This window comes from Roseateles sp. GW821-FHT09G03, assembly GCF_059416045.1.
Window position 1 is genome coordinate 451,263 of sequence record NZ_JBWKOK010000006.1, and the last position, 43,796, is coordinate 495,058.

A 43,796-nucleotide genomic window follows, 5' to 3' on the forward strand; every position below is an offset into this window, starting at 1 on the left:
CGCCGCCACGGTCGCGATGGCCGCGATCGCGCTGGTGCCAGGTGTTGCGCAAGCCAACGTGCCGGCCGGCGGCGAACTGACGCTCTACACGACGCGCGAGGTCGCGCTCGTCCAGCCGCTGCTGTCGGCATTCACCGCGAAGACGGGGACCAAGGTCAACACGGTGTTCGTGAAGGACGGGTTGCTGGAGCGCGTGAAGGCCGAGGGCGCGCGCTCGCCGGCCGACCTGCTGATGACCGTCGACGTCGGCAACCTCGTCGACCTCGTGGAAGGCGGCGTGACGCAGCCGTTGACGTCGGCCGAGGTGAACGCGGCCGTGCCGGCCAACCTCCGCGCGGCCGATGGCCAGTGGACCGCGCTGTCGCTGCGGGCCCGCGTGCTCTACGCCGATCCGTCCTTGAAGACCGGCGCGATCCGTTATGAGGACCTGGCCGACCCGAAGTGGAAGGGCAAGGTCTGCACGCGCTCGGGCCAGCATCCGTACAACACGGCCCTGGTCGCCGCGATGATCGCGCACGACGGCGAAGCGAAGACCGAGCAGTGGCTGCGCGGCCTGAAGGCCAATCTCGGCCGCAAGCCGACGGGCGGCGACCGCGACGTGGCGCGCGACATCCTCGGCGGCATCTGCGATGTGGGGCTGGCCAACTCGTACTACGTCGGCCAGATGAAGTCGTCCAAGCCGGGCAGCGACGCGCGCAAGTGGGGCGACGGCATCCAGGTGCTGAAGCCCACCTTCGCGAAGGGCGCGGGCACGCACGTCAACATCAGCGGCGCCGCGCTGGCGAAGCACGCGCCGAACAAGGCGGCCGCGCAGGCGCTGATGGAGTTCCTGGTGTCGGAGCCGGCGCAGCAGCTCTACGCCCAGACCAACTACGAGCACCCGGTGCGCGCCGGCGTCACGCTGGATCCCTTGATCCAGTCGGCGATCGGCCCGGTGAAGGCCGATGCGCTGCCGCTGACGGAGATCGCGCGTCACCGCAAGCAGGCCAGCCTGCTGATCGACAAGGTCGCCTTCGATCAGTGACGGCGTGAGGATCGTCTTCGGCCGGCCGCGCGCGGTCGGCCCGCTGTGGAGCGCGACGGCCCTGGTCATCGCGCTCGTCGTGCTGGCGCCGCTGGGGGCGCTGGCATGGACGGCGCTGGGCGCCGGAGCCGGGCACTGGTCCCACCTGTTCGAGCACGTGCTCCCGCGCGCGGCGGCGCAGACGGCGACACTGCTGACCGGTGTCGGCCTGCTGACGGCCGTCGTCGGCACCGGTTGCGCGTGGCTCGTGACGCGTGTCGACTTCCCCGGTCGCGCGGTGCTGAACTGGGCGCTGCTGCTGCCGCTGACCGTGCCGACCTACATCGCGGCCTACAGCTACGTCGACCTGCTGCATCCGATCGGACCGTTCCAGGGCGCCGTGCGCGCGCTGCTCGGGGTCGGCTCGCCGCGCCAGTTCCGCCTGCCCGATGCCCGCTCGATGGGCGGCGCGGTGCTGGTGCTCTCGGCGGTCCTCTATCCCTACGTCTACCTGAGCCTGCGCGCGATGTTCTCGACGCAGCCCGCCCGCCTGATGGAGGCGGCACGGCTGCTCGGCGAAGGGCCGTGGGGCGCGTTCCGGCGCGTGGCGCTGCCGATGGCGCGGCCGGCGCTCGCGGTCGGCGTGGGCCTGGTGCTGCTGGAAGTCCTGAACGACGTCGGCGCGTCCGAGTTCCTCGGCGTGACCACCTTGACCACGACGATCTACACGACCTGGGTGACGCGCTCCGACCTCGGCGCGGCCGCGCAGATCGCCTGCGCGATGCTGGCGATGGTCGCGCTGCTGGTGTGGCTGGAGCGGCAGGGGCGTCGCCGCCAACGGGCCGGCAGCGTGCGCGCGATGCGCGCCGCGCCGCGCCGCCGGTTGCGCGGCGCCCCGGCGTGGCTGGCGACCGCGGCGGCGTCGTTGCCCGTGTTGATCGGCTTCGTCCTGCCTGCGGGGCATCTGGCGGTGCTGGCCTGGAAGCGGGCGGCGGAAGGTCACGGCCTGTCGCCGGAGGTCGTCTCCGGCGCGATGCATTCCGCGGGTTTGGCGCTGGGCGTGACGGCGATCGCCGTCGTGGCCGGCCTGGTGGTCGCCTGGGCGGCCCGCTCGACGGGTGGGGCAGGGCGCCGTCGCGCATGGTGGCTGGGCAGCGCCGCGCTGGGTTACGCGATTCCCGGCACGGTTCTGGCGATCGGGCTGCTGCCGCCCGCGCTGGCCGTCGACGGCTGGATCGCCGGCGCGCTGGGGCTGAGGGGCCTGCCGCTGATGAGCCTCGGCGTGGTGCTCGTCGTCGCTTGCGCAATGCGTTTCCTCGCGCTGCCGATCGGTGGGGTCGAGGCGGGCCTGGCCCGCGTGCCCGCGCCGTTGGAGCAGGTCGCGCGCAGTCTCGGCGAAACGCCGCTCGGGACGCTGCGCCGTGTCCACCTGCCGCTGCTGCGCCCGGCGCTCACGGCGAGCGCGCTGCTCGTCTTCATCGACGTGATGAAGGAACTCCCCGCGTCGCTGCTCCTGCGGCCCGCCAACGTCGAGACGCTGCCGACGCTCCTCTACGCCGAGGCCGCGCGCGGCAGCTATGAGCACGGCGCGCTGGCGGCGCTGCTGATCGTGGCGGTCGGCCTGCCGGCGGTGCTGTTGCTGAGCCGGGAACGCGCAGGCCCGGCGTCTCCGGCGCCGCCGGCATCCGACCCCACCGCCGCGGCGGAGCCTCCCGCCGCGCTCACCGCCATGAAGGCATCGACATGACCACGCTTGCGCTCGAGAACCTCCATGTCCGCTATCCCGGCGCCGAAGCGGAGGTCCTGAGCGGCCTCTCGCTGACGGTGCCGCTGGGCGGCATCGCCTGCCTGCTGGGGCCGTCGGGTTGCGGCAAGAGCACGGCGCTGCGCGCGATCGCCGGGTTTGAGCCGCTCAGCCAGGGTCGGGTGTTGCTGGACGGCCGCGTGCTGTCCGGCCCGGGCGTGCACGTCGAGCCGGAGCACCGCGGCGTCGGGCTGCTGTTCCAGGAGATCGCCCTGTTCCCGCATCTGACCGCGGCGGCCAACGTCGGCTTCGGACTGCGCCGCCGGCCCGGCGCCGAGCGCGATCGCCGCGTGCGCGAACTGCTGGCGCTGGTCGGACTCGAGGCGCTCGGCTCGCGCATGCCGCATGAGCTCTCCGGCGGCCAACAGCAGCGCATCGCGCTCGCGCGGGCGCTGGCGCCGTCGCCGCGCCTGCTGTTGCTCGACGAGCCGTTCTCCAACCTCGACACGTCAACGCGTGACCGGCTTGTCGTCGAGGTGCGCGACATCCTGGCCGCCGCCGGCCAGACCGCGCTGATGGTCACCCACGATCCCGAGGAAGCCGAGGCGATGGCGGACTGGATCGCCGTGATGGCGGGCGGGCGGCTCGTGGAGTCCCGACCTTCACGAGTGGCGATTTAGCGCATTTAGGTCATTGAAACTTCCGAGGGGAAGCGGAGCATCGCGGGTTTCTCCACGACGGAGCCTGTCATGCGACGCGGACCCCTGGGCACCTACGAACCTTCCGTCGCCGGTGGCGAGGTGTGCGAGGCCTTCGTGCCGTCGCCCCTGCCGCCGCGGCCCTCGCTGGTGCTGGATACGGGCCTCCAGGAACGCCTCTATGGCGCGCACCTCGCGCTCGGGCGGCTGGACGGCCTGTCGCTGCTGACGCCGGAGGCGTCCGTCCTGCTGCACCACTTCGCGCGCAAGGAGGCGGTGATGTCGTCGCGCATCGAGGGCACGCGGTCCTCGCTGGCCGACCTGCTGCTGTACGAAGCCGACGGCGTGCCCGTCACGCCGGTGGACGACGTGCGACAGGTGTCCAGCGGTGTCCAGGCGCTGGAACACGGTCTGGCCCAGATGCGGCAGGGCGTGCCGATGGGCACGCGGCTGATGAACGACATGCACCGGCGGCTGATGACCCACGGCCACGGTGCCTCCATGGCGCCGGGCGAACTGAGACGCGCGCAGAACTGGATCGGCGCGGGGTCGCCAGCCGCCGCGCCTTTCGTGCCGCCGCCACCGCACCGGCTCGATCGCTGCCTGTCCGATCTGGAGCGGTTCATCCACGATCAGCCGGCGCGCCATCCCGCGCTGATCAAGGCGGCGATGGCGCACCTGCAGTTCGAGACCATCCATCCCTATCTCGATGGAAACGGCCGTCTCGGTCGTCTCCTGATCCCGCTGATGCTGGTCAGCGAAGGCGTGCTGCGCGAGCCGCTGCTCTACGCCTCGCTTTATCTCAATGCCCACCGGAGCACCTATGCCAGGCTGATTCAGGGCGTGCGCGAGCATGGGGACTGGGAGTCGTGGCTGTCCTTCTTCGCCGCCGCGGTGGAGGTCACGGCCCTGCACGCCGTGAACACGGCCCTGGCGATCAGGGGACTGATCGACGCGGACGGTGCGCGGATCGTGATGCTGGCCGAGGACGACGCGCTCCGGGTGCACCACCTGCTGTCCGGCGACCCGGTGGCGAGGGTCGATGACATGGCGGCCTGCCTGCACGCCGATCGGCCCGCCCTGGAGCGCGGCATCGCCGTGCTCGAGGAGATGGCCATCGTGCGGACGGTGTGCGGAACGGCAGGGCAGCGCATCCTGGTGTACACCGCCTACCTTGACCTGCTCAACAACGAAGAGACATGAGCTTCTTCCTCCGCCCCGCCATGCCGTCCGACATCGCCGCCTGCATCGCGCTGCGCGGCCGCACGCGCGAGAACGCGGTGTCCGCGGCCCGCCTGGCTGAATTGGGCATCACCGAAGCGTCCTGGTCGGGCCAGGTCCGAGACGGCGAGCTGCCGGGCTTCGTCGCCGAAGCCGGCGGCGTACTGGCCGGCTACTGCTTCGGCGACGCCCGCAGCGGCGAGATCGTCGTGCTCGCGCTGCTGCCCGAGCACGAGGGCCGCGGACTCGGCCGGGCGCTGCTGGACCGGACCGTCGCGCATCTGCGCGGGTTGGGACATCGGCGCCTGTTCCTCGGCTGCTCGGCCAACCCGGCGCATCGCTCGCACGGCTTCTATCGCCGGCTCGGCTGGCGTCCGACCGGCGAGCGCGACGGCCACGGCGACGAGGTGCTCGAGCTGTTGCCGGATTGAGCCCGATGCGACGAGCTGTGACGGAGGCCCCTCGAACTGGGCGTCTTCCCCTCGGTTTCTCTTGATGCGACCTTGATGCCGATCGGGCTACGCTCGGCCTGAGCGTTTCCGCATTCAAGAACGATCGAGACGAACCATGCTCATCAACTGTGTCGCCTACCGCGACGGCCGCCGGCTGGCCGATATCCAGCCGGAAGAGATCAGCGACTACATCAAGCTGCCCGACTGCTTCGTCTGGGTCGCCTTGCGCGACGCGTCGTCCGAGGAGGTCCTCGCGATGAAGGAGGAGTTCGACCTGCACGAACTCGCCGTCGAGGACGCGTTGCACGGCCAGCAGCGGCCCAAGGTCGAGGAGTACGGCGACACGCTGTTCGCCGTGATGCAGACCGTGCAGTTCACGCCGACCGACGAGCTCTGCACCGGCGAGGTGTCCATCTTCGTCGGCAACAACTTCGTGCTGTCGATCCGCAACCGGGTGGCGCAGAGCCTGCTGGGCGTGCGCGCCCGCGCGGAGAAGGAGCCGCACATGCTCAAGCGCGGTCCCGGCTTCGTGATGTACGCGATCATGGACGCGGTCGTGGACCGCTACTTCCCGGTCATCGAGGCGCTGGAGACGGAACTCGAGGCAATCGAGTCGCAGATCTTCGAGCCCGGCGTCACGCGCGAGAACATCCGCCGCGTGTATGAACTCAAGCAGCGCGTCACGGTGGTCAAGCACGCGGTCTCACCGCTGCTGGACGCCGTGGGCAAGCTGGTGCGCGGCCGCGTGCCACCGGTCTGCGAAGACACGCGCGAGTACTTCCGCGATGTCTACGACCACCTGGAGCGCATGCAGTCGGCGCTGGACTCGCTGCGCGACACGGCGACGACCGTCATTCAGGTCCACCTGTCGATGGCGGCGATCGAGGACTCGGAGACCACCAAGCGCCTCGCGGCCTGGGCCGGCATCTTCGCGGCGGCCACGGCCTTCGCGGGCATCTGGGGCATGAACTTCGAGGTCATGCCGGAGCTGAAGTGGCGCTTCGGATATCCGGTCGCGCTCGGCGTCATCGCGGCCACCTGCGGCGTCCTCTTCTGGCGCTTCAGAAAGGCCGGCTGGCTGTAGCCAGCCTGGCGGCTCAGATCAACTCAGCGATCGCCTTGCCCATCTCGGTGGTGTTGGCGGTGCCGCCGAGGTCGCCCGTCCGCGGCCCCGACGCCAGCGTCTTCTCGATCGCCTTCAGGATCGCGTCATGCGCGTCCTGCTCGCCGAGGAACTGCAGCATCAGCGCGCCCGACCAGATCATCGCGACCGGGTTCGCGATGTTCTTGCCGTAGATGTCCGGCGCCGAGCCGTGCACCGGCTCGAACAGCGACGGGAAGTTGCGCTCGGGATTCAGGTTGGCCGACGGCGCCAGGCCGATCGTGCCGGTCGTCGCCGGACCCAGGTCCGACAGGATGTCGCCGAACAGGTTGGACGCCACCACCACGTCGAAGCGGCCCGGCTGCAGCACGAAGCGCGCGCTCAGGATGTCGATGTGCTGCTTGTCCACGGTGACCGTCGGATACCCGGCGCCGACCGCGTCCGCGCGGCCGTCCCACCACGGCATCGAGATCGCGATGCCGTTGCTCTTGGTCGCCACCGTCAGGTGCTTGCGCTCGCGGCTCTGCGCCAGCTCGAACGCGTACTTCAGCACCCGGTCCGCGCCGAAGCGCGAGTAGACCGACTCCTGGATCACGATCTCGCGATCGGTGCCCGCGTACATGATGCCGCCGAGGTTGGTGTACTCGCCCTCGGTGTTCTCGCGCACCACGAAGTAGTCGATCTCACCCGGCTTGCGATTGGCCAGCGGGCAGGGCACGCCTTCGAAGAGCCGCACCGGACGCAGGTTGATGTACTGGTCGAATTCGCGGCGGAACTTCAGCAGCGAGCCCCACAGCGAGATGTGGTCCGGCACCGTCGCCGGCCAGCCCACCGCGCCGAAGAAGATCGCGTCCTGGCCTTCCAGCTGCGCCTTCCAGTCGTCCGGCATCATCTGGCCGGTCTCGGCGTAGTAGTCGCAACTGGCCCATTCGATGTGGGTGAACTCGAACTGGATGCCGAAGCGCTTCGCGGCGGCGTCCAGCACGCGCAGCCCTTCGGGCATCACTTCCTTGCCGATGCCGTCGCCGGGGATGACGGCGATCTTGTACGTCTTGCTCATGGTCGTGCTTTCAACGGAGATCAGAAGGCGCGCGGAGATGGCCGTCAGAGACGTCAGCGGTCCGCGCGCGGCGGTGCGTTCAATGCGTTCAGTAAGGCGAGCCGGTCGGGGCCGGCAACGGCGGGGCCAGGTCGAAGTCTGCCGCAAGGCGGCGCGTTGCCTGTGCGAGCAGCGTGACGTCGATACCGACCGCCACGAAGGTCGCGCCCAGCGAGAGGTAGTGGCGGGCGAGTTTCGCGTCGCCGGTCAGCGTGCCGGCGGCCTTGCCGCTGGCGACGATGGTGCGGATCGCGTTGTCGATGGCCGCCTGCACTTCCGGATGCGTCGGATTGCCGCGATGGCCCATCGAGGCCGCCAGGTCCGCCGGCCCGATGAACACGCCGTCGACGCCGTCCACGGCGCAGATCGCCGCGAGGTTCTTGAGCGCCGTCGCGGTCTCGGCCTGCACCAGCACGCAGGCCTCGCCGTCGGCTTCATCGAGGTACTGGCGCCGCAGGCCCCAGCGCGACGCGCGCGCCACGGCGGCACCCACGCCGCGCACGCCCAGCGGCGGATAACGCGTCGCGGCGACCACCACCGCCGCCTGCTCGGCCGTGTCGATCATCGGCACCAGCAGCGTCTGCACGCCGATGTCGAGCAGCTTCTTGATGCCGTCCTTGTCCGCGTTGACCGCGCGCACCACCGGGTGCGCGGGATAGGGCGCCACCGCCTGCAGCTGCTGCAGCGTGCTGGTCAATTCATTGGGGGCGTGTTCGCCGTCGATCAGCAGCCACTGGAAACCGGCGGTCGCGCAGACCTCGGCGCTGTACGCCTGCGCCATCGACAGCCAGAGGCCGACCTGCGGCTTGCGCGCGGCCAGGCCCTGCTTGAAGGTGTTGGAGAAGTTCATGGATGCGCTCACGACAGACCTCCCTGGCAAACGTACTTGATGTGGAGGTAGTCGTCGAGTCCGTGCGTGGAACCCTCGCGGCCGTAGCCGGATTCCTTGACGCCGCCGAACGGCGCGGACTCGGCGGCGATCGCGCCCTCGTTGAGGCCGACGATGCCGCTCTCCAACGCGTCGGCGACGCGCCAGGCGCGGGCGATGTCGCGGGTGTAGAAGTAGGCGGCCAGGCCGAAGGGCGTGTCGTTCGCGGCGGTGACGACCTCGTCCTCGTCCTCGAAACGGAACACGGGCACCACGGGGCCGAAGGTCTCCTCGTGCCAGAGCAGCATCCCGGTCGTCGCGCCGGTCAGCACGGTCGGGGCGAAGTAGTTGGGACCCGTCGCGACTTCGTTGCGCACGCGCTCGCCACCGGTGATGACCAGGGCGCCGCGCTCGACGGCGTCATCGACGTGGCGCTCGATCTTGTCGAGCGCGCGGGCGTTGATCATCGGACCGATCTGCGAATCGGCCCGGCTGGCCGGCCCGACCTTCAGCGCGCCAACACGCGCGGCGAGCTTCTCGACGAACAGGTCGTGGATGCCGGCCTGCGCGAACACGCGGTTCGGGCACACGCAGGTCTGACCGCCGTTGCGGAACTTGGCCGCCATCAGTCCCTCGACGGCCGCGTCCACATCGGCGTCGTCGAAGACGATGAAGGGCGCGTTGCCGCCGAGTTCCAGCGACAGCTTCTTCAGCGTCGAGGCTGATTCACGCGCCAGGTGCTTGCCGACCGGCGTCGAACCGGTGAACGTGATCTTGCGGACGCGCGCGTCGGCGAGCCAGACGTCGACAACCTCCGGCGTGCGCTCGCGCGACGCGCACACGATGTTCAGCACGCCCGGCGGCAGGCCGGCCTCGACGGCCAGCGCCACCAGCGCCAGCGAGGTCAGCGGCGTGTCCTCGGCCGGCTTGGCGACGACCGTGCAGCCGGCGGCCAGCGCCGGCGCGATCTTGCGCGCGATCATCGCGGCCGGAAAATTCCACGGCGTGATCGCGGCGACGACGCCGACCGGCTCGCGCAGCGCGAGCATGCGACGACCCTGCACCGGCGCGGGGATCACCTCGCCGTTGGAACGCGTCGCTTCCTCGGCGAACCATTCGACGTAGCTCGCCGCATAGGCGACCTCGGCGCGGCCTTCCGCCAGCGGCTTGCCCTGCTCCTGCGAGATCAGCGCGCCGAGGCGGTCCTGGTCGCGCAGGATCAGATCGTTCCAACGCTTGAGGATCGCGGCGCGCTGCTTGGCCGGCACGGTACGCCAGCCGGCGAAGGCCGCGTGCGCGGCGTCGACTGCGGCGAGCGCGTCGTCGGCGCGACTGTCGGGCACCTCGGTGATGAGGCTGTCATCGGCGGGATCGACGACCGGAAAGCGGTCGCCGGCGGCCGCGTCGCACCAGCGGCCGGCGATGTGGTTCTGCGTCTGCATGGGGACCTCGAGGACGGGAAGCGGGGAGCAGGAAGGAGGGAAGGGCCTGGACGGCGATGTGTCGAGCGGACCGCAGCACGCGGCGCGTCGGCAGTCGCCGCTCAGCTCACGATGCCCAGATGCCACGGCACGAACTCGTGGTCGCCAAGTCCGAGCAGCTCGCTCTTCGTCGGCTCGCCTGAGGCCGAGCGGAGGATGTGCTCGAAGATCTGCTGGCCCATCTGCTCGATGGTCAGCGCGCCGTCGATGACCAGGCCGCAGTTGATGTCCATGTCCTCTTCGAGACGCGTGTACATCGGCGTGTTGCTGGCCAGCTTGATCGTCGGCGCCGGCTTGGAGCCGAACATCGAGCCGCGCCCGGTGGTGAAGCAGATCAGGTTGGCGCCGCTGGCGATCTGGCCGGTGACGGCCACCGGGTCGTAGCCCGGCGAGTCCATGAACACGAAGCCCGACTGCTCGATGGGCTCGGCGTATTCGTAGACTTCCTGCAGCGGCGTCGTGCCGCCCTTCATCGCGGAGCCCAGCGACTTCTCGAAGATGTTGGCCAGCCCGCCCGCCTGGTTGCCGGGGCCGACGACGCCGTTGAACTGGCCGTTCTGGCCGCGGGTGTACTCCTCCCACCAGGCCAGCCGGTCGAGCAGCTTCTGTCCGACTTCGGGCGTGACCGCGCGGCGGGTGAGCATGTACTCGACGCCGTGGATCTCCGGCGTTTCCGACAGGATGGCGGTGCCGCCGTGGCGCACGAGGATGTCCATCGCCGCGCCCAGCGCCGGATTGGCGCCGATGCCGGAGAAACCGTCCGAGCCGCCGCATTCCAGGCCGATCTTCAGATGCGCTGCGCTGACCGTCTGCCGCGTCACGCGATTGGCGATCGGCAACATCGCTTCGACGGCGCGGATGCCCGCCGCGATCGTCGCGCGCGTGCCACCGGTGTCCTGCATCACCAGCGTCTTCAGCGTCTCGCCGGGGACCAGGTGTTGCGACTCCATCAGGCCCGCGACCTGGTTGCGCTCGCAGCCGAGGCCGACGATCAGCGCGCCGCCCAGGTTGGGATGCTTCGCATATCCAGCGATCGTGCGGCGCAGCAGGTCGAAGTGGGGGCTCGGCGAGGACATGCCGCAGCCGGTGGTCTGCGCGAAGGCGACCACGCCGTCGACGTTGGGAAAGTCCTTCAGCCGCTCCGGCGTGAAGTGTTCGGCGATGCGGTTGATCGCCGTCGACGAGCAGTTCACCGACGCCAGGATGCCGATGAAGTTGCGCGTCGCCACGCGTCCGTCGGCGCGCACGATGCCCAGGAAGGTCGCGCGCTCCGACTCGGGCAGGTAGTGGACCGGCGTAACGTCCGCGCAGAAGGCCGGATCGCGGTCGAACTCGACCAGCGCGATGTTGTGCGCGTGCACGTAGTCGCCGGGTTCGATGTCGCGCGCGGCGACGCCGATGACGGCGTTGTACTTGCGGATCGGCTCGCCGGCCGCGATGCGGCGCGCCGCGATCTTGTGACCGGCCGGGACCTGTGCCTTCAGGCGCAGACCGAATTCCGGCAGTTCCTGGCCCAGGGTCAACACCTGGCGCGCGATCAGGACGTTGTCGTCGCGATGCAGGCGCAGCAACGGCGACGAGGTCGCCATCGCGGCCGCCGCCGCGGCGATCGCGTCGGAGGTGGTGGCGCCGGACGCGTTCACGGCTCCTGCGGCGGTCGCGCTCATGGTCAGCCCTTCGCCAGCAGCTCGCGCAGCTTCAGGCGCTCGATCAGCTGCGTGTCCTTGCGGTAGGTCGCGGCGATGTACTTCTCGTACTCGGGCTGGTCGAGGTACATGACCGGCGAGTCGATGCGGTCGCAGGTGGCGATGAAGTCGGGATCCGCGGCCGCCTTGCGGAAGGCGTCGCGCAGCTTGGCCACGACGGCCGGGTCCATGCCCTTGGGCGCGCCGATGCCGTTGGGCGCGTCGACGACCAGGTCGTAGCCGGCTTCCTTGAGCGTCGGCACGTTGGCGAAGTCCTTGGTGCGCGTCGCGCCCCAGGTGACCAGCAGGCGCAGCTTGCCGGACTTCACGTGCGGGGCCCACGAGGTGGAGTCCGCCACGGCGTCCACCTGTCCGCCGAGCAGGTCCTGCAGCGCCGGGGCGCCGCCCTTGTACGGGATGTGGTTGAGCTGGATGCCGGCGAGCAGGTTGAACTCCTCCATGCCGACGTGCGTGGCGCCGCCGATGCCGGCGCTGCCGTAGGTGATCAGGCCGGGCTTGGCTTTCGCGGCGGCGACGAATTCCGCCAGCGTCTTCCACGGCGAATCCGCGCGCACGACCAGGCCGAAGGTCTGGCCGTTGACGCGGGCGAGGTAGGTGAAGTCCTTGAGCGGATCCAGCTGCACGGTGCGCAGCTGCGCGAAGCGGGTCACCGAGATCGGCACCTGGCCGATCGTGTAGCCGTCGGGCTTGGACGTCGACAGCACCTTGGTGCCCAGCATGCCGGAGGCGCCGGCGCGGTTCTCGATGATGATGGTCTGGCCGAGGACCTTGCCCGCGGCCATGCACAGCGAGCGCATCGTCACGTCGGCGGTGCCGCCGGCGGGCCAGGGGCAGATGAAGGTGATGGCGCGCTCGGACGGATAGGCGGCGGCGTGCGCCAGGCGAGGCAGCGCGAGGGCGCTCGCGCCGAGGCCGGCGGCGCCGGCGAGCAGGACGCGGCGGCGGTCCATGCGGATGGTCATGTCTTGTCTCCTGGCTCGGGATCGATGCGCGCACCGATCGGGATCGTGGGCGGGGGCCTCGTTGGGCGCTGGGCGCTTGGGCATTCGCCGCGAGGTCTCTGTGCGATGCATTGTGGTCATCCGGTCCATGCAGCTCAATTGAAGAACCGGACTGTCTTCATGTCATGAACGGAATGAATCGTCGCCAAGCTCCTAAGATCGACCCATGAGCCAGATCGATCGCGTCCTCCGTTCCAACCTGAAGCTGCGGCATCTGCAGATGCTGGTGGCGCTCGACCAGTTCCGCCATCTGGGCCGGGCGTCGGAGTTCCTGTCGCAGACGCAGCCGGCGGTGTCGAAGTCGCTGGCGGAGGTCGAGCGCATGTTCGGGCTGGAGCTGTTCACGCGCTCCACGCGCGGCACCGAGCCCACGCCCTTCGGCGAGGCCGTGGTGCGTTTCGCGCGCTCGGTGCTGTCGGACTTCGCGCGCACCCGCGACGAGATCGACGCCGTGGCCAGCGGCGCGGCGGGTCGCGTGAGCGTCGGTGCGATGGTGGTGGCCACGCCGGGGCTGGTGGCCGGCGCGGTCGAGCGGCTCAAGCGCCATTCCTCGCTGACGACGGTCCACATCGAGGAAGGCGATCTGACGCGCCTGCTGCCGCGGCTGCGCGTGGGCGAGCTGGACGTGATCGTCGCGCGGCTGGAGCCGGGTTATGCGGCGCCCGACCTGGCGACCGAGCCGCTGGTCGAGGAGGCGATGCGCATCGTCGTGCGACCGGACCATCCGCTGGCGACGGCCCGCAAGTCGAAGCGGCCGCCGTGGGCCGAACTCGCCCGCATGCCGTGGGTGATGCCGCCGCCGTGGGCCTCGTCGCGGATCAAGCTGAACCAGATGTTCTATTCACAGCAGCTGGATCCGCCGAGCGACATCGTCGAGAGCGCGTCCTTCCTGGTCACGCTGACCTTCCTGCGCCAGCGCGGCGCGGCAGCCTTCGTGGCGGACAACGTCGCGCGTTACCTCGCCAAGGAAGGCCTGGCGAAGGTCCTGCCCATCGACGTGCCGATCGAGCTGCCGCCCGTGGGCCTGCTGACGATGCGCGCCCGCCGGCAGTCACCCGCCGCGGAGCAGTTCATGGCCTGCTGCCGCGAGGCGGCCGCCGCTCACCAGCCTCACCACCCCAAGGCGGCGTCGCGGAAGCTGTCCAGGGCCAGCTCGTAGTTCATCTCCCCGAGCAGGCCGACCAGCCGGTCGCGGTCCGCGTTCCAGGCGTCGACGACATGGCGCCAGGCCGGCGCGAGCGAGCGCGGCTCGGCTTCATCGTCCGGGATCTCGGCCTCGATGGAGGCCGGCGGCAGGTCCGACGGCAGCATCAGCCGCGAGGGCACGGGGGGGCGGTCCGCATCCTCGTCGTACTGCGTGTCCGCGTCGCCGGCGTCCGTGCCGGGATCGATGCGCCAGCGGCCATCGTCCTGCACGGTGATGCGCGGGCGCAGCCAGGGCTCATGGGCGCGCGGGTTCAGCAGGTGGCAGGTGCGATGCCGCGCATCGACGATCAGCAGGCTCAGCACCGAACCCCGGCCGTTGGCGAGTTCCTCGACGTAGTCGGGATGCTCCGTCGGGCCGTCGACGTCGACGACGAAGTAGCGGTCGTCGATCCATTCGCCCGAACCGTTGACCGAGCAGCCGAAGTTGAGCTCCTGCGGATAGGGCAGAAGCCGGCCGTCGAGCCAGAGCGCCGCGCCGTAGGGCATCTCGAAGACGCGTTCGGTGTCGGGGTACTCGGGCAGGCGCCCGTCCTCCCACCAGACGACGGCCCGGTGCAGGCGGCCCGGCGCGTCGGCGATGCGGAAGCCGGCGGTCCGCCATTCGGGCCAGGAACTCCACACGCGGGACTCGACGCGCTCGTCCAGTCCCATCGCCCGGAGGTCGCGGCTGCTGGCGTGCTGCAACAGATGCTGTGCGAAGTGCCGCCACATGGCCGGGCCCAGCGCGCGGGCGATGGGCTCCGCGTCGCGCAGCCAGTCCAGCAGCAGCGGCACGATGGGCGCCTGCCGGGACCACAGCGCATGCGTGGCGATCGATCGCGCCCAGCGGCGTTCGAGGGCCTGCACGCCCGGCGCTGCGGGCGCCGGCGGGGTTGTCGCGGGGTCGGGGAGCTCTGCGGACAGGTCCGGTCCGGCGGGCGTGGAAGGCATCCCCACCGGGGTCGGCGGGATGGGCGAAGGCGGAAGGTGGTACAGCGGCATCAGGTGGGGCGCACCGGGGTGAGGGAGGCGGTGGCGCTCGACCGGGGCAGATGGGAGTCCCGGGGGAGGGAGAGTCCGTCGCCGTCGTCGGGGACGTTCGAACGCAGCGACCGGGGCCGGGTCTTGCTCGGAGGCGTCCGGCACCGGGAAATGCTGCCGGTGGGGCTGTCCCCTCGACGGGGGATGACACCGGGAGCGGGGCGCACCATCCTGAGGACCTGGAGGTGGATGCCATGACCGAACCCGGGATGGAACCGCATGAGGCGCACCACGACACCGCGGACAGCGGCGGACGCGGAGGCTCCGCTGAGGCCGCCGAGGCCGCCGAGGCCGACGAGGCCGCGGGCGTCGACCCGCACGGCGGCCCGCGCGTGGCGGTCGTCGCCGTGCACGGGGTCGCGGACCAGGCGCCCGGGGCCACGGTGCATGCGCTGGCGGCCCTCCTGACGGCGCGTCCGCCCCAGGACGTGCAGTACCGCGACGGGACCTGCGACTGCCTGCTGCTGCAGGTGCCCGTCCTCGAGGGCTGCGTGCCGGCGGCGTGCGACCCCGACGAACGCCCCACCGCGATGAAGGCGCTGCGGCAGTCGCTGAGATCGGACTTCCAGCGGACCGGCTGGCTGGACGCCTCGGCGCGCGGTGCCACCGAGGACAGGGCGCGGGCCCAGGACTACCAGTCGACGATCCGGTCCGCGCACGAGGCCAAGGGGGCCCGGTCGCAGGAACCCGGGGATCCCTTGAAGGGCGAGCCGGACCAGGGCATCGCCTTCACCGACTACCTGCTCTTCAAGGCGCAACGCGGCAAGGCGGCCACCGAACACGTCGAAGGCCATCGGATCCGCATCACCCGCGAGGACGCGCGGACGCGGACCACCCAGCAGGTGGTCCTCCACGAGATGTACTGGGCCGACCTGTCGCGGCTGTCGAGCGCGCTGCCGACCATCCTGACCGAGCTGTTCACCATCCTGTTCCGGCAGTCCAAGCTCGCGCGCGACACGATCGACCAGGCGCGCCACGCCGCCGACGCGGCCGGGGCGCCCGCGGGGATCCGGCAGCGCTGGGCCCGGCTGTCCTGGCTGCAGACGGCGCTGGACTGGTCCTTCGCCCACCTGCTGTCCAACCTGTTCCTGCAGACGCTGCTGCTGGGCACCTTCATCGTCGCGATGTCGGCGCTGAACGACGACCCGCGGGGCGAGACGGCGGAAAGCGTCCGCACGATGCTCGCCGTGGGGCTGCCGGCCCTGGCCTTCTGGTGGCTGGTCTACCGCCACGTGCGATCGGCGTTGGGTCGGGTGTTGCTGGTCCTGCTGGCGGTCGCCGCCGGGTATGCGTTGAAGGTCTTCGCCGCGCCGTGGGTGCTGGGGATCGTCGTGCTGGCCGTGCTCGCGCTGCTGTGCGACACCGGCCTGAACTTCGCGGACCGGCGCTTCGTGTCGACGCTGCTGATCGGCCGGGCGTTCCTCGCGGTGAGCCTGGGCACCATCGCGGTCGTGATGGTCTGGTTCTCCCCGCGGCAGGACCTCTGGACCTGGTGGACCGCCGCGGCGCTGCGCGCCTTCGAGGTGATGCTGATGGGCACCTATGTCTGGTGGATCACCGCCGCCGCGCTGATCGTGCCGTGGACCTGGTACGGCTTCCGGCAGGCGGGGCTCGGCGATGCGGCCCGGGCCAGCGTGGCGACCGCGAGGCTGGGCCTGCTCGTGTCCGTGACCTCGTTCACCGCGGTGGGCATGGTGATCTGGGCCGCCGGGCATCAGGTCCTGGAGCGGGCGGGCGGCAAGTGGGGCTACCGGCCCTGGCTGTTCGACCTGCAGTTCGAGGTGCGCGCCGACGACTGGGGCTTCCAGCATCGTGCCGCCGACATGTACCGGGCGCTGCCGGCGGAGAGCTTCCTGACGCTGCGGTATGTGTACAGCACGGCGACCTTCTTCCTCGTGGCCCTGCTGCTGCTGGCGCTGGTGGCCTACGTGCTGGTGACGCTGCTGCCCAGCGTGCTGGCAGAGCTGCAGCGCGGCGTCGGGACGTCGGGCAACCTGGGCCGCTGGCTGACGGGCGGCTACGAGCGTCTCGAGGATTTCATCGCGCTGCTCGCGATCGTGAGCGCGCTGGCGACGACCTACATCGGCGGCGTCTATCTGGTGGACCTGCTCCGGCTGGTGGAACCGTTCACGGCCGCGGACCTCAAACAGGCGATCTCGGGCACGGGGTTCGCGTCCCAGTCGCTGCTGGCGCCGTTCGTGATCGGCTCGGTGTCGGCGCTCGGCGCGTTGACCTTGTTCGGGCGCACGCTGTCCAAGTACGCGCCGTGGCTGCGGGCACCGCTGGACGCGATGCTGGATGTTGACAACTACCTGCGCGAGTTCCCGCGCAGCGCGATTCCGCGCGCGCGCATCTTCGCGCGTTACGTCGCGCTGCTGGAGCATCTGAAGGCGGACGGCGTGTCCCGCATCGTGCTCGTGTCCCACAGCCAGGGCACGGTCATCACGGCGGACCTGCTGCGCTACCTGACCTACCGCGCCATGCGCGATCCCGGCAGCCGCGCCGGTCGGCTGGGGCAGTGGCTGCAGGACATCGAGGTCCACCTGTTCACCGCCGGCAGTCCCCTGCGACAGCTCTATGCGGCGCGTTTCCCCGACCTGTACCACTGGGTCCGCACCGGGCCGGCGCTGGATCAACTGGGGATCGACAAATGGACCAACGCCTTCGCCTCGGGGGATTACGTCGGACGCTGGATCTGGGCGCCGTCGTCGCCCCAGGCCGTTCATCAGTCCGCGTTCTATGCGCCGGGCGCGATGGCGCTGAACGTGCCGAAGAGAAAGGACGTCTGCGTCGGCGCCGGGGCGCACACGCACTACTTCGATGCAGACAGCGCACTGGTCGCGCAGTGCGTCGATGAGTTGATCCGCTGAGCCTCGAGGCGCATCCCGGCATGAGCCAGGATGCCGATGCGGCTCAGCGGCTCAGCGCCGCCGACGCCACCACAGCCACGTGCCGGTGACGCCCATGCTGAACAGCACGACGCCGAGCACGCCGGTGATCACGCGATTGGCGAGGCCGAACAGCTCGCCCGCATGCAGCGGGTAGATCCATGCCGTGGACCGCACCGCGAGGTCGAGCTCATCCCAGCGCTGCTGGCTGAGCACGCGGCCGTCGACCGGATGTGCCCAGATCGAGGACAGCCCGTTCGGATGCGGATCCCCCGCCAGCTTGAAGCGCAGGCGCACTGGCCGCGTGTCCGCGGCACCCAGCTGGACGAAGCCGAGCTGCGCGCCCGGCCAGCGTGCGCGAGCCTCGGCGACGACGACGTCCAGCGGCACGCGCTCGCCCGCGGTCTTCTCGATCTTCGGCGGCTTGGGCGCGACGTCGCCGACCAGCGTGTTGACCCAGCCGCCGATGGGCCGATAGGCCATCCACGCGCCGCTCGCGACGGCCACGGCGATGAGCAGGCCCAGCACCGCGCCGGCGAAGCGGTGCAGGTCGAACAGGCTGCGCGTCGTGCCCTTGTCCAGCTTCAGCTTGAACGCGTGTTTCCACTGGGCCGCGTTCATCGGCCACCACAGGATCAGGCCGGTGAGCAGCAACAGCAGATACGCCAGCGCGGTGAAGGCGAGCGTCGCCTTGCCGGTGTCGCCGAGCAGCAGCTCGCTGTGCAGCTCGAAGACGAAGTTGGCGGCGCCTTCCGTCTCGCCGCGCCGGCCCAGCTCGACGACGCTGACCGGATCGAGGTACACGGTGCCGGCCCAGCCCGGCGAGCGGACCGCGACGCGCAGCGACTCGCCGTCCTCACGCGGCGGACGGATCGTCATCGTCGCCTTGGGGCCGAATTCATCGGCCACGCGGCGTCGCAGCGTCTCGAACGGCGTGCTCGACGCAACGACGGCCTGCGCCGCATCGTGGGCGGGCGCCCGGAAGAGTTCCGGATGCATGGCCTCGTCGAGCGGGCGCAGCACCGTCATCAGCGCACCGAGCAGCGCCGCCGCGGCGAGCAGCATCCCGAGCGTCAGCCCCAGCCAGCGGTGCAGCCACATCCAGACGCGGCGCGCGGTCATCAGAGCCATGGCTCGACACTCCCGGGGCCGGCGATCAGAAGTCGACCTTGGCGGTCAGGCGCACCGTGCGCGGCGCGCCGACGCCCAGCAGGCTGTTGCCGGCCGTGCTCCAGTAGTCCTTGTCGGTCAGGTTGTCGACGTTGGCCTGCAGGTTCACCGCCTTGTCCATGACGCGGAACTGGTAGCGCGCGCCGATCGACAGCGTCTCATACGCGCCGACCCAGCCCTGGTTGAGGTTGTTCACCGCGCGCTTGCCGAAGTGGTACACACCGGCGTTCAGCGACAGGCCCGGCACGACCGGCACGCGGTATTCGCCGAACAGACTCAGCGTGTTCTTCGGCGTGTTCTCGGGCGACTGGCCCAGCTCGCCCGCGTTGCTGGTACCGACCTTGGTGATCTCCGCGTCGAGCAGCAGCGCCGAGGCCACGATCGCGAAGTCGCGGCCGATCTCGCCGCTGGCCGAGAACTCGAGGCCGCGATAACGCGCCTCGCCGCCGACCTGGAAGATGCGGTTGACCGTTGTCGTCAGCGCGCGGTCCGTCTGGAACACCGCCGTCTGCAGCAGCACCTCGCCCACGCGTGCCTTCACGCCCAGCTCGCGCTGCTTGCTGACGGCCGGCGCCAGCACCTGGCCGGCGTTGTCGGCGGTCAGCGGCGCGGTGCCGGTCTCTTCCAGACCGCGCAGCAGGCTGCCGTAGACGCTCAGGTTCTTCATCGGCTTCCACATCACCGAGAAGTTGGGCGTGACCTTGTCGGCGCGGTAGATGCTGACCGGCGCGGTGGGGCTGGTCGCCTCGCTGCGGTAGACCGTCTTGCGCACGCCGGCCAGGAACTGCCACTGCTCGCCGAGGGAGACGCGGTCGAAGGCATAGAGCCCGCGGTCGTTGATCTCCGACGGGAAGCCGGCCTGGCGCAGCGTCGGGTTCAACTGCGCGATGTCGACCGGCGCGTACAGGTTCTGCGGCGCGGTCGCCGTGCCGCTGGTCCAGCCGGCGGACTCGCGGCGGTTGTAGGTCGTGCCGAAGGTCAGCTCGTGGCCGACGCCGAAGGTGTCGAAGCGGCCGATGGCCTCGACGCGGTGGTTGGTGTTGGTGTACTTCTGGCCCTTCAGCGTGTTGACGCTGGCCGTGCCGGCGCCGGTCTGCGGGTTGTAGTTGATGAAGGTCGTGTTGTTGCGGTCGCGTTCGGTCTGGGCGCGGCCGGTCTCGACGCTCAGCACCCAGTCCTCGCTCAGCGCGAAGTCGCCGCGCAGCAGCACGTTGTCGGCCTGCGCGTCGTAGCGGGCCCATTCAGGCGCGAGGTTGGTCTTGTTGTCCGGCACGCGCGGCAGCGTGATCACGCCGTTGACCGCGGCGGGCAGCTGGATGCCGGCCTGCTCGCTGGTGTTCTTGCGGTAGTGCTCGACGTCCAGCTTGAAGTTGGCCCAGGACGTCGCGCGCCAGTCCGCGGCCAGGGTCAGCACGTCGCGGTCGCCCTTGTAGCGATCGATCCCGGTCTCTTCCTTGCTGGTCGCGGCGTTGACGCGGAGGCCCACGCTGTCGTCCTCGCCGAAGCGGCGGCCGATGTCCATGTGGACCTTCGCGCCGCCGTGGTCGTTGACGGTGGTCGTGATCGAGGTCACCGGCGTCGGGCCGGCGCGCTTGGTCACGAAGTTGACGATGCCCGAGGGCGGCACCATGCCGTAGTACATCGACGAGGCGCCCTTCAGCACCTCGACCTGCTCCTTGTTCTCGAGCGGGATGTCGATCAGGTTGACGACGGGCAGGTTGCCGTTGAGGCGGTAGTTGCTGCGGTTCTCGACAATGATCCCGCGGATGGAGAGGTTGTCGTAGGTGGAGCCGCTGACCTGCGAGCGGGTCACGCCGGCGGTGTTCTTCAGCGCGTCGAAGAGACCTTGAGCGGCCTGTGCGTCCAGCAGGTCGCGCGACATGACGTTGTTGGTCAGCGGCACGTCCAGCGGATCCTGGTCGCGGAAGGCGCCGACGCGCACGGTCGTCGGCGCGAAGGTCTTCTTGCGCACGCCGGTGACGACGACCTCGTCCAGCAGCCGCTTCTGCGTGCCGTCGCCGGCGGCAGTCGACGCCGGGGTCGAGGACTTCGCGTCGGCGGCCGGCGCCTCGGCGGGCGCGGTCTGCGCCTGGACCGCGAGCGGCACCAGCAGCGCCAGGACGGACAGGGAAATCGGAGACAGGCGCGGCGCAGCGGCGCGGGAAGCGGTGAGGGACATGGTGTGGACCGGGAGAGACGGGGAAACGGGGGGAGATCAGGAATTCAGCGTAACGCGATACGTTATCAAATGCGAATGGTTCGCAATATTGTGGATGGGGCCTAGGGGGCGCTGGTCGCGCGATCCGGCCCTTTCGCAGGGAAATCGTCGCGGGGCCGCCACCTTTTTGGAGGTAGGGGGGGTCGGAGGAACACGTCCGATTGCTGCCAGACGGCGGCAGCAGCGCGGCCTAGGATCCGCCGTCTACCCACCGAGGAGGCCCTCATGAGTACACCGTCCCCGACCGTCGAACCCACCGTCGAGCGCCTGTCCGCGAAGGCGGTTGCGCTGCGCGCGCTGCATGAGCGGCCTGGCCCCTTCGTGATCGCGAACGCGTGGGACATCGCCTCGGCGCGCATGCTGGAGACAGCGGGCTTTGCCGCGCTGGCGACGTCGAGCGCCGCGGCCGCCGAGGCCGTTGGCCGCCGCGACGGTCAGCTCACGCGCGACGAGACGCTCGCGCATGTCCGGCTGCTCGCGGGCGCGACGTCGCTGCCGCTGAGCGCCGACTTGGGCAATGGCTTCGGTCATCGTCCCGAGGACTGCGCGCTGACGATCCGCCTCGCGGCGGAGGCGGGTGCGGTCGGCGGCTCCATCGAGGACTCCTCGAGCGAGGGCGGCGCGCCCATCCTCGACTTCGATCTCGCCGTCGAACGCGTTGCCGCCGCGGTCGAGGCGGCGCGCGCGCTGCCGTTCCCCTTCCTGGTCACGGCGCGTTCGGAGAACTTCCTCCACGGCATCAACGACCTGGACGACACGATCCGCCGCCTGCAGGCCTTCGAGCGCGCGGGCGCCGACGTGCTGTTCGCGCCACTGCTGCCGGACCTCGACGCGGTGCGCCGCGTCTGCGCGTCGGTGACGAAGCCGGTCAACTTCATGGCGGGCATTCCGGGGCGCTCGTTCACGGTGCGTGAACTGGGCGAGGCCGGCGTGAAGCGCGTGAGCCTGGCGATGTCGCTCTTCCGGCACGCGATGAAGGCCGCGCGCCTGGCCGCCGAGGAGATCCGCGATCACGGCAGCTTCGGTTATCTCGATCAGCGCTGAAGCCCCTGGGACTGCACGCGGGGAGAGAGGGAACGACACTTGCTCGCTTCGGGCGCCGTGCCCGTCGCCATTGGAGTTCCCCGTGATGAAGATGTTGTCCGTGCTGTCCGCCGCCGCGCTCGCGGCATTCACGCTGTGCGCGCAGGCGCAGGCGCAGGCGCAGAGCGCTGCGCCCACACCGTCCACGAAGGCCGCGCCGTCCTCGCAGGAGACGCCCGCCTACGGTGCGCGCCTGGAGGGCTTCGACTACCCGCATCCGCAGCAGCGTTTCAAGCTGACCTCGCAGCGGCAGGCGCTGGAGATGGTCTACATGGACGTCGCGCCGACGGGCCAGCCCAACGGCCGGACCGCGGTGCTGCTGCACGGAAAGAACTTCTGCGGCGCGACCTGGGAGCAGACGATCACCGTGCTCACCGGCGCGGGCTACCGCGTCATCGCGCCGGACCAGATCGGCTTCTGCGCGTCGAGCAAGCCGGCGGGCTACCAGTTCAGCTTCAACCAGCTCGCGGCCAACACGCAGGCGCTGCTGCAATCGTTGGGCATCGCGAAGGCGACGGTGATCGGACACTCGATGGGCGGCATGCTCGCGATGCGCTTCGCGCTCGCGTATCCGACGCAGGTCGAGCAGCTGGTCGTCGTGAACCCGTTGGGTCTCGAGGACTGGCAGGCGGCAGGCGTGCCGTACGCGAGCATCGATCAGCTCTACGCGCAGGAGCTGAAGACGACCGCGGACACCATCAAGGCCTACCAGCTGCGCTTCTATTACAACGGCCAGTGGAAGCCGGAGTACGACCGCTGGGTGCGGATGTCCGCCGGCCAGTACGCGGGACCGGGCCGCGAGCAGGTGGCGTGGAACCAGGCGCAGACCTCCGAGATGATCTTCACGCAGCCCGTGGTGCAGGAACTGCCGCGGCTGCAGGTGCGCACGCTGCTGATGATCGGCGGCAAGGATCGCACCGCGCCCGGCGCGGTCCGCGCACCGAAGGAGATCGCCGAGAAGCTCGGCGACTACGCGACGCTCGGCCGCTCGACGGCGAAGATGATTCCGGGCGCGTCGCTGATCGAGTTCCCGGCGCTGGGGCACTCGCCGCAGGTCGAGTCGCCGAAGGAGTTCCACGAGGCGCTGCTCAAGGGATTGAGCGCGCGGTGAGCGGCCCGCCGGACATTCGTGTCCGCGGTTCACCAGGCTGTTGATCGCCACGTGCCTACCGGCGCGTCGCCCGTCTACCTAGCATCCCGGGACCCCATCCGCTCTGGAGTTCCCATGCGTCTGCTCCTGTCCACGCTGGCCCTCGCGGCCGCGCTCTCGTCCAACGCCGGCGCGGCCGACATCAAGTCGGTCTCGCGGCTTGCCGCCGGCCCCGGCAACGTGCTGTTCCTCGCCGACTGGAAGGACGCGAAGGTCCACGCGCTCACCTTGCCGGAGGCTCCGGCCAAGCCGGCCGGCACGGCGTTCAACATCCTCGACCTCGAGCCGCTGCTGTCCGCGCAGGTCGGCGGCGCCAAGGTCGTCGTCGAGGACATGGTCGCCCGGCCCGGCACGGCCGAGGTCTACATCGCCGTCAGCTACGGGCCCGCGAAGGCGCCGGCCCTGATCGTCGTGACCAGCGACCGCCACGCGCGGCGCATCGACCTGAAGAAGGCGAAGACCACCGCCGTCGCGCTGCGCGACGCGCCGGCGTCGTCCGGCGTGATCTGGCGCGACCTGCCCGAGCGCAGCTTCACCGTCACGGACATGAAGTGGCGCGAGGGCGAGCTGTTCGTCGCCGGGCTGTCCAACCAGGACTTCTCGTCGAGCCTGCGCCGCGTGAAATACCCCTTCGATGCGACGCAGGCGATGGCGTCGATCGAGATCTATCACACCGGCCACAACCTCGTGGAGACCCGGGCGCCGATCCGCGCGATGAGTTTCGCCACGCTGGCGGGGCGCCCGTACCTGATCGCCGCCTACACCTGCACGCCGATCGTCACGATCCCGCTGGACGACATCCGCGACGGCGCGCACCTGCGCGGCAAGACCATCGCGGAGCTCGGTTACGGCAATACGCCGGCGGACCTGATCTCGTACTCGAAGACCGAGGACGGCCAGACCCGCGACTACCTGATGCTGCTCAACTTCGAACGCGGCGCCAGCGCGATCCCGCTGTCGCAGGTCGAGGCCGCGAACGCGAAGCCCGGCATCGAGCAGGTCGTGCAGTTCGGCCAGTTGAGCGGGCTGGAGCCGACCACCGCGCCGCTGGCGGGGGCGATCCGCATCGACAACCTCGACGACCAGTCGTTCATCGTCGTGCGCCGCCGGCTGGAGCAGGACCGGCTGCAACTGGTGACGATCGGCAAGGAGCTGTCGTTCCGGCTGACCGACTTCGTCTCGGAATACGCGTTCCCGAAGTACAGCTTCAAGGGCGACGGATTCCAGCTGAAGTACATCAAGCCGCGCCAGGACATGCTGCTGGAGCAGGAAGGCTTCGCCGATCACATCAAGCCCAACCAGTGATGCCATGCGGCGGGAGCATTCGAGCCGGGCGTTGTCGCAGGCGATGGTCCATGTGATGGGCAACGCAATGGGCCACGCGATGGGCCATGCGTTGGCGCTGGCGCTCTCGTCGGCATTGGTCGTGCCGCTCCTCGGCATGGAAGCCCGGGCGGCCGATCGAGCCGCGGGTGACAAGCTGCCCGACATCGTCGGCGTGGGGCCTTCGGGCCCTGCCGTTCCCGAGAACCTGCTCCGGATCTCGATCCGCTTCGCGTCCGCTCCCGACGGGCCTGTGCTGCGTCGTCTGGCGCTCGTCGGCCCCGACGATCGACCCCTGGTCGAGCCTTTCCTCGATCAGGAACTGTGGTCGCCCGATGGCAAGGTGCTGACCGTGCTCTTTCATCCTGGCCGGGTGAAGACCGGATTGATCGCCCACGACGAGCTCGGCGGTGTCCTGGTCGAGGGCGAGTCGATCCGGCTCACCCTCGACGGTCGCGAATTGCGGCGCTGGCAAGTCCTGGCACGGGACGAGACGGGACCACGTGCCGACGCCTGGGCGCTGTCGCCAGTGGCGGTCGGCCGCCGGGATCCGCTGAAGGTCCGGCTCGATGCGCCGGTCGACGCGCTGGTGGCCGGCTACCTGGCCGTGCTCGATGCGCGAGGCCGGCGCGTCCCCGGACGCGGCGAGTTCCTCGACGGCGAGACCGTCTGGCGTTTTTCTCCGGCGCGTGCCTGGACGGGCGGACCGTTCCGGCTGGTGGTGCGAGGCACGCTCGAAGACCCGGCGGGGAATCGCCTCAATGGCCGGTTCGAGGTCGCCGCAGGGGCGTCGTCTTCGCCTGCGCGCGATGTGGTGTTTCCGCTGAAGCTCTGTTCGGACAAGGCGACCTGTCCAAGTCGCTGAAGGCGTCCGGACTTTCAGCCCACCGCCAGATTGCTCGGCACCGTCTTCAATGCCGGCGCATGCGCCTTCTTCCGGAACAGCTGCGCCGGCCGGTGACTGCCGCCGCTGGTGAACGCGCCGGGGATCTCCTCGATCACGTCGAGCTCGTCGATGCGGCGGCGGAAGCCGCGCTTGTCGAGTTCGGCGCCGAGCACCTGTTCATAGGTGCGCTGCAGCTCGCCGAGCGTGAACTCGGCGGGCATCAGGTGCACCGGCAGCGATGAGTACAGCGTCTTCGACCGCACGCGCTCGACCGCCGTGCGCAGGATCTGCGCGTGATCGAAGGGCAGGGAGCGCAGGCTGTCGACGGCGGCCCAGCGGAAGCGTTCCCCGGCTCCAGCTTCAGTTCCAGCGCCAGCGCTGACGCCGGCTTCGACGTCGCTCGGCACCACCGCGTAGTAGCTGACCGACAGCGACCACCCGCGCGAGTCGCGGTGCATGCCCGAGAAGGTCCTGAGCTGTTCCAGGTAAGGCGACACCAGCCCGGCCTTCTCGCGCAGGATGCGGGCTGCGGCATCGTCGGCGTCCTGGTCGGTGTCCGTGTGCACCCAGCCGCCGGGCAGCGTCCACGCGCCGAGCGCCGGCGCCTTGTCCCGCTGCGCGAGACCCGCATGCAGCACGCCGTCGCGCAACGTCAGCAGGACGATGTCGACGGTGACGATCGGGCGTTCGAAGTCCACGGCCTTGTTCTTCTTAGTGCGGAAAAGCACGAATTATGGGCGACGACGATTCGACGCGTCAAACGGTCCCGCCGAACGGATCATGGAATCAAAGGAACGAGACGACACACCTCGTTGCACCCCTGAGCGTCGCAGATTGATCGACTTAGTGCAAACAAGCACGAAGTGCGATATGCTGGCGCCACGACATGACAAAGACGGAATCGGAGTTCTCATGACCCAGCGCCTCCAGCAAGCCCTGCAACTGCTGATCGTCGACCCGCAGAACGATTTCTGCGACATCCCTGGCGCGACGCTGCCGGTGACCGGCGCCGACGCGGACATGAAGCGCCTGGCCGCGCTGGTGGACCAGGCCGGCGGCGCGATCGCGGACATCATCGTGACGCTGGACTCGCACCCGGTCTATGCGATCGAAAGGCCGGCGTTCTGGCAGCAGCCCGCCGCCGTCGGAGCAGATGGCGCGGTAAGTGCCGAGGGCGTGCCGCAGCCGGTCGCGCCATTCACGCAGATCAAGGCTGAGGACGTGCGCGCCGGCCGCTTCGCGCCGCGCGACGCCGCGCTGCGCGATCAGGTGCTGGCCTACCTCGACGCCCTCGAAGCCAGCCCGAAGAAGTACATCCTGATGGTTTGGCCGACGCATTGCGTCGTCGGCACCTGGGGCCACAACGTGCATGGCGAGCTCGCCGCCGCGCTGGGCCGCTGGGAGGCCGCACGGCTGCGCACCGTGGAGAAGGTCCTCAAGGGCCAGAACCCGATGACCGAGCAGTACAGCGCCGTGCGGGCCGAAGTGCCGATCGCCAGCGATCCGCGTACGCAGACCAATCGCGCGCTCGTCGACCGCATCGTCGACTTCCCGGGACTGACCCTCATCGCCGGTGAGGCCAGCAGCCACTGCGTCGCCGCGACGGCGGAGGACCTCTTCGCCGAGATGAGTGCCGAACGGCTCGCGCGCATCGTTCTGATCGAGGATGCGATGAGCCCGGTCGGCGGCTTCGAGACCGGCGCGGCGGCCTTCGTCGAGCGGGCCCGCGCGCTCGGCGTGCGGACGATGACCGCGGCACAGGCACTCGGCCTGCTGTCGGCCTGAACGGAGCGATGTCATGAACGACGCTCCCGTCATCCGCTCGCTGCTGGAGACCGACCTCTACAAGTTCACGATGTGGCAGACGCTGCTGCATGCGTTCCCTGCCAACGATGCCGAGTACCGCTTCGTCTGCCGCAACACGCCGGCCTTCCCGCTGGGCGATCTCAGCGATGCGGTCAACCGCGAGCTGGACCACCTCTGCACGCTGAGCTTCCGCGAGGAGGAACTCGCGTACCTCGGCGGCCTGCGCTTCATGAAGTCGGACTTCATCGACTTCCTGCGGATCTTCCGCTTCCAGCGTCGCTTCATCGCCGCGCGGCCGGGCGAGGGCGCCGAGGCGGGCCAGTTGGTGATCGTCGCCCAGGGACCGCAGGTCCACGTGATGGCATTCGAGATCTTCGTGCTCGCCATCGTGAACGAGCTGTACTTCCGTCGTCTCTGCGAGGGGCGTGAGGCCGAGGTGCTGGCCGAAGGCCGCGCGAGGCTTGCGGCGAAGACGGCCCGGCTGCGCGAGTACGCGGCGGCCGTGCCTGGCGCGCTCGGCGCAACGGGTGAGGATCCGTATCCGTTCGAGTTCTTCGACTTCGGCTTGCGCCGCCGCTTCTCCGGCGACTGGCACGACGAGGTCGTCGCCACGCTGAAGCGCGAGATCCCGTCGGTGTTCAAGGGCACGTCCAACGTCGAGCTGGCCCGCCGTCACGGCCTGATCCCCATCGGCACGATGGCGCACGAGTACCTGCAGACCTACCAGGCGGTGGGCGTGCAGCTGCGGCTGTCGCAGAAGGCCGCGCTGGAGGGCTGGGTGCAGGAGTTCCGCGGCGACCTCGGCATTGCGCTGACCGACGTGATCGGCATGGACGCGTTCCTCGCCGACTTCGACCTGTACTTCGCGAAGCTCTTCGACGGTCTGCGGCATGACAGCGGCGATCCGGTCGTGTGGGGCGAGAAGGCGCTGGCGCACTACGCGACGCTGCGCATCGATCCGCGCACCAAGCGCCTGGTGTTCAGCGACGGCCTGAACTGCGACGAGGCGTTCCGGCTGCACACGCACTTCGCGCGGCGCGTGCCGGTCGGCTTCGGGATCGGGACGCACCTGAGCAACGACCTCGGACCGAAGCCGCTGAACATCGTCATGAAGCTGGTCCGCTGCAACGGCCAGTCGGTCGCCAAGCTGTCGGACGCGCCCGGCAAGACGCTGTGCGACGACCAGACCTTCCTCGACTATCTGCGGCAGGTGTTCCGCGTCGGCAAGGAATGAATGAAAGGAGCGAAGTCATGCTCAAGATCACCCTGGCCCAGATCAACCCGACGATCGGCGACCTCGAGGGCAACCTCGCGTTGCACCTGGACGCGGCCCGGCAGGCGCGCCACGACGGCGTGGACCTGGTCGTCTTTCCCGAACTTTCGCTGACCGGCTACTACCCGGCCGACCTGCTCGACGACGAGGACTTCCGCCAGCGCCTCGACCACGCGATGACCGCGCTGCTGGCCGCGACGCGCGAGGTCGGCTCGCTGCACTGGGTCGTGGGCGCGCCCACGCGCAATCCCGGCGCGGGCAAGGCCTTCCGCAACTCGCTGCTCGTGATCCGCGACGGCGAGGTGCTGCTCGAATGCCACAAGCAGCTGCTGCCGACCTACAACGTCTTCGACGAGCGCCGCCATTTCGAGCCCGGCCCGGATGTCGCACGCGTGCTGCGCATCGGCGGAACGCAGGTCGGTTTCATGATCTGCGAGGACGGCTGGAACGACGACGGCAAGGACTACGCCGTCAATCCCTTCCAGCGTCTGGCCGATGCGGCACCGGACCTGATCGTCTCGATCAACGCCAGCCCGAGCAATGTCGGCAAGCGCGAGCAACGGCACGCCGTGTTCCGCGCCGCCTGCTGGCGGCATCGGCTGCCGCTGGTGTTCGTGAACCAGGTCGGCGGCCATGATCAACTGGTCTACGACGGCGCTTCCTTCGCGATCGAGCCGGAACCAGGCGTGGTCTTCGAGGCCGAGCGCTTCGAGTCGCACATCGTCACGTTGCGCTTCGAGACGGACCGCGGGCTCTTCGCCTCACGCGACGGCGGCGCGCTGCCGCCGGCCAGCGCGGGACTCGACACGATGGCCTTCTACCGCCGGCAGATCGTGCTCGGGCTGCGCGACTACACGCGGCGCTGCGGCTTCGAACGCGTCGTCGTCGGATCGTCGGGCGGCATCGACTCGGCGCTGACCCTGGCGCTCGCGGTGGAGGCGCTCGGCGCGGACAAGGTCTCGGCGATCACGATGCCCTCGCGGTTCTCGTCGTCCGGGAGCGTCGACGATTCGAAGGCACTGTGCGACGCGCTCGGCATCCCGCTGGACCTCTGCCCGATCGAGGACATCGTGCGGCAGGTCGGCGACACGATGGCAGCCAGCACGCTGGCGCTGCGACCGTCGGGTCTCGCGCTGGAGAACCTCCAGGCCCGCGTGCGCGGTACGCTGCTGATGACCGTGTCCAACGCGCAGGGGCACCTGCTGCTGACCACCGGCAACAAGAGCGAGATCGCCGTGGGCTACTGCACGCTCTACGGCGACACCAACGGCGGGCTCGGCCTGATCGGCGACCTCTACAAGACGGAGGTCTTCGCGCTGAGCCGGCACATCAACGAGACGGCGGGCCGGGAGATCATCCCGGCAGCCATCATCGACAAGCCGCCGAGCGCCGAGCTGGCGCCCGACCAGCGCGACACCGACAGCCTGCCTCCGTACGAAGTGCTGGACGAGGTGCTGAAGGTGCTGATCGAAGGCGAGCGGCTTGCCGAGGACGAACGCACTGCCGCCGACGCCGCGGTGGCCGCGCTGCGCGACAGCGACGAAGGTCAGGCGCTGATCGCGCGGATCAAGGGCATGATCGCCCGCAACGAATACAAGCGCCGCCAGGCGCCGCCGATCGTGCGGCTGCGCGCCCGGGCCTTCGGCAGCGGCCGGCAGTTGCCGATCGCGGCGAAGCACTACTGATCAATGCTCTGAGACCGGAAGGACCTTCATGACTCGCAAGACCGTCGCCGTGGTCGTCGGCCGCTGGCAGCTGGTGCACCTGGGACAGGAGGCGCTGTTCCAGGCCGCCTTCGGCCTCGCCGACGAGGTGATCGCGGTGCTGGGCTCCTCGTACAAGGCGCGCGATCCGCGCAACCCCTTCGTCCATGACGAGCGCCGGCAGATGCTGCTGGCCAACCTGTCGCCGGAGCAGCAGCAGCGCCTGCACGTGCTGCCGGTGCGCGACTACTTCGATGACCAGCGCTGGAACGCCGCGGTGATGATGGGCGTGCGCGCCATTGCCGGCGAGGACGCGGACATCGTGCTGGTCGGTCATCAGAAGGACCACACCAGCTACTACCTGAACAACTTCCCGCGCTGGCGGCAGCAACTGGTGGAGCGGCTGGCCGACGTCGACGCGACGGCGATGCGCCAGGTGTTCTTCGAAGCCGACGATCCGGACGCCGCGTTGACGGTGATGACGCCCTATGTCAGCGCGCCGGTACGGGCGTGGCTGCAGGCCTGGAGCCGCCTGCCGGAATACCGCAAGCGCAAGGCCGAGCACTCGGCAATAGCGAGCTATCGCAAGAAGTACACGGCGGTCGCCTACATGACGGGCGACGCGGTGGTGACGGTCGGCGACCAGGTACTGCTGGTGCGGCGCAAGGGGCCGTTCGGCGAGGACCTCTGGGCGGTGCCCGGCGGCCACCTCGACCGCGGCGAGAAGCTGGTGGCCTGCGCGATCCGCGAGTTGATCGAGGAGACGCGCTTCCCGCTGCTGCCGGCTTCGATCCTGGCGGCGCTGCATGGCGTCGAGACCTTCGAGGATCCGTTGCGCAGCGCGCGCGGCCGGCTGATCACGATGGCGCACCACTTCAAGTTCGGCGAGATGGGCACGCTGCCCGAAGTCGTCGGCAGCGACGACGTCAAGGAGGCGCGCTGGTTCCATCGCGATGAGCTGGCCGCGATGGAGTCGCAGCTGTTCGAGGATCACTTCGTGATCTTGGATCACTTCCTGAACATCATCGAAGGCTAGTCGCGCCAGCTACAGCGGCAAGCCGACGTAGTTCTCGGCGAGCGCCCGCTGCGCGGCTTCGGAGCCGAGGACGTAGTCCAGTTCGGCGGCCTGCAGCTTCGCCTGGAAGGCGGGCTCCTGGTCGAAGTTGTGCATCAGGCTGGTCAACCACCACGAGAAGCGCTCGGCCTTCCACACCCGCGCGAGACAACGCGCCGAGTAGTGGTCCAGACCGGCATCGCTGCGTTCGCGGTAGTGCTCGATCAGCGCCTGCGACAGGTAGCGCACGTCGGACGCCGCGAGGTTGAGTCCCTTTGCACCGGTCGGCGGGACGATGTGTGCCGCGTCCCCCGCCAGGAAGAGCCGGCCGAAGCGCATCGGCTCCGCCACGAAGCTGCGCAGCGGCGCGATGCTCTTCTCCAGCGACGGACCGGTGACCAGCGAATCCGCCGCCTCGGTGTCGAGCCGCCCGCGCAGTTCGTCCCAGAAGCGGGCGTCGCTCCAGTCCTCGACGCGCTCGGTCAACGGCACCTGCAGGTAATAGCGGCTGCGCGTTGCCGACCGCATGCTGCAGAGGCTGAAGCCGCGCGCATGGCGGCTGTAGACCAGTTCCCCAGAGACGGGCGGCGTGTCGCTCAGCAGACCGAGCCAGCCGAAGGGGTAGACCTTCTCGAAGAGCTGGATGGATCCCGTGGGAACGCTCGCGCGGCAGACGCCGTGGAAGCCGTCGCAGCCGACGATGAAGTCGGCGGTGATCTCGACCGGCTCGCCGTGGATCGAGCAGAACGCGCGCGGTGTCGACGAATCGAATCCTTCGATACGGACGTCCGCGGCTTCGTACAGCGTGGTCAGGCCCGCCTCGGCGCGAGCCTCCATGAGATCGCGGGTGACCTCGGTCTGCCCGTAGACCAGCACGGTCCGTCCGCCAGTGAGTGCGCGCAGGTCGATGCGATGGCGTACACCGTCGACGGCCAGCTCGAAGCCATCGTGCACCAGCCCTTGCGCGTGCATCCGGGCGCCGACACCTGCCTCGTCCATCAGATCGGCGGTGCCTTGCTCGAGCACGCCGGCGCGGATCCGCGACAGCACGTGCTCACCGCTCTGACGTTCGACGATGACGGTGGCGATGCCGGACCGGTGCAGCAACTGGCCGAGCAGCAGCCCCGAAGGTCCGGCGCCGACGATGAGCACCTGGGTGCGTAAGGTCTTCATGAGGCGGAGCCTACGGGCCGGCCTCGCGGCGGTGAATGGACGACTCCGACCTGGGCTTGCACAATCCGAACCCATGGCCGTCGACAACATGTCCCGTCGATCTTCCCGAACTCAGGGTTCACCGCCGGTGTACTCCCTCTACGGTGAGGATGGCCGTTCCTCCGCGCTGGACGGCCTGCACCTGGAGTCGATCGCCGATCGAAGCCGCTTGCACAATTGGGAAATCCAGCCGCATCGTCACGGCGCGCTGGTGCAGCTGCTGCTGATCGAACGCGGCCGCGTCACCGTCCGCATGGACGAGGAGGAGCGCGTGCTGCGCGCGCCGGCGCTGGTCTGGGTGCCGGCGCTGGCCGTGCACGGCTTCCGCTTCGCGCCGGAAACGGAAGGGCTGGTGCTCACGTTGGACCAGAGCCGCTTGCGGGGCCTGCTCGATCACCTGCCCGAGTTGCTGGACAGCCTGTCCGAACCGCGGCTGGTCGCGCTCGATCGCGGCGCGACAGTGACGCGCGCGTTGTTCGCCGTCGGGCACGGATTGAGGGAGGACTACGCGGGCGCCGGCGCCTGGCGCGGTCCGGCGCTGGACCATGCGGTGGCGCTGCTGGCGACGCAGGCGGCGCGCTTCGGCATCGCGGAGGGGGCGCACCCTGCGCCGGCGGCCGGCGAAGGACGCGCGCTGCAACACCTGACCCGCTACCGCGAGCAGGTCGAGCGCCACTACCGCCGGCAGCCGCCGGTGGCGGAACTGGCCCAGCCGCTGGGCATCACGCCCACGCAGCTGAATCGGCTGTGCCGCCGGCATCTGCAGTGCTCCGCGCTCGCGGTGCTGCACCAGCGCGTGCTGCTCGAGGCGAAGCGCGAGCTGGGCTACACGAACCTGATGGTCCGGCAGATCGCCGACGGGCTCGGCTTCGCCGACCCGGCGTACTTCACGCGCTTCTTCCTGCGGCAAACGGGGCGATCGCCCAGCGCGTGGCGGGAAGAAGGTGGAGGACGTTGACCGGTCTCAAAGACCCAGTTCAGTCAGGCCCGGATGGTCGTCCGGACGCCGTCCCTGCGGCCAGAAGAACTTCCGGTCCTCGGCCTTGATTGGCTGGTCGTTGATGCTCGCGTGGCGGTGCGTCATCAGGCCCTGCGCGTCGAACTCCCAGTTCTCGTTGCCGTGGCTGCGGAACCAGTTGCCGGCATCGTCGTGCCATTCATAGACGAAACGCACGGCGATGCGGTTGCCTTCAAAGGCCCACAGCTCCTTGATCAGCCGGTAATCCAGTTCGCGCGCCCACTTGCGTTCCAGCAGGGCTTGCGCCTCGGCGCGGCCCTGCGGGAACTCCGCCCGGTTGCGCCACTTCGTGTCCGGGCTGTAGGCCAGCACGATGCGCGCCGGGTCGCGGCTGTTCCAGCCATCCTCGGCCAGGCGGATCTTCTGGATCGCGGTCTCGCGGGTGAACGGGGGCAGGGGCGGGCGGGTGTCCATGGTCGGGGTCCTTTCGTCGAAGGCGGGAAGGTCGGGAGAGATCGGGCAGCCGATCGATCAGCGGATGGGACAGTCGATCGGTTCATGTAGACAGGTCTGTCTACTCGGGTCGGATTCTGGCGGATGTAGACAGGTCTGTCTACAATGATCGGATGGACGACATCAACGGCAGCGTGGACATCGGCGAGCTGCCCGCCCGCGAGCGCATCCTGCGCACCGCCCACGACCTGTTCTATGCCGAGGGCATCCGCGCGACCGGCATCGATCGCGTGATCGCGGCGTCTGGCGTCACGAAAGTCACCTTCTACCGGCACTTCCCGAGCAAGAACGACCTGATCCTGGCCTACCTCGAGCTGCGGCACGGCCGGTGGATGGATTGGTTCACCGGTGCGCTGGAGCGCCACGGTGGCGCGGTCAAGGGCGCCGGCGTGCTGGTGCCGACGATGGCGGAGTGGTTCGGCGGGCAGGCGCTCGGAGACTTCCGCGGCTGCGCCTTCCTGAACGGCGTCGGCGAGATGGGGCCTATCCTGCCCGAGGTCGTCGAGGTGACCCGTCGCCACAAGCAAAACATGACCGACGCGATCGCGGGGCTGCTGCCGGCGTCCCGGCAGCGGAAGAAGATCGCGGCGGCGCTGTCCGTGGCCGTCGATGGCGCGATCGTCCAGGCGCAGTACGCGGCTGAACCCGCGTCGGTGTTGAAGGGCCTGCAACTGCTCGTGGAGTCGGTGGCGGACGGCGTCGCCTGACCCCGCGTCGGCGTGCGGGTCTCGCCCCCGGCATCGGATTTCGAGGGGAAACGCGGAAGCGTCCGCGCAGGCCGGCGCCTACGCTCCATCGGCCGCGGGTGTCCGTCAGCTGTCCAGGGGCGCTCCGCGTCGGAGAACTCAACTCGAAGGAGACTGTGATGGACCGACGTTCCCTGCTCAACACCTCGGCTGCGATGGCCGCCGGCGCCGTGGCCGGCTGCGCGCTGCCCGGCCAAGCCGACTCGACGTCCGCGACGGCGAAGACCCCGTTCGACGTGGCGCAGACGGCCATCCCCATCGTCGGCAGCGACCAGCGCTTCCCGGTGCGCCGCATCTACTGCATCGGCCGCAACTACGCGGCGCACGCGCGCGAGATGGGCAGCGACCCGACGCGCGAGCCGCCGTTCTTCTTCCAGAAGCCCACCGACGCGATCCAGAACGTCGCGCCCGGCACCGTCGCCGATCACCCGTATCCGACGCTGACGAAGAACTACCACTACGAGTGCGAACTGGTTGCCGCGCTGAACAAGGGCGGCCGCGACATCACGACGGAGCAGGCGCTGGACCACGTCTTCGGCTACGCGATCGGGCTCGACATGACGCGCCGCGACCTGCAGCGCGGCATGGGCGACCAGAAGAAGCCGTGGGAGATCGGCAAGAGCTTCGACCGGTCGGCGCCCATCGGTCCGATCCACCCGGTCGCCCGGCTCGGCGGCCACCCGTCCAAGGGCGCGATCTGGCTCAAGGTCAACGGCCAGACCAAGCAGGATGCGGACCTGAGCCAGATGATCTGGAGCGTCGCGGAGCAGATCTCGCAGCTGTCGCGCGCCTTCGAACTGAAGCCCGGCGACATCATCTATAGCGGCACGCCCGAGAACGTCGGCCCGGTGGTGAAGGGCGACGTCATCGACTGCCACATCGACGGCCTGCCGAACCTGGGCATCCGGATCGTCTGAGGGTCTCCAGGGACCGCCGGCGGCGCAACCCGTCTAGCGGTCCGTACCGCCGTCCTGGAGGCGGCAGAACTTGCCGTTGCCCAGGTTTTTCAGCAGCCTGTGCGGAGACACGCAGAGGCCGAAGGCGCTGCCCATCCGCTGCTGCCATTGCTGAGGGCTGACGGAGTCATCCCACGCGTAGCGCGCGTAGATCCGGTCCACGACCTCCTGTCGATCGATCGTTCCCGGATGGGTGGCGATCTCCGCCAAGGCAAACGCCATGGCCGTGCGCAGCGTGAAGCTCCGGTTGTCCGAGAGCGGTGCGCGCACCGCGGTCGCTCCCCGTCGCTCCGCATCAAGTCGCATCAGGACGGCTGCCAGTGACGGCGGCAGCGTGCGATGGTCCGCAGGCGTGGGCGATGCCAGCGCGCTCCTGAGGAGCCGGTCCAGCGCGATGACGCGGGCAAGGTCCTCGGCCGGAACCTGTTGCTCGATCAGCGTCTCGTTGTCGGGCAGCAGGTCGACCGGATCGATCTCCTCATCGAGATCGTACGATGGCAGGTACTCGTCGTCCCTGTCATGGGCGTGATCCTCGGCCAGCGCCACCAGATGGCAGGTCGTGCAGACCACGGCGGCGTTCGCCCCGAGTCTGAGGCCGATGGTGCCGCATCGTCCGCAGGGGGCCGTCGGCAGGGTCGCGCCACGGATCTCATCCTCCATCCGGCCGACCGGACGGACCAGGTGCGCCACGTGGGTGGAGTCCTCGAACCAGTACAGGACCGGGTGGTCGAACGCCAGCACCAGGGTGTCGATCCATCCCACGAGCGGGCTCTCCTCGCTCTCCAGAGTCAGCACCCAGGCGTCGGCGACCGGGTGCCAGCCCAGCGACACCGATCGGACGTCCGTGATCGGGAGCCAGTCGCCGCGCAATCGGACATGCGTCCGCTGCGCATGCCTGTGGTCGGCCAGGGCCGACTGGACGTGGGGCTGTTGACGGACCGACTGGATGAAGCGGGAGTACTTCCTGTGGTCGTTGACCAGTTCGTCGGTCCGGAAGAGTGCGATGCACAGGGTCGTCGCGCGCGAGTACGCGATGAACAGCTCGGTCTCGTCCATCCGGTCCGCATCCAGCAGGATGACGACCGGGGATTCCAGGCCCCGGAACTTGCCCACGGTGCTCGAGCGGATCTGCAGCGCCTGGAGGACGCCGGTCCACGAACGCTCTTGCTTGACGGGAAGCAGCGCCACCATCTCGGAGACATCGACGCCATGCGCGATGAGATCGCGCACGACGCGTCCCAGTTCGGAGGCCGTGTCATCCACGCAGCGCTCGTGAAGCGTGTCGACGTCCTCGGGCCGGGGAGTGCCGTAGGTCGCGTCCACATCGTCCCGCACGGCCAGAAGGCGTTGGGTGATCTGATCGGGCGTGCGAAGGATCTGGCAGAGATGGAAACGGCGGCAGGCCTCGCCGCCCAGCAAGGCCTTCAAGGCGTCGAGCCCGATGCCCTCCTCGTACGCCATGGTCTGGGACGGGTCGCAGAAGGCATGAATCGGCTTGCCTTCAAACCAGGCGATCAACACCTGGAGCCATGGCGAGCGAAGCGCCTGCGCCTCGTCGATGACCAGGCGGTCGTACGCCGGCATGAGGCCCGCCGCCAGCGCGCGCGCCAGACCCGCCGAGCATCCGACATCGAACCAGGCATCGTCGTAGTTGCGCGATGGCTCGCGATTGGCGTAGTCGGTGCGGTCGGCGCGGCTGCAGAGCTGGTGCCAGGTGACCACGTCCGTGGCGGCGTCCCTGGCCACCTGGGCGGCGAGGTGGTCGCGCAGCCCGGTGTTGAAGACGACGAGGAGCACGCGCTCGCCGTCGAACCGCGGCTGGGCGACGCGCGTGGCGACGAGGGTCTTGCCCGTTCCGGGCCAGCCGTGGACGACCATGCGCGACTCGCGATGGGCCCGGGTGACCACGCCCATCTGCGCGTCGGTCATCCGCAGCCATGTCTGCGTGTCCCAACGGAGTCGCAGGCCCCATTCCGGGGTTCCGTCGAAGAATGGGCAGAGCGCCTCGACGACCGCGTCGAACTGGTAGTTCAGTGGATGGCTGCCCCCGGCCTTGAGCCAGTACGCCATGATTTCCCGGACACGGCGGGCCGCGTCGTGGAAGTCGTGGACATCGATCACGATGTTGGCCTGAGGGCCCGCCGTCGGGTCCGACAGGCCAGGGACCGGCGGCTTTCCGTGAAAGCTGCTCCTGGGGAACACAAGCGCGTAGCCGAATCGGACCTTGGTCGCGTGTCTGGCGCCCAGCCATGTGGCGGTGCCGTGCACGTTCTTGCGCACCTGACCGATCGGGTTGCGGGTGTCGGATCCGCTCTTGTTGATGAACTCGGTGCCGCGGACCTCGTAGCGACCCCCTTTGACCTCCAGCGCGAGCGCTCCGAGTTGGCGATGCAGCACGATGAAGTCCACCTCTCCGGTCGGCGCGACCCGGCCGCGTGCGCCGCCCGCCGGATCGCCCATGGTCGAGACGGCGGCGCAGAGCCACGGCAGGCTGTGGATGACCGTGAAGTCGTCCGGCAGGCCGGAGGCGAGCAGTTCGTAGAGGGTGGGTTCGAAGGGGCTCTGGGTCTCTTGCGGCGCCAGCCGCGGAATCATGACTGCCATCGTCGATCGTGGTGTTGTCGGTGGTTGTGATCGCGTCGCCGGCGACTGGACCGTCGTCTCGGCGAACTCCCTGGCGGTGATTGTTGGCGGACGTGCCATCTGCTCCGAGGACGGCGAGGCACGCGGACGGAGGATGGAGAAATCCATCACGCGGCGGCTCCGATGACCGTGCGCGTGACGCCCCCGGAGGAGCGTGCCCGCGAGGCCAAGCCTGGGGGCTGCCTCTTTCCGCAGCACAGCAAGCATTTCCCTGCCCCGACAAGCACTTGCAGCATCCTTGCCCGGGCAGCCAACAGACTTGTCCACAGAGGCCGTGGACAGACTGGCGGCCCGGTGCACAACCGGTGGGCACTGTGAGCAACTTCCGGGGAGGAACGAAGTTTGCCCACCGTGCTGGACGATCGAGTCAAGGCCCGATGGTTGCCAACCGCCCCGGCGTCCGCGCTGCCTCGTTTTAGGGCACGGAAAGCTTTTTCCTTGTACAACAACAGCTTGCGTCGCCCCTGCAGAGGCAGCCAACAGACTTGTCCACAGTTCGCAGGGATAGACCGGCGGCATGCGAAGTCTGCTTCGGATAGCCCCTTCGGATCACTGCCTCATTTCGCGGCACTGCAACGAATACCGTGACGAATCAACGGCTTGCAGCATCCCTGCCCGCTGAGCCAACAGAGTTGTCCACAGAACCCGTGGACAGTGTTCAAGGCAGCGAGGCGGGGAGGGTCAGGCGGGCTTCCAGCCCCCCCGTGGTCCGGTTATGGAGGGACAAGCTCCCTCCCATGGCGGTGGCGAGTTGCAGCGCGATCGCCAGGCCGAGACCGGTGCCGCCGGTGTCGCGGTTGCGCGAGGTTTCCAGTCGGTGGAAGGGTTTGAACACGGCCTGCAGTTGGTCTTCTGGAATGCCGGGACCACGGTCCAGCACGGTGATCGTCAACTGCGGGGTCGGGTCTTGCGCGGCGCCGCGACTCACCTGGATCTCCGCCTGTCCACCGAAGGCCAGCGCGTTGTCGATCAGGTTGACCAGGATGCGCTTGAGCGCCTGCGGCTGGGCCATGATCGGCGTCCCGGCCTCGCCGCTGAGCGTCACCGCCTCGCCGGCGTCCTCGTAGTCCCCGACGATGCTCGCGAGCAGCGCGTCCGCGTCCAGGCGGGCGGGCACCTCCGAGGTGCCGTGCAGCGTGCGCGCGTAGGTCACGCCCTCGCGGACCAGGACCTGCATCGCGTTCAAGTCGTGGCGGAACTTGTCGCGCAGTTCCTCGTCGTGCATCAGGTCGGCGCGCAGCCGCATCCGTGTGATCGGTGTCTGCAGGTCGTGCGAGATCGCGGCCAGGATCTCCACCCGTTCCGCCGTGTAGCCGGCGATGCGCTGCTGCATCGCGTTGAACGCCCGCGCGGCGTGGGCGACTTCGGCGGGACCTTCCTCCGGGATCAGGCGCGGCGTGAGGTCCGGACCGAGGTCGTCCGCCGCCGAGGCCAGTGTCTTGAGCGGACGCGTCACCAGCCGCACCACCATCCAGCTGCACACCGCCAGCACGATGAGCTGAGCGCCCAGGACCCACATCACCCATTCGGGGATCGGCATGTCGACGCGGCGCGCGTGCACGGTCAGCGCCGAGCCGTCGTTGAGCCGCACCAGCAGTTGATAACGCTTGGCGCCGAGCTGGACGGCGCGCTCGATGCGGAAGGGCTGCATCGCCTGCGTCAGCGCGTCGACGAAGGGGCCGTTGAAATCGGTCCGCTCCACCGGGCCCGCCTGCGGATCGATCTCGTCGGCGAGGGCGAAGCGGTAGTTCGGGCGCTCGAGCCGGTTCAGCCAGGCCCCACGTTCCGCCGCGGGCAGCCGGTCGAGCACCGCGACGCCGGTGGCGATGTCGCGTTCGACGCCGGACATCATCAACGCCCGCAACGCCATGGAGCGCTCCTGGCGGATCGCCACGTAGGCCATGGCCTGCGCGATCGCGATGCCGAGCACCATCAGCCAGAAGACGCGCGCGAACAGCGTGCGCGGGCCGAAGCGGCGCTGCGGTGCCGGCGTGGGCGCAGGCCCGGCCGACGGCGCGCGTGTCGAAGCGGACGCGGTGGTCATGCGCCCACGCCCTCGATCCCCTCGGCCCCTTCTGCCTTGAGCGCGCGCTGGACGAAGTCCAGCCGGTCCTGGCCCCAGAACAGCTCGCCGTCGATGACGTAGCTCGGTGCGCCGAACAGGCTGGCGTCGATCGCGCGCTGCGTGTTGGCGTCGTACTGGGCGCCGATGTCGTCCGCGGCGGAACGGACCAGTCGCTCGGCGGGCAGTCCCTGTTCCCCGAGGAGGGCGGTCAGCGTCACATCGTCGGCGATGTCGCGCTGCTGCTCCCACACGGCGCGCAGCAGCGCGCCGGTGAGGCGCATCGCGGCGTCGGCGCCGTCGGCCTGGTCGACCGCGATGACCAGCCGCGCGGCCTTGTGCGGCGCGACCGGGAAGCAGGTCGGCTCGACGTTCATTGGCATGCCCAGGTGCTGCGAGAAGCGCCGCAGTTCCAGCAGGCGATAGGCCTGACGCTGCGGAGGGCGCTGCGGCAGCGGCAGTCCGCCGGACACGGCGAACAGCTTGAGCAGGTCGATCGGGATCAGCCGCACGGTGGCGCCGGCGTCGCGCGCGATGGCGGCGAAGCGCTCGTGGCCGAGGTAGGTCCAGGGGCTGTGCGGGGCGAAGAAGTAATCGATGACGCGGCTCACGAGGGTCTCCGAATCGTTGGGGGGAACGGCGAAGGCCGCAGGCAGGTTTATAGGCGCGGGCGTCGCGCTTGTGGGCGCCTTTGTATTGGCGTGTATCCGTGTCCCGCACCGGAGACACAACATTGCCTGTCCGTACCACTGGCAGGGCCGGGACCGGTACATTGCGTCCATCCCCGTTCCCTGCCTTGACACTCAGCCCCCATGCAGACGTCCGCGCCCACCCAGGATCATGTGTTGATCGTCGACGACGACCGCGAGATCCGCGAGTTGCTTTCCACCTACCTGACCCGCAACGGTCTGAAGGTGACGGCCGTGCCGACCGGCCGGCACATGCGCATCGCGCTCGAGTCCGGCACGCCGGTGGATCTGGTCATCCTCGACCTGATGCTGCCGGGCGAGGACGGCCTGTCGCTGTGCCGCGACCTGCGGGCGGGCAAGCACAAGGCGACGCCGGTGATCATGCTGACCGCGCGCGGCGACGAGGCGGACCGCATCCTCGGGCTGGAGATGGGCGCCGACGACTACCTGGCCAAGCCCTTCGCGGCGCGCGAGCTGCTGGCGCGGATCAAGTCCGTGCTGCGGCGCGCGCGGATGCTGCCGCCCAACATGCGCTCGACGGACGATTCACCGCGGCTGGCCTTCGGCGAGTGGGTGCTCGACACGGTCGAGCGTCATCTGATCGACCAGCAGGGCACCGTGGTGCCGCTCAGCGGCGCGGAGTACCGACTGCTGCGCGTGTTCCTCGACCATCCGCAGCGCGTGCTCAGCCGCGATCAGCTGCTGAGCCTGACGCAAGGCCGCGAGGCGGAGCTCTTCGAGCGCTCGATCGACCTGCTCGTGAGCCGCATCCGGCAGCGGCTGCGCGACGATGCGCGCGAGCCGAAGTACCTCAAGACCGTCCGCAGCGAAGGCTACGTCCTGTCCATGGCGGTCGAAGGGCGCGACTGAGCGTCACGCCCTTCCCATCGATCAACCCGGCTGCTTCAGCAGCGCCTGGATCTGCGCTTCGGTCTGCTGGTACTGACCTTCACCGAAGTGCGAGTAGACGATCTTCCCCTGCTTGTCGATGAGGTAGATCGCCGGCCAGTAGCGGTTGCTGTAGCTCTTCCAGGTCTTGAAGTCGTTGTCCTGCGCGACGGCGTGGCGGATGCCCAGGCGCGCGATGGCGTCCTTGAGGCCGGCGGTGGAACGCTCCTCGTCGTACTCCGGCGAATGCACGCCGACGACCACCAGACCCTGGTCCTTGTACTTCTCGTGCCAGGCCTTCACGTAGGGCAGCTGGTTCAGGCAGTTGACGCAGGTATAGGTCCAGAAGTCGACCAGCACGACCTTGCCGCGCAGCTCATCGATCTTCAGCGGCGGGCTGTTGATCCAGTTGTCGATGCCGGTGAAGGCGGGGGCGGGCTTGCCGGCCATGCCGGGGCTGCCGAAGAGCGACGCGGCGGCGGCATCGGAGGCCATCGGCGGCAAGGAGAACGCCACGGCCGCGACGGCGGAAGCGCCGGCGAGCAGCAGGGGGAACAGGGAACGTCGGGTGGTCGGTCGCATGGGGAATCCTTTCCAGGCTGGCAGCGACATGCTGCGATGGAGCGGATTCTTCGAGGACCCGCCGATTCGCGATACGGGTTTCGTATGCCTGTGTATCCCGCCCGGGAAGGAAAGACGATCCGATGCTCAGCGCAACAAATGCAGCGTGATGCCGGTGAGCTCGCGCTTGAAACGCGCCGGGTCGTCCGGCAGCGTCGACACCGCCCGCATGACATGCGCGTAGGCCACCGTCTTGCTGATGCCGTTCATCAGCACCGAGAACAGCAGCGCCGGATCGCAGCGGTGCAATTCGCCGGCGTCCATCGCGTCGCTGAAGAGCGGCAGGCAGACATCGTTGAAGGGCCGCACGATCGTGTCGACGAGCACGTTGAGCCGCTCACCCTCTTCGGTCGCGGCGGTCGAGAAGAAGATGCCGATGTCCGGATGTTCGAACACGCGATCGATGAACGACAGCATGCAGTGTTCGACCCGTTGCCGCGGACCCAGCGTGACGTCGCCGCGCAGGTCCGTGGCGGTCTGCAGCATCGGGTCCATCAGCACCTTGATCTGATCGACGACCGCCAGCCACAGCGCTTCCTTCGATCCGAAGTGGTGCGCGATCAGCGCCGGGTCCACGGCGGCCTGGCGCGCGATCTCGCGCACGCTGGCGGCCTCATAGCCGCGCAGCGCGAAGATCCGTCGCGCCGTGCGCAGCAGGTTGTCCGCGCCTTGCGCACAGTCCGCGCTCGGCCGCCCGCGCCTTCGCGGCGCCCCGCTGGTCTTCGGGGTCTTGTTCATCGATCGCCCCGCCTTTGTTATATTCATCACGCGTTGAATTATTTCAGGCTTTCACGCCGATTGTCGGCGTGATGAGAAAGGCGGTGTCGCATGTACAGGGATCTCGCAAGCGATCCGTCCCGGGACGGTTGGCTGCGCACAGTGGCGTGGCTCGGCAACGGCGGCATCCCCGATACGCCTCCTCCCACGTCCGTCCGGCAACTCAAGGCGGCACCGACCATCCACGTGCTCGATCGCCCGACGCCGCGCACAGCCGCCATCTCGTGGTCCGATCCAGGTGCCTGCCACTATGGCTACCAGATCTGGGACATGGTGCCGTCCAAGCGCGACGGCGTCTGCGTGCTCACCGGCAGCACCATCCGCGCCGGGGAGATGATCTACACGCCGCGCGTCGATGAGCCTTCGCCCATCAACGCCGGGGAGATGATCGCGGCAGCCTACGTCGACGCCTGAAGGGCGCGCACGAGCTTGGCCGGAGCCGGCGGCTCACGCCTCGCTCGACGCGCCAACTCGCTCTGCTCACCTTCGGTTCGCGCCGCTTGTATGGTTGAAGCGCCGGCCCAACGGGGCTTCAATGGTGGGGTTGCTGGGGCGGAGAGACTCGCTCCGAGTACG

Annotated in this window: 37 protein-coding genes (1 of these 37 only partly in view); 21 read left to right on the forward strand and 16 right to left on the reverse strand. The window is 69.3% G+C overall.

Translation table 11 applies throughout. The features are described 5' to 3' along the window. The 6 genes from AC07OZ_RS22875 to corA all read left to right on the forward strand — a co-directional run. On the forward strand, positions 1-1,024 hold the 3' portion of the coding sequence (locus tag AC07OZ_RS22875; protein WP_495469358.1) for an extracellular solute-binding protein. Its footprint begins 50 nt before the window's first position; the window shows 1,024 of its 1,074 coding nt (coding positions 51-1,074); the start codon falls outside the window, past its left edge; its stop codon occupies positions 1,022-1,024. 10 nt (positions 1,025-1,034) lie between these two features. Next, on the forward strand, positions 1,035-2,750 hold the full coding sequence (locus AC07OZ_RS22880; RefSeq protein ID WP_495469407.1) for an ABC transporter permease: 1,716 nt from the start codon (positions 1,035-1,037) through the stop codon (positions 2,748-2,750). Further along, positions 2,747-3,427: an ABC transporter ATP-binding protein gene (locus AC07OZ_RS22885; RefSeq protein ID WP_495469359.1), complete on the forward strand. Its 681-nt coding sequence runs from the start codon at positions 2,747-2,749 to the stop codon at positions 3,425-3,427. The genes AC07OZ_RS22880 and AC07OZ_RS22885 overlap by 4 nt, the downstream gene beginning before the upstream one ends. A gap of 69 nt (positions 3,428-3,496) precedes the next feature. Then, on the forward strand, positions 3,497-4,648 hold the full coding sequence (locus AC07OZ_RS22890) for a Fic family protein (RefSeq protein WP_495469360.1): 1,152 nt from the start codon (positions 3,497-3,499) through the stop codon (positions 4,646-4,648). Continuing rightward, positions 4,645-5,097, forward strand: a complete 453-nt coding sequence (locus AC07OZ_RS22895) for a GNAT family N-acetyltransferase (protein WP_495469361.1) — start codon at positions 4,645-4,647, stop codon at positions 5,095-5,097. The genes AC07OZ_RS22890 and AC07OZ_RS22895 overlap by 4 nt, the downstream gene beginning before the upstream one ends. Before the next feature lie 136 nt (positions 5,098-5,233). Continuing rightward, a complete protein-coding gene (corA, locus tag AC07OZ_RS22900; protein ID WP_495469362.1) occupies positions 5,234-6,202 on the forward strand; it encodes a magnesium/cobalt transporter CorA in 969 nt (322 codons plus the stop codon). Between the two features lie 13 nt (positions 6,203-6,215). On the opposite strand, the gene AC07OZ_RS22905 is transcribed toward corA, so the two are convergent. From AC07OZ_RS22905 to AC07OZ_RS22925, 5 genes are all read right to left on the reverse strand, one after another. Next, positions 6,216-7,280, reverse strand: coding sequence for a tartrate dehydrogenase (locus AC07OZ_RS22905; protein WP_495469363.1), 1,065 nt, complete (start codon positions 7,278-7,280; stop codon positions 6,216-6,218). Positions 7,281-7,368: 88 nt separating this feature from the next. Next, positions 7,369-8,169: a 4-hydroxy-2-oxoheptanedioate aldolase gene (hpaI, locus tag AC07OZ_RS22910; protein WP_495469408.1), complete on the reverse strand. Its 801-nt coding sequence runs from the start codon at positions 8,167-8,169 to the stop codon at positions 7,369-7,371. Between the two features lie 8 nt (positions 8,170-8,177). After that, the gene (locus tag AC07OZ_RS22915) at positions 8,178-9,629 is read right to left on the reverse strand and encodes an NAD-dependent succinate-semialdehyde dehydrogenase (RefSeq protein ID WP_495469364.1); all 1,452 of its coding nucleotides are present in this window, start codon (positions 9,627-9,629) and stop codon (positions 8,178-8,180) included. Positions 9,630-9,730: 101 nt separating this feature from the next. Continuing rightward, the gene (locus AC07OZ_RS22920; protein ID WP_495469409.1) at positions 9,731-11,257 is read right to left on the reverse strand and encodes a UxaA family hydrolase; all 1,527 of its coding nucleotides are present in this window, start codon (positions 11,255-11,257) and stop codon (positions 9,731-9,733) included. Between the two features lie 80 nt (positions 11,258-11,337). Next, positions 11,338-12,336 (reverse strand): tripartite tricarboxylate transporter substrate binding protein, encoded by a 999-nt coding sequence (locus AC07OZ_RS22925; RefSeq protein ID WP_495469365.1) that lies wholly within the window; start codon positions 12,334-12,336, stop codon positions 11,338-11,340. 205 nt (positions 12,337-12,541) lie between these two features. Between AC07OZ_RS22925 and AC07OZ_RS22930 the strand changes: the two genes are divergently transcribed. Beyond that, positions 12,542-13,534, forward strand: a complete 993-nt coding sequence (locus AC07OZ_RS22930; RefSeq protein ID WP_495469366.1) for a LysR substrate-binding domain-containing protein — start codon at positions 12,542-12,544, stop codon at positions 13,532-13,534. Here AC07OZ_RS22930 and AC07OZ_RS22935 read toward each other — a convergent pair. Then, on the reverse strand, positions 13,486-14,511 hold the full coding sequence (locus AC07OZ_RS22935) for a hypothetical protein (protein ID WP_495469367.1): 1,026 nt from the start codon (positions 14,509-14,511) through the stop codon (positions 13,486-13,488). The two genes, AC07OZ_RS22930 and AC07OZ_RS22935, sit on opposite strands and share 49 nt — an antisense overlap. A gap of 284 nt (positions 14,512-14,795) precedes the next feature. Between AC07OZ_RS22935 and AC07OZ_RS22940 the strand changes: the two genes are divergently transcribed. Next, the gene (locus AC07OZ_RS22940) at positions 14,796-17,471 is read left to right on the forward strand and encodes a hypothetical protein (protein WP_495469368.1); all 2,676 of its coding nucleotides are present in this window, start codon (positions 14,796-14,798) and stop codon (positions 17,469-17,471) included. A 51-nt stretch (positions 17,472-17,522) separates the two neighbouring features. On the opposite strand, the gene AC07OZ_RS22945 is transcribed toward AC07OZ_RS22940, so the two are convergent. Further along, positions 17,523-18,620: a PepSY-associated TM helix domain-containing protein gene (locus AC07OZ_RS22945; RefSeq protein ID WP_495469369.1), complete on the reverse strand. Its 1,098-nt coding sequence runs from the start codon at positions 18,618-18,620 to the stop codon at positions 17,523-17,525. Between the two features lie 25 nt (positions 18,621-18,645). Next, positions 18,646-20,838 (reverse strand): TonB-dependent siderophore receptor, encoded by a 2,193-nt coding sequence (locus AC07OZ_RS22950; RefSeq protein ID WP_495469370.1) that lies wholly within the window; start codon positions 20,836-20,838, stop codon positions 18,646-18,648. A gap of 264 nt (positions 20,839-21,102) precedes the next feature. Here AC07OZ_RS22950 and AC07OZ_RS22955 point away from each other — a divergent pair, with 264 nt between their 5' ends. The 4 genes from AC07OZ_RS22955 (at position 21,103) to AC07OZ_RS22970 (ending at position 25,298) form a co-directional block, all read left to right on the forward strand. Next, the gene (locus AC07OZ_RS22955; RefSeq protein WP_495469371.1) at positions 21,103-21,921 is read left to right on the forward strand and encodes an isocitrate lyase/PEP mutase family protein; all 819 of its coding nucleotides are present in this window, start codon (positions 21,103-21,105) and stop codon (positions 21,919-21,921) included. Between the two features lie 91 nt (positions 21,922-22,012). Next, the gene (locus AC07OZ_RS22960) at positions 22,013-23,071 is read left to right on the forward strand and encodes an alpha/beta fold hydrolase (RefSeq protein ID WP_495469410.1); all 1,059 of its coding nucleotides are present in this window, start codon (positions 22,013-22,015) and stop codon (positions 23,069-23,071) included. Positions 23,072-23,185: 114 nt separating this feature from the next. Further along, positions 23,186-24,415 carry a hypothetical protein gene (locus AC07OZ_RS22965; RefSeq protein ID WP_495469372.1) on the forward strand — a complete coding sequence of 410 codons (1,230 nt, stop codon included), beginning with the start codon at positions 23,186-23,188 and terminating at the stop codon, positions 24,413-24,415. Positions 24,416-24,482: 67 nt separating this feature from the next. Then, positions 24,483-25,298 carry a hypothetical protein gene (locus AC07OZ_RS22970; protein WP_495469373.1) on the forward strand — a complete coding sequence of 272 codons (816 nt, stop codon included), beginning with the start codon at positions 24,483-24,485 and terminating at the stop codon, positions 25,296-25,298. Positions 25,299-25,312: 14 nt separating this feature from the next. On the opposite strand, the gene AC07OZ_RS22975 is transcribed toward AC07OZ_RS22970, so the two are convergent. Further along, entirely contained in the window at positions 25,313-26,047 is a 735-nt protein-coding gene (locus AC07OZ_RS22975; protein ID WP_495469374.1) for an NUDIX hydrolase, read from the reverse strand. 184 nt (positions 26,048-26,231) lie between these two features. On the opposite strand from AC07OZ_RS22975, the gene AC07OZ_RS22980 reads away from it, so the two are divergent. From AC07OZ_RS22980 to AC07OZ_RS22995, 4 genes are read left to right on the forward strand one after another with little or no spacing between them, the layout of a single operon-like run. Further along, complete coding sequence (locus AC07OZ_RS22980; protein WP_495469375.1) at positions 26,232-27,104, forward strand: cysteine hydrolase family protein; 873 nt, start codon at positions 26,232-26,234, stop codon at positions 27,102-27,104. Between the two features lie 13 nt (positions 27,105-27,117). After that, entirely contained in the window at positions 27,118-28,359 is a 1,242-nt protein-coding gene (pncB, locus tag AC07OZ_RS22985; protein WP_495469376.1) for a nicotinate phosphoribosyltransferase, read from the forward strand. A 17-nt stretch (positions 28,360-28,376) separates the two neighbouring features. Next, positions 28,377-30,083 carry an NAD+ synthase gene (locus AC07OZ_RS22990; RefSeq protein ID WP_495469377.1) on the forward strand — a complete coding sequence of 569 codons (1,707 nt, stop codon included), beginning with the start codon at positions 28,377-28,379 and terminating at the stop codon, positions 30,081-30,083. 28 nt (positions 30,084-30,111) lie between these two features. Beyond that, positions 30,112-31,137, forward strand: a complete 1,026-nt coding sequence (locus tag AC07OZ_RS22995; protein ID WP_495469378.1) for an NUDIX domain-containing protein — start codon at positions 30,112-30,114, stop codon at positions 31,135-31,137. Positions 31,138-31,146: 9 nt separating this feature from the next. Here AC07OZ_RS22995 and pobA read toward each other — a convergent pair whose 3' ends face one another. Then, positions 31,147-32,328, reverse strand: a complete 1,182-nt coding sequence (gene pobA, locus AC07OZ_RS23000; protein WP_495469379.1) for a 4-hydroxybenzoate 3-monooxygenase — start codon at positions 32,326-32,328, stop codon at positions 31,147-31,149. Positions 32,329-32,455: 127 nt separating this feature from the next. Here pobA and AC07OZ_RS23005 point away from each other — a divergent pair, with 127 nt between their 5' ends. Next, entirely contained in the window at positions 32,456-33,325 is an 870-nt protein-coding gene (locus AC07OZ_RS23005) for a helix-turn-helix domain-containing protein (RefSeq protein WP_495469380.1), read from the forward strand. A gap of 6 nt (positions 33,326-33,331) precedes the next feature. Here the strand turns inward: AC07OZ_RS23005 and AC07OZ_RS23010 are convergent, their stop codons facing one another. Further along, positions 33,332-33,799 (reverse strand): nuclear transport factor 2 family protein, encoded by a 468-nt coding sequence (locus tag AC07OZ_RS23010; RefSeq protein WP_495469381.1) that lies wholly within the window; start codon positions 33,797-33,799, stop codon positions 33,332-33,334. 152 nt (positions 33,800-33,951) lie between these two features. Between AC07OZ_RS23010 and AC07OZ_RS23015 the strand changes: the two genes are divergently transcribed. Both AC07OZ_RS23015 and AC07OZ_RS23020 read left to right on the forward strand, forming a co-directional pair. Beyond that, positions 33,952-34,545, forward strand: a complete 594-nt coding sequence (locus AC07OZ_RS23015; RefSeq protein WP_495469382.1) for a TetR/AcrR family transcriptional regulator — start codon at positions 33,952-33,954, stop codon at positions 34,543-34,545. Positions 34,546-34,703: 158 nt separating this feature from the next. Further along, complete coding sequence (locus tag AC07OZ_RS23020; RefSeq protein WP_495469383.1) at positions 34,704-35,501, forward strand: fumarylacetoacetate hydrolase family protein; 798 nt, start codon at positions 34,704-34,706, stop codon at positions 35,499-35,501. Positions 35,502-35,534: 33 nt separating this feature from the next. Here AC07OZ_RS23020 and AC07OZ_RS23025 read toward each other — a convergent pair whose 3' ends face one another. From AC07OZ_RS23025 to AC07OZ_RS23035, 3 genes are all read right to left on the reverse strand, one after another. Then, the gene (locus tag AC07OZ_RS23025; RefSeq protein ID WP_495469384.1) at positions 35,535-38,390 is read right to left on the reverse strand and encodes an NERD domain-containing protein; all 2,856 of its coding nucleotides are present in this window, start codon (positions 38,388-38,390) and stop codon (positions 35,535-35,537) included. A 451-nt stretch (positions 38,391-38,841) separates the two neighbouring features. Further along, positions 38,842-40,227: an ATP-binding protein gene (locus AC07OZ_RS23030; RefSeq protein ID WP_495469385.1), complete on the reverse strand. Its 1,386-nt coding sequence runs from the start codon at positions 40,225-40,227 to the stop codon at positions 38,842-38,844. Continuing rightward, entirely contained in the window at positions 40,224-40,856 is a 633-nt protein-coding gene (locus AC07OZ_RS23035) for a 2-hydroxychromene-2-carboxylate isomerase (protein WP_495469386.1), read from the reverse strand. The genes AC07OZ_RS23030 and AC07OZ_RS23035 overlap by 4 nt, the downstream gene beginning before the upstream one ends. A 201-nt stretch (positions 40,857-41,057) precedes the next feature. Between AC07OZ_RS23035 and AC07OZ_RS23040 the strand changes: the two genes are divergently transcribed. After that, positions 41,058-41,804, forward strand: coding sequence for a response regulator (locus AC07OZ_RS23040; RefSeq protein WP_495469387.1), 747 nt, complete (start codon positions 41,058-41,060; stop codon positions 41,802-41,804). A 21-nt stretch (positions 41,805-41,825) separates the two neighbouring features. Here the strand turns inward: AC07OZ_RS23040 and AC07OZ_RS23045 are convergent, their stop codons facing one another. Together AC07OZ_RS23045 and AC07OZ_RS23050 are read right to left on the reverse strand one after the other, a co-directional pair. Beyond that, positions 41,826-42,404 carry a thioredoxin family protein gene (locus AC07OZ_RS23045; protein ID WP_495469388.1) on the reverse strand — a complete coding sequence of 193 codons (579 nt, stop codon included), beginning with the start codon at positions 42,402-42,404 and terminating at the stop codon, positions 41,826-41,828. A 126-nt stretch (positions 42,405-42,530) separates the two neighbouring features. Continuing rightward, positions 42,531-43,181 carry a TetR/AcrR family transcriptional regulator gene (locus AC07OZ_RS23050; RefSeq protein ID WP_495469389.1) on the reverse strand — a complete coding sequence of 217 codons (651 nt, stop codon included), beginning with the start codon at positions 43,179-43,181 and terminating at the stop codon, positions 42,531-42,533. 90 nt (positions 43,182-43,271) lie between these two features. On the opposite strand from AC07OZ_RS23050, the gene AC07OZ_RS23055 reads away from it, so the two are divergent. After that, positions 43,272-43,634 (forward strand): DUF3331 domain-containing protein, encoded by a 363-nt coding sequence (locus AC07OZ_RS23055; RefSeq protein WP_495469390.1) that lies wholly within the window; start codon positions 43,272-43,274, stop codon positions 43,632-43,634. Positions 43,635-43,796: the final 162 nt, after the last annotated feature.

Coding starts and splice junctions, on each gene's coding strand:
- AC07OZ_RS22885 (WP_495469359.1), top strand. CDS start 2,747: ATGACCACGCTTGCGCTCGAGAACCTCCATGTCCGCTATCCCGGCGCC.
- AC07OZ_RS22890 (WP_495469360.1), top strand. CDS start 3,497: ATGCGACGCGGACCCCTGGGCACCTACGAACCTTCCGTCGCCGGTGGC.
- AC07OZ_RS22895 (WP_495469361.1), top strand. CDS start 4,645: ATGAGCTTCTTCCTCCGCCCCGCCATGCCGTCCGACATCGCCGCCTGC.
- corA (WP_495469362.1), top strand. CDS start 5,234: ATGCTCATCAACTGTGTCGCCTACCGCGACGGCCGCCGGCTGGCCGAT.
- AC07OZ_RS22905 (WP_495469363.1), bottom strand. CDS start 7,280: ATGAGCAAGACGTACAAGATCGCCGTCATCCCCGGCGACGGCATCGGC.
- hpaI (WP_495469408.1), bottom strand. CDS start 8,169: ATGAACTTCTCCAACACCTTCAAGCAGGGCCTGGCCGCGCGCAAGCCG.
- AC07OZ_RS22915 (WP_495469364.1), bottom strand. CDS start 9,629: ATGCAGACGCAGAACCACATCGCCGGCCGCTGGTGCGACGCGGCCGCC.
- AC07OZ_RS22920 (WP_495469409.1), bottom strand. CDS start 11,257: ATGGCGACCTCGTCGCCGTTGCTGCGCCTGCATCGCGACGACAACGTC.
- AC07OZ_RS22925 (WP_495469365.1), bottom strand. CDS start 12,336: ATGACCATCCGCATGGACCGCCGCCGCGTCCTGCTCGCCGGCGCCGCC.
- AC07OZ_RS22930 (WP_495469366.1), top strand. CDS start 12,542: ATGAGCCAGATCGATCGCGTCCTCCGTTCCAACCTGAAGCTGCGGCAT.
- AC07OZ_RS22935 (WP_495469367.1), bottom strand. CDS start 14,511: ATGCCTTCCACGCCCGCCGGACCGGACCTGTCCGCAGAGCTCCCCGAC.
- AC07OZ_RS22940 (WP_495469368.1), top strand. CDS start 14,796: ATGACCGAACCCGGGATGGAACCGCATGAGGCGCACCACGACACCGCG.
- AC07OZ_RS22945 (WP_495469369.1), bottom strand. CDS start 18,620: ATGGCTCTGATGACCGCGCGCCGCGTCTGGATGTGGCTGCACCGCTGG.
- AC07OZ_RS22950 (WP_495469370.1), bottom strand. CDS start 20,838: ATGTCCCTCACCGCTTCCCGCGCCGCTGCGCCGCGCCTGTCTCCGATT.
- AC07OZ_RS22955 (WP_495469371.1), top strand. CDS start 21,103: ATGAGTACACCGTCCCCGACCGTCGAACCCACCGTCGAGCGCCTGTCC.
- AC07OZ_RS22960 (WP_495469410.1), top strand. CDS start 22,013: ATGTTGTCCGTGCTGTCCGCCGCCGCGCTCGCGGCATTCACGCTGTGC.
- AC07OZ_RS22965 (WP_495469372.1), top strand. CDS start 23,186: ATGCGTCTGCTCCTGTCCACGCTGGCCCTCGCGGCCGCGCTCTCGTCC.
- AC07OZ_RS22970 (WP_495469373.1), top strand. CDS start 24,483: ATGGGCCACGCGATGGGCCATGCGTTGGCGCTGGCGCTCTCGTCGGCA.
- AC07OZ_RS22980 (WP_495469375.1), top strand. CDS start 26,232: ATGACCCAGCGCCTCCAGCAAGCCCTGCAACTGCTGATCGTCGACCCG.
- pncB (WP_495469376.1), top strand. CDS start 27,118: ATGAACGACGCTCCCGTCATCCGCTCGCTGCTGGAGACCGACCTCTAC.
- AC07OZ_RS22990 (WP_495469377.1), top strand. CDS start 28,377: ATGCTCAAGATCACCCTGGCCCAGATCAACCCGACGATCGGCGACCTC.
- AC07OZ_RS22995 (WP_495469378.1), top strand. CDS start 30,112: ATGACTCGCAAGACCGTCGCCGTGGTCGTCGGCCGCTGGCAGCTGGTG.
- pobA (WP_495469379.1), bottom strand. CDS start 32,328: ATGAAGACCTTACGCACCCAGGTGCTCATCGTCGGCGCCGGACCTTCG.
- AC07OZ_RS23010 (WP_495469381.1), bottom strand. CDS start 33,799: ATGGACACCCGCCCGCCCCTGCCCCCGTTCACCCGCGAGACCGCGATC.
- AC07OZ_RS23015 (WP_495469382.1), top strand. CDS start 33,952: ATGGACGACATCAACGGCAGCGTGGACATCGGCGAGCTGCCCGCCCGC.
- AC07OZ_RS23020 (WP_495469383.1), top strand. CDS start 34,704: ATGGACCGACGTTCCCTGCTCAACACCTCGGCTGCGATGGCCGCCGGC.
- AC07OZ_RS23025 (WP_495469384.1), bottom strand. CDS start 38,390: ATGCTTGCTGTGCTGCGGAAAGAGGCAGCCCCCAGGCTTGGCCTCGCG.
- AC07OZ_RS23030 (WP_495469385.1), bottom strand. CDS start 40,227: ATGACCACCGCGTCCGCTTCGACACGCGCGCCGTCGGCCGGGCCTGCG.
- AC07OZ_RS23040 (WP_495469387.1), top strand. CDS start 41,058: ATGCAGACGTCCGCGCCCACCCAGGATCATGTGTTGATCGTCGACGAC.
- AC07OZ_RS23045 (WP_495469388.1), bottom strand. CDS start 42,404: ATGCGACCGACCACCCGACGTTCCCTGTTCCCCCTGCTGCTCGCCGGC.
- AC07OZ_RS23050 (WP_495469389.1), bottom strand. CDS start 43,181: ATGAACAAGACCCCGAAGACCAGCGGGGCGCCGCGAAGGCGCGGGCGG.
- AC07OZ_RS23055 (WP_495469390.1), top strand. CDS start 43,272: ATGTACAGGGATCTCGCAAGCGATCCGTCCCGGGACGGTTGGCTGCGC.